This is a genomic window from Pseudomonadota bacterium (assembly GCA_037200975.1).
Classification (GTDB): Bacteria; Pseudomonadota; Gammaproteobacteria; order Steroidobacterales; family Steroidobacteraceae; genus CADEED01.
This window is the reverse complement of the sequence record JBBCGI010000001.1, coordinates 457,035-514,705: the sequence shown is the minus strand read 5'-3', so window position 1 is coordinate 514,705 and position 57,671 is coordinate 457,035. Positions and strand designations below refer to the sequence as shown.

The following is a 57,671-nucleotide window of genomic DNA, read 5'->3' as shown; positions in this document are numbered from 1 at the left end:
TTCGATTCACAACGCAGTCAGTCATTCGAACAGAGTCCGCATCCTTCTTTTCGAGGACCTTCAATAGGTAGTCGCGGGGAAAGATATGGTGATCCTCGAGCGAGCTTTCAGGGGACAGGCGATCGCCACCTTGCCAGTTGATCAGACCACCGGAAATGAAATGAACCAGATTGTGGATGCCTTTGTATGCGGCATCATATTGCTTGCTCACTCCGTAAAGGTCGTCAGGTGTAACAATGAGTGGGTGCATTTTCCCCAACCAAGGGCTTACTTCGGAGAAGTCTCCCCGACCAACGCGCTCGAGGTTCTGAGCGTCTTCCAGTACTAGAGTTTGCGCCGCGCTTGAGTAGCGACGAGCGAAAGCGGCAAACCAATACCAAGTTTGTACGATACGCCGTTGCAATGCGTTCATTTCCGCAAAGTCATTTCCGGGCAGTTGCCGCAAGAAAATCATCAGAGGGATGAGCATGTTCTCGTACGGTACCCAATCCTTGTGAATAAGGAGCCTATTCTGGAATAGATAGTCGTAGGCCTTCTTATAGGCCGTGGTAATGATTGGCCAATGCTCTGTAAAGTGGACGTGGGTTAGATTTCCCAGGATGAATCCCCGTCCGGTGTCTTTCCCGCCGCTGACTATGAAGCTAATTGCGCGCACAACTGCCTCGCGATTCAACGAAAGTTGCGGAGCTTCGTCTTCAAACTCCTCGACCTTGTTGCGGAGATTGAAACCAACGTAGAGCTTTGCCGCCAGGATGTCGATGAAATTGAGTTGAATTCCTTTACTGTTGGACCGCTCGAAGAAAAGCGCAAACTTCTCCTCATCAGTATCTAGTAGGTAGTAGGCAATCAGTTTTTCTTGCCTAAACATGTTCTCGAGATTCTTCATTTGCGTTAGGTACGCGTTGAAGGAATCCGACTCTTGCGCCTTGTCGTCAGATTCAAATTTGAGTGAAGTGGAATCCCGGAATGGCTTGACCTTATCTCGCTCGCGCGGCATTTCGCCGCGCAACGTCGCGTAGACATCAGATAGCTTTATGCAGACGTGCTCAGCCATTGGGGCGCCCGTAACAGCCTTCGTGACTTGCTCGAGCGTTCGTTTGCCTGTCGGAATTGTACGAACAGCTTCGGGAAGTTCTTCGTCGGGGAAGAGAATGATGAATATGGGATCTATTCCCTTAAGCGAGCGATAAATGGAGGTCGCACGCTGCTGCCCATCGAGAAGCAAGCGGAAGCCGGTTGTTTTGACCAGTTTTTCAATCTGCGAGCGTGTGAAGCTCGTCAACTTGAGTTTGGTCCGGCTCCCCTTTCCTGCGCGCGGTCGGCTGTCGAGTTCTCGAACGGTGATCTCGAAGCTTGGGATTCCGTAAATCAGTGACCCAACAAAGATGTCTTTGATGAAGGAGTCAAAGAGATCAAATGTCTTTTCGATCTCCCAGACGAAGTCTCGCTGAAACTCGGGCAGAACCACGCTTTGCTTGTCTATGTCCTCCACCAGCTGCGCGAGGGATTCTGTTTTTTGCCCGGTGTCCATGCTTTTCCCCGAGATCAGTATTTGATTCTGCGGCAATCGCCGGATGCGATGCCGCGCTATTCTCTCCGCTAGTGGTTTGTGAGCGCAAATCGGTTGAGGGGGAGTCTTGAATAGTTTGAATTTGCTAACTCATCGGAGCGGGATTGGAAGGATACCTGCCAGCGTTGGCTAGACAGTTAGGAATCTGGCCGAGTTTGCGGCGAAAAAGGCGCGAAACCTCACCTTCAAGTCTTTCGAATGCGCGTGCAGAGTGGGGTGCATAGCTGGAACTCCGCAGGTCACCGTCGTGAACAGCACATACTTCGGGTTGTTAGCCGAATTCGGTGAGGCGAACATTCCGCTTGAGCGCGTAGCGCCGAAATACTTTGGGCTCAGCTGCGCTGAAGCCCGACGTCGGGCGCCCGCGAAGCAGCTGCCTTGCCGCGCATTTCGCCTGGGCGGGCAGAAATCGCCCTGGCTCGTCAGTGCCACAGATCTCGCTGAGCTGATTGATGTCCGGCGTCAGAAGGCGGGTTAGCCGCGCGAGATGACTTGCGCTGCTTAGCGCGCGGCTTGCTTGCAGTCGCCGGGGCGATATCCCGCAGATTCTCAGGTTTCAGGTTCGTGTAGCGCTTGAGCTCATTCCAGGACTCATGCAGCGTGAACTGCGCGACCTCATGGATCTGATACCCGCGTTCGAACAGACGGCTGGTTGCCTCGTGCCGCAAATCATGGAAACGCAGATCCTGAATTCCCAGCAGGTGGCAGGCTCGCGTGAATGCGGCGCTGACGCTCTTGGCGTCATAAGGAAAAATGCGCTCGCTCGTCTCAGGTTGCGCGGCGGCGAGTGCCCAAGCCTCAGGCGTGTACTTGAACCGCCGGTGATTCCCATCCTTGCCAGTGGGATGCTTCGCGTCCCTGACCAAGGCTGTTCGATTGGCCTCATCATTGTCGCGCCATTCGAGTCGGCAGATTTCCGACTCCCGCCGCGCAGAGGCGATGGCGAATTCCATGACGGCCAGCATGGGAATCTCGGCCCGCCGATCTCGGCTCTTGAAATGTTCGCGAAGCAGTGTGAGTTCATCGGCGGTCGGCCGCCGCGTGCGTTTCTTCGGCTTGCCGACCAGACGCAACTCGCGGCAGGCGCTCCGAGCCTGCTGCACAACCTCCGGACACACGGGAAGCTCTTTGACGCTCTTGGCGGCTCGCAAAACGACGCCGATCCAGATCAGGTCGTTAATCACGGTCGCCGGGCCGGCGCCCTCTGCACGACGCGATTGGACGTGCCGAATGAGGTCGGCAGCCGTGAGGGTGTGTGCAATGGTCTTGGCGAGCGAGTGGCGCTCCAGGAATTCCAGATGAGTCTGCTTGCTCCGTTGCCAACGCGAGATCGTCTCAAACGTCTCGATGTACCAACGGATCAATTCCGCGAGCGTCGGCGTGCTGAGCTGCTTGCGGGCCAGTTCCGCGGGATCTTCGAGCGCGACTTCGCGGTGCCTAGCCCAGCTCAGCGCCGCCGTGCGATGGGTGAAGGTTCGGCTCTCCTGATGCAGCACCGTTGTGCCGCGCCGGAGGCGAACAACCGCCGTGTAGCGCGTCGAACCGTTCGCCTGCTTCCGTGCTTTGATCGTGGGCATGGTGGTTTTTTGAGGGGACAAGAGGTCTGGAAACCATTCTTGTCTCCTTTATGTCCCCTCAGCAACCAGTAAACTCCCCGAAATCCGCAAGAATCCCGCAGAAACACCGCAAGTGGAAAACGCTACAAAACAAGGCATTTCCGTCGAGAAAACGAGCAAATCCCTCGACCGCAGAATCTCGGTCGCACCCATGATGGATTGGACCGACCGCCACTGCCGGTTTTTCCTGCGCGGCTTCTCCGCCGACACTCTTCTATATACAGAGATGATCACCACTGGCGCGGTGCTGCGCGGTGACCGTGAAAAGCTGCTGCGGTTCGAGGCCGAAGAACATCCCGTCGCGCTGCAGCTCGGCGGCAGCGATCCCAGGGATCTTGCGGAGGCCGCGCGCATCGGCGCCGCGATGGGTTACGACGAAATCAACCTCAACTGCGGCTGCCCCAGCGATCGCGTGCATTCGGGCGCATTCGGCGCCTGCCTGATGTTGCGGCCGCAACTCGTGGCCGAGTGCGTGCAATCGATGCGCGAGGCGGTTGCGATCCCGGTCACGGTCAAGCTGCGTATCGGCGTTGTCGACGCGGCAGAGTTGCCACAACACGGCGAATCCCGGCGCGAGTCGGCGCGCGCCGCGGCCGCGAGGTTTGGCGAGCCCGAAGCGGCTGCGCTCGATGAATTCGTGGACGGTATCGTCGCTGCCGGCTGCGATGCGGTCATCGTGCATGCGCGCAAGGCGGTGCTCGGCGCGTGGTCGCCGCGAGACAACCGCGAGATTCCGCCGCTGCGTTACGACGTGGTGCGTGAACTCAAAGAGCGGATCGCGCCCGTGCCCGTCGTGCTCAACGGCGGCATGCGAACGGCGGAGCAGGTAGTTAGCGAGCTCGAGTGGGCGGACGGCGCGATGCTGGGCCGCGAGGCCTATCATCGCCCGATGCTGCTTTCGGAGCTGTCGAGTGGCGCAGCCGCACCCACGCGGCTGCAGATGCTGGAGCGGATGACGTCATACGCGCGGCGCGAATTGGCGCGTGGCGAACGCCTGAGCTGGATCGCGCGGCACATGTTGGGCCTGTACGCCGGCCAGCCCGGCGCCAAGGAATTCCGCCGCCGGCTTTCCGAAGGAGCGCGCGCCCCGGACGCGCCTGCCGAACTGCTGTTGGCGGCCGGTGAAGCCAGCGAGCGGATCAGCGACGCGGCGGCTTAGGCGTGGTCACGCGTTGCCAGGTGCCTGAATACTGCGCGCCCAGCCAGGTGGCGACGGCGTAGGCCGCGACGCTCTGTCGCAGCGCCGCCGGGTCCACCTGCAACATCGTGTCATTGGCGCTGTGATGGATGTCGAAATACAGGGTGCCATCGAGCGTTGGCTCGAGGATCGGCATGCCGAGCCTGGCGAGGCCTTCGAGATCGGCGCCACCGGCGCCTTCGTTGTTGCCGCGCACCAGTTTCAAGGGCGCGAGCGCGCGGAAGATCTGATCCACCGCGGGCAGGTCCGCCGGATCCACGCGACTAGCTAGCCGCCAGACCGGGCCAACGCCGAAATCCGACTCGAGCCCCAACACGTGGTTCGCGGCATCCGCACCGAGCGATTCTAGATAGGCCTTCGAACCGGAGGTGCCGAATTCCTCGTTGGCGAACAGCAGCACGCGGATCGTGCGGCGCGGCTTGAGCCCCAGCTGTTTGATGGCATTGGCCGCGCCCATGACGATGCCGACGCCCGCGCCGTCGTCGATCGCACCGACTCCAGGATCCCAGGAGTCCAGGTGCGCCCCCAGGATCACGATTTCCTGGGCGAGGTCGCTGCCCGGTATTTCGCCCACGACATTGGCGGACTGCTCCAGCGGCAGATCTCGGGAGCTGCTCTTCAAAGCTAGGCGCACGGATTTGCCGCTCGCAAATTGCCGCTCCAGTGCGTCCGCGTCCGGGTTCGACAGCGCGACCGCGGGGATACGCGGCTGGTCCGCGGCATATCGAAGGGCGCCGGTATGCGGCAGGCGATTGTTGCTGGTGCTGATCGAGCGGATCACGACGCCGATGGCGCCGAGCGCACCCGCCGCCGAGGGGCCGAGCGCACGCACGGCAACGGCCTTGCCGTAGCCTGCGCCATCGCGCGTCCGCTCCATGCGATTGCTGAAGAAGACGATCTTGCCTTTCACGGCGCCGGCCGGCAGCGCGGCCAGGGCCGCGAGATCTTTCACCATCACCGCGTCGGCTGCGATGCCTTCGGAACCTGTACCGACGCTGCCGCCGAGCGCCAGTACGGGCATGACCTGCGGCCAGGGCGCGAGCACCGAGAATTCCGCCTCGCCACGCACCCAATGAGGTACGGCTGCGGGGACGGCATGCACATTTGAGAAACCCAGGCGCTGCATTTCGCGCAGGCCCCAGGCAACCGCGGCCTTGTCGCCCGGCGAACCCGCAGGCCGGGGGCCAACCTCGGTGGTCAATGACTCGACGAGTTCATAGGCCGTGGTGTCCGCGAGGGCTTTTTCTCGCAGGGAATTGGCGCTCGCGAGGTCGGCGCGCGAGAAGGCCTGAGGCTTGTCAGCCGCGCTCGCGAAGCCGGCGAACACGAGAAGCGAGGCGATCAAAATCCGGGATTTGTGTTTGGTCATGTGGCCTTTGCCCATGAGGACCCTGCAGGGAATGGGCTGCCATTCTATGTCATATGCGTATAATCGCCCGCGTTCATCCATTTGATCCCTATGGCCAAAGACATCGAACTCGCCATCGTGTTTGCCGACGTCGTCGGCTCGACGCGGCTCTACGAGGAGCTCGGGGACCAGCGCGCACGCGAAGTGGTGGCGACCTGCATCGACATCATGCGGCAGGCGACCGAAGAGCATCACGGCACGGTCATCAAGACGATGGGCGATGAAGTGATGTCCACATTCGCCGTGGCCAACGACGCGTTGAATGCCGCGGCGAAGATGCAGAAGTCCATTACCGGCAATCCCGACCTGACGGCCGAAGGGCACCACGTCGCGATCCGTATCGGCTGCCACGCGGGGCCGGTGGTGGTCGAGAATCGGGACGTGTTCGGTTCGACGGTGCACACCGCGAATCGCATGACGAGCCAGGCAAAAGCCGGCCAGATCATCACGACCGAAGCGATGGTCGCGTTGCTGTCGCCGGACTGGCAGTCGGCGGTGCGGCAGATAGACGTCGCGACGCTCAAGGGGCAGGGTGCCGAAGTCACTTTGTTCGAAGTGTTGTGGCAGACCGACGACATCACCAGCATGTTGCCGTCCGTGTCGATCACCGCCGCGGAGGGCCGCCGCGCCATGCGCCTGCGGCTCACGTTCGACGGTGGTGAGGTGATGCTGACCGAGCAGCGGCCGAACGTCGCGATCGGCAGGGCCGACGACAACGATCTCGTGATCCGCGGCAATCTCATCTCGCGGCTGCACGCGCGTATCGAGATCAACCGCAACAAGTTCGTGCTCATCGATCAGAGCACCAACGGGACTTTCGTGCAGGCAGAAGGCGGCGAAGAATTGTTCGTACGTCGCGACAGCGTGCAGATCAAGGGCGAAGGATTGATCGGTCTCGGCCGGGTCCCCGAGCGCGATTCGCCGTTGACGATCCGCTTCTACTGCGAAGAAGCGTAGGGGTTGGTGTCAGGTGGGACTTGCGGGAACTGGCGGCCGCCGCCAGTTCCCGCAAGTCCCACCTGACACCAACTCTAGCCCAGGCGCTTCTCGATCCCGTCGAGCTCCGCGGACATCTCCGCCGGAGCGCGCGCGCCGAATTCCTTCAGATACTCGCGCATTTCAGCGACTTCCTTCCGCCAGGCGTCCGGGGTCACTGCGAGCAATTCCTGCATTGTCGCTTCGTTGATGTCGACGCCCTTGAGGTTGAGGTCGGCCGTCTTCGGTAGATAACCAATCGCGGACTCGTCCGCGCCCACCTGTCCGGCGCAGCGCTTGAGCACCCATTCCATGACGCGCAGGTTGTCGCCAAATCCCGGCCACAGGAACTTGCCGCTGGCGTCGCGGCGGAACCAGTTGACGTGGAACAGCTTCGGCGGATTCTTGAGGCGTTTGCCCGTCTCGAGCCAATGCGCCCAGTAATCGCCGAAGTTGTAGCCGGCGAACGGCTTCATCGCCATCGGATCGCGTCGCACGATGCCCACCGCGCCGGTCGCGGCCGCCGTGGTCTCGGACGCCACGGATGCGCCGACCACCACGCCGTGTTGCCAGTCGCGGGCTTCGTATACGAGCGGCGCCACTTCGCGGCGCCGGCCGCCGAACACGATGGCCGAGATCGGCACGCCCATCGCATCTTCGCTATGCGAAGAGTAGATAGGGTTGTTGGTGGCCGAGACCGTGAACCGCGAATTCGGGTGCGCGGACACCCCGCCGCTCGCCGGGTCGAACCGCTTGCCCTGCCAGTCGAGCACGGGGGTATTGAGTTTGCGCCCTTCCCACCACGGCTCGTTGTCCGCGGTGAGCGCGACGTTGGTGAACAACGTGTCGCGGTGGATCATGTCGAACGCATTGCGATTGGTCGCGCGATTCGTGCCGGGCACGACCCCGAAATAGCCGGCCTCCGGGTTGATCGCATACAACCGGCCGTCCGGCCCGGGATGCAGCCAGGCGATGTCGTCGCCCACCGTCCAGACCTTCCAGCCCGGCATCGAATCCGGCGGAATGAGCATGGCGAGGTTGGTTTTGCCACACGCGGAGGGGAACGCCGCCGCGATGTAGTGAGTCTCGCCTTGCGGGTTTTCGAGTCCGACGATGAGCATGTGCTCTGCCAGCCAACCCTCGTCGCGTGCCTGCCAGCTCGCAATGCGCAGCGCATGGCACTTCTTGCCCAACAGCGCGTTGCCGCCGTATCCGGAGCCGAAACTCTCGATCGAGAGGTCTTCGGGAAAATGCATGATGAAGCGGCGGTTCGGATCGAGCTCGCCGATCGAATGCAGGCCCTTCACGAACGTGCCGTCGCGCGCGATCCGCTCGAGCGCCGTGCGGCCCATACGCGTCATGATCGCCATGTTGATGACGACGTAGGCGCTGTCGGTGATTTCGACGCCGCAGCGCGAATAGGGCGAATCGATCGGCCCCATGCAGTACGGCACCACGTAGAGAGTGCGGCCTTTCATGCAGCCCTTGAACAGGTCGCGCATCTTGGCGCGCGCCGCGTCCGGGGCCATCCAGTTGTTGTTAGGCCCGGCGTCTTCGCGGTTCGTCGTGCAGATGAAGGTCAGGTGTTCGACGCGCGCCACGTCCGAGGGGTGCGAATACGCGATGTGGCAGCCGGGGAAGGTCTTCTGGTTGAGCTGCTTGAGCTCGCCGGATTTCTCGAGAGTCTGCTTGAGGCGCGCCAATTCGGCGGCGGAGCCATCACACCACTGGATTTTGTCCGGGGTGGTTAGCTGTCGAACGGATTCGACCCAATCGGCGACTGCGGGGGAAATCTGCGGGAGGGCGGCGAACGATTGCGGCGCAGTGGCCATCACGAGTCCTCGACTTGTCTGCCTGTGTCCTGGCGAGACAACGGAGTATAGCGGCGAACAAAGCGCCGGCTATCGAAAAAATGATAGCGGTAACAGGACTGTGAATAAGCCGGAAAAACCGAAAACAAAAATCGGGATGCCCAGCGAGAACAGCGCGCCCCGCGGACGGGGCGCGCTGGTTGTCACGGACTTGTGCAGCCCGCGACGGGGGGTCGGTCAGGCGGCTTTGGCGCTCGAACGCTTGCGCGCTGGCGGCTTGCGGGTCGTCTTGGCGGCGGGGCGCTTGGCGAGCGTGGCGAAGGTCGTACGCGCCAGGGCGGAGACGTCTTTGCCGGCGGCAACGGCGATCGTCGAGTTCTCTTTGACGAAGCGCGCGACATGGCGGCGGGCAACCTTGTTGAATTCGCGGCTCGCCACGCTCAGCGTGGCCAGCGAGCCTTTCAGCCCTTCCACGCGCTTGGCGGCACGGCTGCGCAGTTCGGCGGTCGCTTCCAACACTTTTTCCTGAAAATTCATGGGGTCTCCTGTGCTGCGTCGCAGCAATGTTGCGACGCATCATACGAAGAGGCTCCATGAAGTCAAGCCGGTCCTTCAGACCTTGAGAGGCGTTCCCGAATCGAGGAATTCGCGGACCACTGGCGCCACTTTATCTATTGAGTGGAGCATGAAGAGGTGACCCCCGCCCGGCACGATGTGTAGCCGGTTGTTGGGAATCAGCATGGAAATGATCCGCGCATTCACGGGTGGCACCAGCGGATCTTCCGACCCGGCCATCACCAGCGTGGGCTGCCGGATCTTGTGGAGCCAGTGGATGCTCGTCCATCCCATGCCGGCGATGAGCTGATAGATGTATCCCATGAACTGCGGCGCGATGATCCGCGCGGTATGCGCCGACATGATCTTCGGATCGCGACGCGCTTCACCGCCGTAGATGTCGCCGGCCGCCTGCTGCATGTAGGTCGGCGACAGATATCGGCGCGGCGTCATCATCTTCGACAACGCGGAAGGTCGCCCCGGAACCATGATCGCCCCCGGCGAAGTGGCCGCGAGCACGAGGCGGCGGCAGCGCTGCGGGTACTGCCGCGCGAACTGCTGGGCTAACGCGCCGCCCCACGACACGCCGATCACGTCGACCTGCTGGTAGCCGAGGCGATCGAGCAGCTTGTTAGCCAGGCGAGCGAGGCCGGAGAACCGGCGAGGCCGCCAGCTCATCTCGGACCGGCCCACACCGGGCACGTCGAAAATCACGATTTCCTTGTCCGGCAATGCTTCCATGAACGGGAAACACAGCTCGAGATTTGCGCCGATGCCGTTGAAGATCAGCAGCGGCAGGCCGATGCGGCCCTTCTGGGTCGCTACGCGCAGGTTGACGCCATCGACCTCGATGAATTCGACATGGGGTTTGCTCATCGCTGATGGACGTAACGGCCCGGCGCCGGATCCCCCGCAGGATGGGTCGTGCTGCCGACGACCTTCGGCGCCGGCACTTCGCCCGCGCCGTGCTGTCGATACCACTCGCTCCAGTGAGTCCACCAGCTGCCGGGGTGTTCGCTGGCGCTCGCGAGCCACGTCTCGGCATCGTCTGCCATCGACGCATTGAGAAAATATTTGGCTTTTGGATTGGTGGGCGGATTCACGATGCTTTGAATGTGTCCGCTCGAGGAAAGGACGAAGTCGATTTTGCCACGCAGGATATTCTTCGATTGGTAACACGCCTGCCACGGCGTGATGTGATCGGTGATGCCCGCGACCACGTAGGCCGGTACGTCCACCTTCGACATGTCGATGGGAGTGCCGAGCGCTTCGATCTTCCCCGGTACCTTGAGCGGATTCTCCATGAACATGCGCAGCAGGTCGGCGTGAAATTCCGCCGGCAGTCGCGTGGTGTCGGAATTCCAGTAGAGGATGTCGAAGGCGGGCGGGCGATTGCCCATCACCCAGTTGTTTGCCACGAACAGCCACACGAGATCGTTCGGCCGCAGCCAGGCGAATACGCGCGCCATCTCGCTGCCTTCGAGCACGCCCTTGCGGCGGGACTTTTCGATGGTGGCCGCGACGCCGGAGCGCGAGGCGAACTGGCCCAGCAACGTGGGGGCCTCGGTGTCGAGCACGGTAACTAGCAGCGTGGCGCTCTCGACTGTGTCTTCGCCCTTTGCCTTGAGGTGCCCCAACAAAGTCGCGAGCGTGAATCCGCCCGCGCACGCGGCCATCATGTTGACCCGGTCGGCACCGGTGATTTCGCGCGCGACGGTGATCGCCTGTTTGCACGCAGACAGGTAGGTCTCCATGTTCCAGTCGCGTTGCGCGGCGGTCGGATTGCGCCAGCTGATGCAGAAGGTCTGTATGCCGTGCTGGACCGCGTACTCGGCGAAGCTGCGCCCGGCCGAAAGATCGGTGGCGTAGAACTTGTTGATCTGCGGCGGCACGATGATCAGCGGCCGCCGGTGCACGAGGTCGGTCTGCGGCGTGTACTGAATGAGCTCGAACGCCTCGCCGCGATAGACCACCGCGCCCGGAGTCGTCGCCAGGTTCTTGCCCACCTGGAATTTGCGCTCGTCGACCTGGCGCGGCATGCCGAAATTGTTCGTGAGATCGTCGATGAAATTCGTGAGGCCGTACAACAGGCTCTTGCCGCGCGTCTCGGTGATCCTTTGCAGCGCACCCGGATTGCCGAACAGCGAATTCGTCGGCGCGAACGTCTCGGTGAACAGCTGCAGGACGAAGCGCGCACGCTCGCGGTCTTCGGTGCTGGTGTCGGCGCGATCGAGCACGCGATTCAACATGTCGCGCCAGGCGACGAAGCCCTGCATGAGGCGTTTGTAGTAACCACTCTTCTGCCAGACGACGTGGCTGAAACGGCGGTCGCGCGGATCGGCGGCAATCTGCGATCGGCCCATGGCGATGGCGAAACACTCGCGGCCGAAGGCGAGGTTTTCCTCGATCAGCACCTGCGGATTGACGGTCATGAGCCGCAGCAGCCGCCTGCCGGCGACTAACAACTCTTCGCGGTCCAGACCTAACAAAGGATTTGCGCCGAGGATCTGTTCGGCGGCATCTGTCGCGGCTTCGTGTTCGAGCTCGGGTTGCGCCTCTTTATCGGCCGGCGCGAAGCCATCTTGAGGGGAATTTTCGTTCGCAGCCTCCCCGGAGGCAGAACGGATTTCCGTCACATTTTCACGGGCTTGGCGGGGTCTTTTGGCTGCCATGGGCGATCTCGGGGCGGGCTGCACTCGTTATATGTGATCCGTATCCCAGTGGCGACGGGGTCGGCGTGACCGCAGTCACGTGGCCAAGGGCCCTCGATTCCTATTATGCCCTCCAACGAATCATCCAAACCCGTAGTCGTCATCGGTTTGACGGCTGTTCCCACAATCGGTCGCGGGAAGGGTAGCCAACGGATTAGGACATTCGAGGAGTAATCGTCTTGCAGTCACTACGTTTGATCACCGCTGTCGGCGCTCTCGCAGCCGCGTTGGCCCTCGGCTCCAACCCTGCCGAGGCGACGGGCGTTCCGGCCGGCACCGTGATCGACAACACCGCGCAGGTCGCCTTCAGCGTCGGCACGGTCACGAGCACCACGAACTCCAACACCGTGAGCGTCACGGTGGCCGAGATCCTGGACGTCGTTGTGACTCTGCAGACGCCAACCGTCTCGGTGAGCGCCGGCGACACGCAGCAGGAAATCGTCTACCGCGTGACGAACACCGGCAACGGCCCCGAGACCTTCCGCCTGGTGATGAACAGCGTGCTGACGGGTGACGAGTTCGACCCGGCGGCCGCCACACCTTCTATCTACTTCGACACGGACGCGAGCGGCGATCTCTCGCCCGGCGACACGGCCTACGTCGTCGGCACGAACGATCCGGTGCTGAATGCCGACGCGTTCGTCACCGTCATGGTCGTCAATGACATCCCCGCCACGGTGGTTGATGGCAACCGGGGCTTCTCGCGCCTGGCGGCGGATGCGCGCACCGGTACCGGCACGCCAGGCACCACCTTCGCGGGCCAGGGCGTTGGCGGCACGGATGCCGTGGTTGGAACCACCGGCGCCGACGGCGATGCCACCGGCCAGTATCTCGTCGCGGGTGTCGCCGTGAATGCCGTGAAGTCCCAGGTCGTGGTCGACCCGTTCGGCGGCGCGCGCCCGGTTCCCGGCGCCCGCATCAACTACTCGATCGTGGTCAGCGCTACCGGCACGGGCACCGCGCTCAATCCGATCTTCAGCGACAACATTCCGGCGAACACGACGTACGTGCCCGGCACGTTGCGCCTCAATGCAGCCGCGATCACCGACAACGCGGACGCCGACGCGGGCGACTACCTCGCGACCCCGGCCGCCCGCGTACGCGTGGCGCTCGGCAACCTTACCCAGGCAAGCGGATCGCAGACGATCACGTTCGCCGTGACCATCAACTGAAAAGCGGGAAGTCCGCAGTGAAGGAGACACATATGAGCAACGGGATTCAGAAATTCGCCGGCCTCGCCGCATTGTTGGCTTGCAGCGTGAGCCTGCAGGCTTTCGCGCAGACGCAGAACTGCGTCGAGGTGAAGTCGGTCGCCGAGGTCGAGAAGGAAGTGGTGGACGCCAAGGGCGTCAGATCCACGAAGCTCCTGCCGCTCGCGACGGCCACGCCCGGCACGCTGGTCATCTACACGACCACCGCCAGCAACGTCTGCAAGCAGCCGGTCGACAAGATCGAGATCAGCAATGTCATTCCGGAGCACATGAGCTACGTCGCGAGCTCCGCGATGGCGACCGGCGCCGACGTCGCCTATTCGCTGGACGGCAAGACTTTCGGCAACGCCGATCAGCTGGCGGTGCTCGAGAACGGTGTGAGCCGCAAGGCGCGCCCCGACGAATACAAATTTTTCCGCTGGGCGTTCAAGAGTTCGCTCGCCCCCGGTGCGCAGGCCGCCGCGAGTTTTCGCGCGCTGCTGAACTAGTTTTTTCTTGGAGAGTAGAGAGGAGTACCCATGATTCTGTTCCACAAGCAAATGCGGCGATTCGGTCTCGCCGCCGTTGCGTTGGGGGCAATCGGTTGGTCCGGCACGGCGTTCGCACAGAACACCGCCTCGGGCACATCGGTCGTCAACACCGCGACGGTCAATTACACGGTCAACTCGATCGCCCAGACACCTATCAACGCGAGCGCCACGTTTCTCGTCGATACGGTGATCAACCTCAACCTCACTGGCGGCACCACGGTCAACGTGACGCCCGGCCAGCTGGATGCGGTTACGGTGTTCACGCTGACCAACACCAGCAACATTGCCTCGGCGTTCACGCTCGCGGCGGTCAACCCGAGCACGGGCGACAACTTCGATATGAACCAGCCGCCCGCCACGGGCACGCCGGGTTATATCCTGCGAGTCGACGCGAACGGCAACGGCACCTATGAAGCGGGTACCGACACCGCCTCGACGATACCGACATTGGCGCGCAACGCCTCGGTCGCGGTCTTCGTGATCGGTGACGTTCCGTCCTCGGCAGCCAACACCAACACGGCATTGGCCCGTTTGACGGCGACTGCGCGTGATACGGCTGTGGGCAATCCGGCGTGGGTTGCGACTCCGGGTGCAGATACCGCGGCGGGCATCCAGATCGTGGTGCGCAACAGCGTCGCGACCGCGGACGACACCTATCTGGTTTCTTCGGCCGCACTGGCGGTATCGAAGAGCAGCGTGGTGATCTCCGATCCGTTCAACCTCGTCTCGGCGAACGCGAAGGCGATCCCGGGCGCGGTCATGGAATACACCATCACGGTCGTCAACTCCGGCGCGCAGCCGGCGACGTTGAACTCGGTCAGCGATCCGGTCCCGGCCCTGACTACCTACCTGTTTCCCGGCCAGTACACGGGCTCGCGCGATGTCAGCATCCAGGTGGGTGCGGGCGCGCCGACCTTCTGTATCGCCGAGGCGGGTGGCGTCGACAGCAACGTCGACGGCTGCGTGCGCACGGGTATCACCCTGACGGTGGGCGCGCCGGCGATCACCACGGTGGCCGCAAGTTCGCAGGTCGTCGTGAAGTTTCGCGTGACGATCAACTGATAGATCGCCACGCGAAGGCAAGCAGACGACATGAGTTTCAACGCAGCGGGGTAAACGGGTCTGGAGCCCGAAGGGACGACCGAAGTCCCACGCCCGCAAAAACGGGTACTCTCACGCAGAGGGCGGGGTAGCGACTAGCTACCCCGCCTTCGGCGCGTTTAGGGCTCGCGCAAAATCGTTGCTGCGAATTTCGCTGTTATATGCCGCGTGTCTCAGTGCGGGCCAGGTTTCCGTGGCGCAGGTCACGGCGCCCGGCACGCTGATCCGAAACACCGGCAGCGTGGCTTTTTCGCCCGGCGCGGGCGGGACACAGTCCACTGCGCAGGCGTTGGCTGCGACGCGCGTCGTCGATTCGAATGAAGTCACGCTGGCCGTTCAACCGCTGCCGTCGCGCGCGAGCATCAGCCTCGCGCGCTACGAAGCGGCCAGCTCGAGCAGCAATACCGCGGGCCCGACGCAATGCCGTTCGGCCAACGGCTTTTTTCCGCTGGATGCGCCGGCGCCGCAGGGCCACGGGGTCCTCGATCCGTCGCAGCCCATTCCCATGCAGGAAACCAGCATCGCGCATGCCGGCGATCCGATCTTCGTGCGCGTGGTCGATGCCGACCGCAATCGCGATGGTGGCGCGATCGAAACGGTCGATGTGCGCGTGAGCGCGCAATCCACCGGCGACGCCGAGGTCCTGCGCCTGTCGGAGACCGGCGCGAACACCGGCGTGTTCGTCGGCTACATCGCGACCGCGGCGAACAGTGCCGCCAGCGATTGCGCGTTGCAGGTCGAGCGCAATGCGCAGATCGATGCGACGTATGTCGACCCGACCGACAGCACCGACGCGGCCCAGGCCGACGCGCTGGTGGATCCCTACGGCCTCGTATTCGATTCCCAGACCGGTCAACCGATCGACGGTGCACGCGTGCGCCTGGTCGACAACGCAACAGGTCTTGCCGCCGCGGTGTTCGGCGACGACGGCGTGAGCCGCTATCCGGGCGAGATGGTCACCGGCCAGCCGGTCACCGATCAGGGTGGCACGCAGTACAGTCTGCCGCCGGGCGTGTTCCGGTTCCCGCTGGTGGCGCCGGGAAGTTATCGCCTCGAGGTTCTCCCGCCGGGTAGTTATACGTTCCCTTCGCAGCGCACGATTCCCGACCTGCAGACGCTGACGGGCGCGCCGTATCGCCTGCAGCCGGGCTCGTTCGGCCAGCCGTTCATCACCACCGCCGCGCCCGCTGTCGCCGTCGACTTGCCGCTCGATCCGAATGGCGAGTCGCTGGTGTTGCGCAAGAGCGCCGGCCAGCGGATCGCGACCACCGGCGACTTCGTGCAGTACACGCTCTCGCTCAAGAACAACAGCGAGAGCGGCGCGTTCGTCAACGTGCAGGTTGCCGATCATCTGCCGTCCGGCGCGCGGTATCGCCCGGGCTCGCTGCGGCTCGATGGCGTGGCCATCGCGGACCCGGTGCTGTCGGCCGACGGTGCCACCTTCACCTACACGCAGCCGCGCATCGAGCCCGGCGCGACCATCGAACTGCGCTACGTGCTCGAGTTCACCATTGCGATGCGCGGCGCCCGGGATGCGATCAACACCGCCCAGGCGTTCGCGCCCGGCAACGTACGCTCGAACGAAGCGCGCGTGCTGGTGCGCATGAACGACGAATTGTTCACGCAGAAGGGATTCATCGTCGGCCGGGTATTCGAAGGCGCCTGCGACCGTGACGGTCGTGAAGACAACGGCGTGCCGAACGTGCGCGTGTACCTCGAGGACGGCCGCTACGGCGTGACCGACGAAAACGGGCACTTCCATTTCGAAGGCCTCGATCCGGGAACACACACCGTGCAGCTCGACCAGCTCACGCTGCCCGACTATCTGGAACTCGCGCCTTGCACGGACCGCATGAACCACGCTGGGCGCGACTACTCGCAGTTCGCCGAGCTGCACCCGGGCACGTTGTGGCGCAGCGATTTCGTGCTGCGGCAGAAGGCGGCGCCGCAGGGCGACGTGCAGTTCGAATTCAACTCCGCGCTGGTGGCGGATTCCGATGATGATGGCCTCGCGGCACATCAGGCCGTGGTTCACGTGAACGGAGTCACCGTCGGAAACACGCGCGCGATGTTCATGCTGCCCGAAGGCTTCGAATACGTTCCGGGCAGCGCGTCGGTTGATGGTGCGGCGGTCACGGACGCGAAAGACCAGGTGATGGGTATCGGCGATGCGATCGTGAAGGCCGATGGCAACATGATCACCGTGCGACTGGGCGAACTGCCGGCCGGCTCGCTGCGCACCGTGCGATTCGAGACGCGCTCGAACGCGAAAGCCGGAGGTGTGATGACCGTGCGCGCGCTGGCGATCTTCGATTCTCCGGCCAAATCCGGTCTGCGCACCGCGCCGGTCGAGTCCCGGCTGTCGCGCGGCGCGGCACGTTTCGGGCGCTCGCAGTTCAGCTTCTCGCCGCGTTTCGACGTTCTCAAGACCGAACTGGCTTCGTCGGACGAACAGGCGCTGCGCGCGTTGATCGATTCCTGGCGCGGGGCGCGCGACCTCACGATCCGCGCCGTGGGTCATGCCGACTCGCAGCCGATCTCGGGCCGCAACAAGAAGGTGTTCGCCGACAACTACGCATTGTCGGAAGCCCGTGCCCAGGCGGTCGCCGACTACCTGGCCCAGTCACTCAACGTTCCGGCCGCGCGCGTGCACGTCGAAGGCCGCGGTTCGGATCAGCCGCTCAACAATGGCAAGGACGCGGCCAGCCTCGCGGCCAATCGCCGCGTCGAGATCGCCATCGAGGGCGCGCGCTTCGAGGCGAATGCGCCGCTCGAGCTCATTGCTGCCGGTGGCAAGGCCGCGACTGTCGACACGCAGGGTGTCATCCTGCGCGGTCCCGCCGTCTCCGGAAAGCGTCAGTCGCGCACGATGGCGATGACGGACAAGTTAGGCATGGGCGTGGTCATCGACGTCGACACGTTGAAACCGGGAATCGCCTTCCTCGCGCCGGCAGCCGATGCGACGCCGCCGATATCGGTCACGAAAGTCGCGATCCAGCATCTGCCGGGGCAGGCGGTCGAGCTCACGATCAACGGCCGCGCCGCCGATCCGCTCACCTTCGACGGCGTGAGCGTGAACGCCGCCGAAACCGTGGCGGTGAGCCGCTGGCGCGCGGTCGAACTCGTCGATGGCGAGAACAAACTCGTGGCGCGCGTGTTCGGCGAGGACGGCGTCGAGTTGTGGCATGGCGAACGCCCGGTCCACTTCGGCGGTGGCGCGGTGCGCGCCGAGATCGACAAGGCCGGTTCGACGCTGGTGGCCGACGGCCGCACGCGGCCGGTCATCGCGCTGCGCATGTTCGACAAGTACGGCAAGCCGGCCCGCGCAGGCACGATCGCCGCGTTCAGCGTGGATTCGCCATACCGCTCGATGTGGGAAGTCGACTCGTTGAACGACAACCAGATCCTTTCCAACGGTCCGCGCGAACCGCAGGTGGAAGTCGGCGCCGATGGCCGCGCGCTGATCGAACTCGAGCCGACCACGGTGACCGGCAATGCCATTCTGCGCATGCGCTACAGCGAGCGCCAGAACGAGGAGCTGAAGGCCTGGCTGGCGCCGGCCGCGCGCGACTGGATCCTGGTCGGCATCGCCGAAGGCACGGCCGCCTACAATAAAATCTCCGGCAGCATGGAGACCGCCAGCGCCGCCGATCGCAAGGACGGTCTCGACAAGGACGGCCGCGTCGCGTTCTTCGCGAAGGGTCGCATCAAGGGCGACTTCCTGCTGACGATGGCGTACGACTCGGCCCGCAAGAAGGACGAGGCGCGCGATCGGCTCAAAGGCACGATCCAGCCCGACCAGTACTATCTACTCTACGGCGATGGCACGGAGCAGCGGTTCGAAGCTGCCTCGCAGAACAAGTTGTACCTCAAGATCGAACGCCGCCAGTTCGTGGCCCTGCTCGGTGACTTCGACACCGGCTTCACGGTGACCGAGCTCACGCAGTACAACCGCAGCCTCTCGGGCATCCGCAGCGACTATGCCGGCGAGCGCGTGTCGGTCTCGGGCTTCGCGGCGCGCACCGATACCGGCCTCGTGCAGGACGAGCTGCGCGGCGACGGCACGTCGGGCCTGTATCGCCTGTCGCGCGCGCCGATCGTGATCGGCTCGGACAAACTGCGCATCGAAGTGCGCGATCGCTTCGAGATCACCCACGTGGTCGACACGCAGGAGCTGTCGCGTTTCATCGACTACGACCTCGACTACGAGCGTGGCACGATCTTCTTCAAGCAGCCGGTTCAGAGCCGCGACGAAAACATGAACCCGGTCTTCATCGTCGCCGACTACGAAGTGCGCACCGGCGGTGACGACGAAACGGCGGCTGGCGTGCGCGTCACGACGAAGCTCGCGGGCGACAAGGTCGAGCTCGGCGCGAGCGCCGTGTTTGAAGGCGCCCAGGCGGGCGACACGACGATCGTGGGCAGCGACCTGACCTGGCGTCTTTCGGATGCGACCAAGGTCCGTGCCGAGCTCGCGCAGTCGCAGTCGGACGATCCGCTGCGCGCTGATTCCTCGACCGCGTGGCTGGTGGAAGGCAAACATGTTTCGGAGAAACTCGAAGCGCGCGCCTGGGCCCGCGAAGCGGAGAACGGTTTCGGCGTCGGCCAGCAGCTGACCGCCGACACCGGCACTCGCAGCGCCGGCGTCGATGCGCGTTACAAACTCAGCCAGAAATTCAGCGTGGACGGCGAAGTGCAGCACCAACAGGTCTTGGCGAGCGACGCGAAGCGCCTGCTTGCCAGCACCGAAGTGCGCCTCAACCAGAATTCGTACAGCGTCGGCGCGGGCCTGCGCCACGTGGCCGATGAAGATGGCGCGGGCGTTGAGCGCGTGTCCGACCAGGCGACGCTCTCGGGCAGTGTCGACATCTGGGATGGCCGGGTGACGTTGCGTGGCTCGAGCGATGCGTCGCTCGGCGGCCAGGACGAGAGCGTTGACTATCCGGCGCGCAGCCTGCTCGGCGTCGACTACAAACTCTCCAACGCGACGACGTTGTTCGCCGAATACGAACATGCAAGCGGTGAGGAGCTCGACGCCGACACGACACGGTTCGGCGTGCGCACGCGCCCCTGGGAGCGCACGCAGGTCAAGTCGAGCATCAACACGCAGGCGAGCGAATACGGTCCGCGCACCTTCGCGAACTTTGGGCTCACGCAGGGCTTCAACTACAAGGATCACTGGGCGTTCGACGTGGGGGTCGATCAGACGAACACGCTGCGCGGTGCCAACCTCGAGCCGCTGAACCCGAACGCGCCGCTCGCCTCGGGTTCGCTGACCGAAGACTTCTTCGCCGCATTCGTCGGCGCGTCGTATCGCGAGGAGCTGTGGCAGATGACGAGCCGGCTCGAGCATCGCAATTCCGACAGCGAAAACCGTTGGAGCTCGACCACCGGCTGGTACCGGGAGCCGATCGAAGGGCATGCCATGTCGGTGTCGCTGCAGGCGTTCGATTCGGACATGCTGCTGAGCGACTCCACCGAGGCGGTCGGCCGCTTCGCCTGGGCGTTTCGCCCCGATTCGAGCCGCTGGATCGTGTTCGATCGCCTCGAGCTCAAGTACAGCGATCAGGCCGATGCGGTCAATACGTTCGAATCCTCGCGCATCGTCAACAACCTGCACGCCAACTGGCAGCTGAATCCCGCGCTGCAGCTCGGCCTGCAGTACGGCGCGCGATATGTTTCGAGCACGTTCGAGGGCGAGAAGTACGCCGGCCTCTCGGACATCGCCGGGTTCGACCTGCGCCGCCAGCTCACGCGGCGCTTCGACCTGGGCGTGCACGCCGCGGTGCTGCATTCCTGGGAATCGGACGTGATGGACCATTCGACCGGCTTCGACGTGGGCGCGACGCTCGCGAAGAATGTCTGGATCTCGGTGGGCTACAACTTCGCCGGCTTCCGCGACGACGATTTCTCGGCCAGCCGCCACACGGCGCAGGGGCCCTACATCAAGATCCGCATCAAGGCGGATCAGGATACTTTCAAGGATTTGAACCTCGACAGTCTGCGTCCGTCGCGCTAGGTTGCCCGTCGCCCGCCATCCTGGCGGGCGAATTTCGGGCCCCTTGATGCAATCACTCGAAGACGTATTCGGTCCGCGCGGGCCGCTGGCGCGTTCGCTGCCTGGGTTCGTGCCGCGGCGTTCGCAGCTGGCGATGGCGCAACGCGTCGCCATGGCCATCGAGAACCGGGCGCCGCTCGTCGTGGAGGCGGGCACCGGCACCGGCAAGACCTTCGCCTACCTCGTGCCGGCGCTGCTGTCGGGCAAACGCGTGCTGATCTCGACCGGCACGCGCACGCTGCAGGATCAGCTCTTCAACAAGGACCTGCCGCTGGTGGCCGGCGCCATCGGCGTGCCGGCCAGTGTTGCGCTGCTCAAGGGTCGCTCCAACTACCTGTGCACGTACCGGCTCAAACAGAACGGCGCGCAGCGCAGCCTCGCCGGCACGCGCGACCGCACGCTGGCGCGCGTGGAGCGCTGGGCGCTGGCCACGCGCAGCGGCGATCTCGCCGAGGTGCCCGACCTGGGTGACGCGCATCCGCTCTGGCCGCAGATCACTTCGACGCGCGAGAACTGTCTCGGTGCCCGTTGTCCCGATGTCGGCCGTTGTCACGTCATGGACGCGCGCCGCAAGGCGATCGAATCCGACATCGTCGTCGTCAATCACCACCTGCTGCTCGCCGATCTTGCGCTCAAAGAAGACGGCTTTGGCGACTTGTTAGGCGCGGCGGACGCCGTGATCCTCGACGAGGCGCACCAGATCCCGGATCTCGCCACGCAGTTCTTCGGCACGCGTTTCGGCAGCCGGCAGGTGGAACTGCTGGTGCGCGATGCGCGCCAGGAGCTCGCGCAGGTGCGGGCGCCCGCGAGCGCGGCGGCCACGGAACTCGGTGCGGTCGAAAAAGCGCTCGCCGCGCTGGCGGAAATTTTCCGCGGCACGCAGCGTCCGGACTGGCTCGCGGCGGATACGCCGCTGGCCGACGCCGCGCAGGATCTTTCCCGCTCGCTGCGTGAGCTCAACGGCGAATTGAACGAACAGAGTCGCGAACCCGGGATCGCGCAATGTTCCTCCCGCGCCACCGAGCTCGCCGCGCGGCTCGAGGAGATCACCCAGGCCGACGAGAACGAAGGTGCGCGCAGCGTCGAACTCACGCAGCGCGGTTTCACGCTGAGCCTGTTGCCGTTCGATGTCGCCGGTCGGTTCTCGAAGATGACGGGCGATACCCGCGCCGCCTGGGTGTTCACGTCCGCGACTTTGTCGGTGGGCGAGGACTTCGCGCATTTCACTTCGCGGCTCGGGCTCGATGCGGCCGAGACGCTCGCCATCGCCAGTCCATTCGATTTCGAATCGCAGGCGCTGCTCTATCTACCCGCGCAGCTGCCGGATCCGTCGGCGCCCGTTCACACCAACGCGGTGATCGACGTGGCGGTGCCGCTGATCGAGGCTTCCGCCGGCGGTGCGTTCGTGTTGTTCACCAGTCACCGCGCCTTGCAACGCGCGGCGCAGCTGCTGCGCGACCGCTGGACCGAACTCGGCGACTTCCCGCTGCTGGTGCAGGGCGAGGCGCCGCGCGAACAGCTGCTGCGCCGCTTTCGCGAGTCGGGCAACGCGGTGTTGCTGGGTACGGCCAGTTTCTGGGAAGGCGTGGACGTGAAGGGTGACGCCTTGCGGCTGGTCATCATCGAGAAGCTGCCGTTCTCATCGCCCGACGATGCGCTGACCAAGGCGCGCATCGAGCACCTCAAATCGACCGGCGGCAACGCGTTCCGCGATTTCCAGCTGCCCGAAGCCGCGCTCACGCTCAAGCAGGGCGTGGGGCGGCTGATCCGCAGCGAAACCGACCGCGGCGTCGTGGTCATCTGCGACCCGCGCCTGGTCGACAAACCCTATGGCCGGGTGTTCCGCGCCAGTCTGCCGCCCATGCCGGTCACGCGGCTGGCGGGCGACGCCGAAAAATTCCTGCGCCGCATTGCCGGAACCCCGGCCGACCAGCTGGCCATGGTGCGCGAACCGGTCATCGAGCCGTTCAGCGACGAGTTCGCGTGAAGATCCTGGCGCTCGACACCGCGACCGAAGCGTGTTCGGTGTCGCTCGGCATCGGCGATCGCAGCATCGATCGTTACGTCGAGCTCGAGCGCGGTCACGCCGAGCAATTGCTGCCGATGATCGACGCGGTGCTGGCCGAAGGCGGCATTGGCCTCAGGTCACTCGATGCCATCGCATTCGGGCGCGGGCCGGGCGGGTTCACCGGAGTCAGGCTGGCGGCCAGCGTCGCTCAAGGGCTCGGATTCGGCGCGGGCGTCGGGGTCGTGCCCGTATCCGATCTGGCGGCGGTCGCCCAGCGCGTCATACAAATGAGTCCCGACGCCACCCGGATCCTCGTGGTCAACGATGCGCGCATGCGCGAGGTGTATTGGGCGCGTTTTAGCGCCGATGCCGGGACATTGATTTCCGATGCGGAAAGGGTCGGCCCGGCGGCCGACGTGCTGCTGCCCGAGCTGGCAGTTGCCGGGCTCGCCTGGGTCGCCGCGGGACGCGGTCTTGCGGCCTGGCCCGCGCTGGCCGAGCGCTGCCGCGAGGCGGGGGCCACCGTGCATGCCGACCTGCTGCCGCGCGCGAGCGAGGTCCTCGCGCTGGCGCGTCCGGTCGTGGCGGCGGGCAAATTGTTGCCGCCGGAGGCTGCATTGCCGGTTTATGTCAGGGATCGCGTCGCGGAACCCTCGGCTTAATCAAACTGCAATAGACTGCCGTTGTAATGCGCACGCCACAAAACCGTCACCTGGGATGTCGTGTCAGCAAACATGTCTGCCAAACAGATTCTGGTCGTCGAAGATGAACGCCCGATACGCGAGATGATCGCGTTCGGACTGCGTCGTGCCGGCTTCGAAGTACGCGAGGCGGCGGACGCGCGCTCGGGCCGTGCCGAAGTCGCCAACAAACTGCCCGACCTGTTGCTGGTCGACTGGATGTTGCCCGACACCAGCGGCCTCGAATTCACGCGCGCCTTGAAGCGCGACCGCGAGACGCGTGAGCTGCCCATCATCATGCTGACGGCGCGCGCGGAAGAGGGCGACAAGGTCGCGGGGCTCGAAGGCGGCGCCGACGACTACATCACCAAGCCATTTTCGCCGCGCGAATTGCTGGCCCGCATCAATGCCGTGCTGCGCCGCGCCTCGCCGATCGAGGGCGCCGAGCGCATCGACATCGAGGGCCTGGTGCTCGACCAGAGCAGCCAGCGCGTGAGTTCCGGTGAACGCACGGTCGCGCTCGGCCCTACCGAATACCGCATGTTGGCTTTCTTCATGACGCACCCGGAACGCGTATATACGCGCGAGCAGCTGCTCGACCGCGTCTGGGGCGGCAACGTCTACGTCGAGGAACGCACCATCGACGTCCACATCCGGCGCCTGCGCAAAGCGCTCGAAGAGTATGGCTTCGATCGCCTGATCCAGACCGTCCGCGGTTCGGGTTACAGGTTCTCGGCGCGCCCCCTCTAGCTACATGACCTCGGGCACCACGGCCTTCGTCTACGTCTCGCTGCGTTTGCTCGCGACGTTGGTCATCGGGGTCACGGTCGGATGGTTCGCCGGCAACATCTGGCTCGGGGTCTGCGGCGCATTGCTGCTGTATCTCGGCTGGAACCTGTGGCAGCTGCGCGAACTGTCGTTCTGGCTGCGAAATCGCAGTGTTGCGGATCCGCCCGACGCGCTGGGGCTGTGGGGTGACGTGGTCGCGCAGGTGGTGCGGCTGCACCGGCGCAAGCGTTTCCACAAGGAGCGGCTGACGCGCCTGTTCCGCGAACTGCGCCGCTCGACCGCCGCGATGCCCGACGGCGTGGTGATGCTCGATCCCGCCGGTGAAATCGTCTGGTTCAACCGCAAGGCCGGCGAAATGCTCGACCTGTCGCGGCGCGCGGATCTCGGACTGCGCATCGACAACCTGGTGCGCCATCCGGATTTCGTCCAATACCTGGCGGGCGGCAATTACTCCTTGCCGGTGGTCGTGCGCATCGACACACCGGTCGAGCGTTTCGTGGCGTTCCAGGTCATTTCCTACGGAGAAGACCGTCGCCTGCTCATGCTGCGTGACGTGACGCGCGACGTGCGCCTCGAGCAGATGCGCAAGGACTTCGTCGCCAATGCTTCGCATGAACTGCGTTCGCCGCTCACCGTGGTCGCCGGCTATCTCGAAACATTCGGCGCCGACCCAAGCCTCGGCGACATGCTCGCGCCGATCGCGGAGATGCGCCGCCAGACCGATCGCATGACACGCATCATCGAGGATCTGCTCGAATTGTCGCGCTTCGAGGCCAACGATGCGCCCATCAAGGGGTTGCCCATCGACGTCGCGGGCATGTCGGCCCTGTTGCGCAAAGATGTGCTGGCGCGGCCGATTCATCCGCGCCAGGTCGATGTCAGTATCGAGTCGGCGGCATGCCTCATCGGCGACGAGGCGATGGTCCAGTCGGCATTCTCCAATCTCGTCGACAACGCGGCCAAATACACGCCCGCCGACGGCAGCGTCCATATCCGCTGGTGGACCGACGACGCGGGTGGGCATTTTTCCGTGCGCGACACCGGTCCGGGGATCTCCGCGGAACACCTGCCGCGGCTGACCGAGCGTTTCTACCGCGTCGATCCAGGCCGGTCGCGGGACACTGGCGGCTCGGGTTTGGGTCTCGCCATCGTCAAACACGCGTTGTACCGGCATGGCGCCCGTCTCGAGATCGAGAGCATCGAAGGGCGCGGCAGCACCTTCACCTGCCACTTTCCACACGAACGTGTGCTCGAACGGCTGGTTGCCGCCAGCGCCTGAGCATTGTCATGATGCCGTCACGTGCCCCTAACAAACTCCGCGGGCTTGGTCCGCGCCGCGAGTATTGAGGTTCCCATGGAAACCGCCGATCTTTCCCACCACATTTCGCGTCGCTTCAACGAAGACCTGGAGCGCGTGCGCACCAAGGTGCTGACCATGGGTGGCATGGTCGAGCAGCAATTGGCCAACGCCGTGACGGCCTTGATCGAAGGCGACAGCAATCTCGGTGTTTCGGTGGCGCGCGACGATTTCAAGGTGAATGGCATGGAGGTGTCGATCGACGAGGAATGCTCACGCATCCTCGCGACCCGCGCACCGGCCGCCGGCGATCTGCGCGTCATCGTCGCCATCATCAAGACCATCACCGACCTCGAACGCATCGGCGACGAGGGTGAAAAGATCGGTTACATCGCCTCGCGGCTCGCCACGATGGAGCGCCCGGCCGACAAGTACCGCGAGATCAAACATCTCGGCCGCATCGTTTCAGAGATGGTGCATCAGGCGCTCGACGCGTTCGCGCGCATGGATTCCGAGGCCGCGTTGCGCGTCGCGCGCCAGGATCGCGTGGTCGACGAGGAATACGAATCCATCCAGCGCCAATGCATCACGTTCATGATGGAAGACCCGCGCAGCATTCGCCGCGCGCTCGACGTCATGTGGATCGTGCGGGCGCTCGAGCGCATCGGCGATCATGCGAAGAACATCTGCGAATACGTCATCTACATGGTGCACGGCAAGGATGTGCGCCACACCAAGCTGGAAGACGTCGAGCGCGATCTGCGCGACCGCGCCTCGGGCGCCTGACACCTGGTACCGCCGCGCCGGACGCGGCGGCGGGACGTTCGGTTTCGCGATATAGTCGCGCGCCATGTTCGACCGACGTCAGAAAATCAATCTCGCGGGCGCGTTCGTCTGCTTCGGCATGGTGGCCTACGCCATCTATACCGAAAAATTCCAGGGACTTCTCCCGTGCCCGCTGTGCATGTTCCAGCGAGTCTGCATCGGCGCTCTGGGGCTCATCTTCCTGGTCGCCGCGTTGCATCGCGCCCGGGTGGTGGGCAGTGCGATCTACGGCTTCCTGATCTTCCTCGCGGCCGGCGCCGCGAGCTGGGTCGCCGCGCGGCACGTCTGGATCCAGCACCAGCCTGCGGGCACGGTGCCTTCCTGCGGCGCCCCGCTCGACAATCTTCTGCAGATGTTTCCGCTGCTCGAGGTGATCCGCAAGGTCATGACCGGGGGCGGGGAGTGTGGCCACGTCGACTGGCAGTGGTTAGGCGTCTCGATGCCGGGGTGGGTGCTGATCATGGCCGTGTCGCTCGGGCTCATCGGAATCGTGAACAACGCGGTCTACCCGCAGCGCCGGCGCTGACATGGCCGACCTGTCCGGTTTCCCGATCACGAAGAAATGGCCGGCGCAGTTCCCGGATCGCATCCAGCTGTACTCGTTGCCGACTCCCAATGGTGTGAAGGCATCGATCATGCTGGAGGAGACCAGCCTGCCGTATGAGCCGCACCTGGTGCGTTTCGAAAACAACGACCAGACCTCGCCCGAGTTCCTGTCACTCAACCCGAACAACAAGATCCCGGCGTTGATCGACCCGAACGGGCCGGACGGGACTCCGCTGCCGTTGTTCGAATCCGGCGCAATCCTCATATATCTCGCCGAGAAATCCGGAAAATTCCTGCCGCGCGATGCCGCGGGGCGTTATCAAACCATTCAATGGCTGATGTTCCAGATGGGCGGCATCGGTCCGATGTTCGGCCAGCTGGGTTTCTTCCACAAATTCGCCGGCAAGGACTACGAAGACAAGCGGCCGCGCGATCGTTACGCCGCCGAGTCGAAGCGACTGCTCGCGGTGCTGAACAATCACCTCGCGAATCGCGCCTGGATGATGGGTGACACCTACACGATCGCGGACATCGCGATCTTTCCGTGGGTGAACAACCTCGTGGGGTTTTACGGCGCCGCCGACATCGTCGGCTACGCGGATTTCCCGCATGTGCAGCGCGTGGTGCAGGCCTTCGTGGCGCGGCCGGCGGTGGCGGCGGGGCTCAAGATCCCCAAGCGCGACTGAACGCGCGGCTCAGAACAGCAAGCTGCCTAACCACCATGCCACGGCCGCGATGCCGGCCGAAGCGGGAATCGTCACGATCCAGGCGATCACGATGTTGCCCGCCACGCCCCACCGCACGGCGGATGTGCCACGGGTCGTGCCCACGCCGATGATGGCGCCCGTGATGGTGTGAGTGGTCGATACGGGGATGCTGAAGTAAGTGGCCATGAACAGCGCGATCGAGCCCGCGCATTCGGCGGCAAATCCGCCGACCGGTTTCAGTTTCGTGATGCGTTGACCCATGGTTTTCACGATGCGCCAGCCGCCGAACATGGTGCCCACGCCGATGGCGAAGAAGCAGCTGATCACCACCCAGGTCGGCAGGTGGTCCTTGGTGGTGAGCCCGTTGGCGATGAGCAGCAGCCAGATGATTCCCATGGTCTTCTGCGCGTCGTTGGCGCCGTGACCCATGCTGTAGGCCGCCGACGAGACCAGCTGCAGACGCCGGAACCATTTGTCCACGCGCCGCGGCGTCTGGCGGAAGAACAGCCACGACACCAGCAGCATGATGCCGGCGCCGAAGATCATGCCCAGCATCGGCGAAATGAAGATGAAGGAGGCGGTCTTGATGATGCCGTAGGCGAGCAGCGGCTCGGTGCCGGCCTTGGCCAGCGCGGCGCCGATCATTCCGCCGATGAGCGCGTGCGAGGAACTGGATGGAATGCCGTAGTACCAGGTGATGAAATTCCAGACGATTGCGCCGACCAGTGCGCCGAAAATCAGCTGGTTGTCGACGAAAGCCGGGTCGACGATTCCCTTGCCGACCGTGGCGGCCACGCCCAGGTGAAAGAAAAACACGGCGATCACATTGAAGAATGCGGCCCAGAGGACCGCCTGCCAGGGCTTGAGCACGCCGGTGGACACGACGGTCGCGATGGAATTCGCCGCGTCGTGAAAGCCGTTCATGAAGTCGAACGCCAACGCCAGCGCAATCAGCAGGATCAGCGAGAGGGAAACCGTGCTCAGGTCCATGAATGAAGCCGAAGCGCCTGATCAGGCGTTTTCGAGAACGACGCTTTCGATCACGTTGGCCACGTCCTGGCACTTGTCCGTGGCCGATTCGAGCAGTTCGTAAACCGCCTTGAGCTTGATGAGCTGGCGGACGTCGGTCTCATTGCGAAACAGCTGGGAGATGGCGCCGCGCATGACCTTGTCGGCCTCGGACTCGAGCTTGTCGATCTCCTGGCAGAGCTTGAGGATCGCGGGGGCGTCCGCCATGGAAGCCATGAGCCCCACCGCCGACTGAACGCGTTCCGCGCAACGCAACACCAGTTCGGCCAGCTGCGTGGCTTCGGGCGTGACTTTCTGGATGTCGTACAACACCAGCGATTCGGCGGTGTCCTGGATGAGGTCGAGCACGTCGTCCATGCGCGAGATCAGGCGATGGATTTCTTCGCGGTCGAACGGCGTGATGAACGTGGTGTGCAGCAGCTGCACGGTTTCGTGCGTGATGCGGTCGGCGCCATGTTCGGCGTCTTCGATCTGCTTGATCCGCGTGGCGCGGTCGGCCTGGTCATCGTAGTGCCGCAGCACATCGGCGAGCGCCACGGCGCCTTCCACGATGAACTTGGCATGGCCATCGAACAGACTGAAGAAACGCCCCTCGCGAGGCATGAGACGCGAGATGAAGTTCATTGATGTTTTCCGCCGACCCCTTTTGCGACGCGGAGTTTAGTGGGTCAGGACGGCGCTGTCACAAAAGGGTCACAGACCCCGATCCGGCCGCTTCAGGCAAGCATTTCTTTCAATGCGTTCAGATAGATGCGATGCAGGCGGTCGATGTCGGCCACATTGACGCTCTCGTTGACCTTGTGGATCGTCGCATTGATGACGCCGAGCTCGACCACCTGCGCGCCAAGCGGCGCGATGAAGCGGCCGTCGGAGGTACCACCGCCGGTCGAGAATTTCGGGCTCAGACCGGTCTCGGCCTGGATGGCGCGGGTTACGCCGGCCGACAGTGCGCCCGGCGGCGTATAAAACGGCTCGCCCGAGATGTACCACTCGAGCGTGAAGCGCACGCCGTGTTTCTTGAGTATGTCTTCCACGACGGTCTTGAGACCATCGATGGTCTGCACCGGTGAATAACGCAGATTGAAGCGCGCCTTGAGCTCGCCCGGGATGACGTTCGGCGCGCCGGTGCCGGCGTTGAAATTCGAGATCTGGAAGCTGGTGGGCTGGAAGTGTTCGTTGCCCTGGTCCCAGGTGCGCGCCGTGAGCTCGGCCAGCGCCGGCGCAAAGGTGTGAACGGGGTTCTCGGCGAGCTGTGGATAGGCGATGTGGCCTTGCACACCATGTACGGTGAGGCGGCCCGAGAGCGAACCACGCCGGCCAATCTTGATGGTGTCGCCCAGCTGGTGTTCGCTCGATGGCTCACCCACGATGCACCAATCGATCTTCTGGCCGCGTTCACGCAGCGTTTCGACCACCTTCTTGGTTCCGTCGACCGAGGGACCTTCTTCGTCGCTGGTGATCAGGTAGGCGATCGTGCCCTTATGCTTCGGATGCGCCTTCACGAAATCTTCGGTGGCCGTGACCATCGCCGCGAGCGCGCTTTTCATGTCGGCCGCGCCGCGCCCGAACAGCATGCCGTCGCGCACCGCGGGCTTGAAAGGATCGCTTTTCCACTCTTCGAGCGGCCCGGTCGGCACGACATCGGTGTGACCGGCGAAACACAACACGGGGCTACCCTTGCCGCGCGTCGCCCAGAAGTTGTCGACGTTGCCGTAGCGCAGGTTTTCGATCTCGAATCCGGCGCTGGCGAGGCGGCGGGTCATCACGTCCTGGCATCCCTGGTCGGAGGGGGTTACGGAGCTGCGCGCGAGCAGATCGAGCGTGAGATCGACGGTGGCTGACATCGCTGCGCGTTATACGGAACAGCGCCCGACGCATCAAGGAGTTTTATGACAGCGGGATGAATTGGAGATATTCCTCGTTTCCCTGCAAACGGGGACGCGGCTGCGTGAAGCGTGGCCGCTGTCATCTTCCCGCAACCTTGCAGTCATAAATTGCCGCCCGTCACAACCGGAGGCAAATACACGTGACTCGCAAAATCGTCTTCTTATCGCTTGCTACCACCGTCATCCTGGGCCTGGGCACACAAGCCGAAGCCCAGTCGGCGCGCGATTCCATCAACATCGTCGGCTCATCGACGGTTTATCCATTTACCACCACGGTCGCCGAACAGTTCGGGCGCCAGGGCAAGTTCAAGACGCCCAAGGTCGAGAGCACCGGCACCGGCGGCGGCATCAAGCTGTTCTGCAATGGCGTCGGCCCGCAGTATCCCGATGCCGTGAACGCCTCGCGCCGCATCCGTCCCGCCGAGCTGCAGAGCTGCGCGCAGAACGGCGTGAAGGACGTCGTCGAAATCAAGGTCGGCTACGACGGCATCGTGCTCGCGCAGAGCAAGGCCGGCACGTCGCTCAACCTGACGCGCAAGGATGTGTATCTGGCGCTCGCGAAGACCGTGCCGGATCCGGCCAACCCGCTGTCGCTGGTGCCGAATCCGTACCAGACGTGGAAGGACGTCAACAAGTCGTTGCCGGCCGTGAAGATCGAAGTGCTCGGCCCGCCGCCGACCTCCGGTACGCGCGATTCGTTCGCCGAGCTGTACATGGAAGCCGGCTGCCGCAACTTCGCCTGGCTCAACGACCTGCGCACGCAGGACGAGCCGAGCTTCAAGCGCAAGTGCGACAGCATCCGTGAAGACGGCGCATATATCGAGGCCGGTGAAAACGACAACCTGATCGTGCAGAAGTTAGGCGCGAACAAGGACGCTGTCGGTGTGTTCGGCTACAGCTTCCTCGAGGAAAACCTCGACAAGCTGAAAGGTGCCGTGGTCGATGGCGTTTCGCCCACCTACGACACGGTCTCCTCGGGCAAATACCCGGCCTCCCGTCCGCTGTTCATCTACATCAAGAAGCAGCACGTCGGCGTGATCCCGGGCATCGCGGAATTCATCGCCGAGTACACGAGTGAGAAGGCGTTGGGCGATGAAGGGTATCTCGCCGAGAAAGGCCTGATCCCGCCGCTCAAGAACGAGATCGGAAAAATTCGTGAAGACGCGAAGGCGTTGAAGCCCCTCAAGCTCTGATGAAGACCCGCGCGGAGCGATCTCCGCGCGGAACTTCGCGCCACATGTAAGACAAATGTCACCCAAAGCATCCAGAGAATCCCAAATGAAACGCAAACTACTCTCCCTGGCCGTCGCCAGCGCCATCGTCGGCGCCGCGGCTTTCAGCCCGGCTCCGGCCTTCGCGCAGAGCGCCGACATCGAGGCTCTCAAGGCGCAGCTTGCCGCTTTGTCCGCCAAGATCGACCAGCTCGAGAAGGCGCAGACCCAGCAGAAGAAAACCGTCGACGATGTGATGGCCACCACCGACAAGACGGCCGACGTGGTCGCGCAGCAGCGCTCCGCGTTGTCGTTCTCGGGCGACGTGCGTTACCGCAACGAATCGTTCGATGTGCAGTACGTCGATCGCAATCGTCAACGCGACCGCATCCGTGCGCGCCTCAATGCGAACTTCCGCGTGAACGACACGATCACCGGCCAGATCGCAATCACGACCGGCAGCACGGATCCGCGCTCCGGCAACCAGACGCTGACCGATCAGAACGCGCGCAAGGATTTCGACCTCGACCGCGCCTACGTCAGCTGGGCGCCGAACGCGCAGTGGAAAGTCACCGCCGGCAAACAGCCGTATGGCTGGGTCCGTTCGCCGGGCCTGTTCTACGACAATGACGTGAGTCCGGAAGGCATCACGATCGGTTACACGACCGGCAATTTCTTCGCCTCGACGTTCTACGACTGGCTCGCCGAGCGGGCGCTGTCGTTCAGCAACGTGACCAACGGCACGAACACCGACTCGATCATGTTCGGCGGCCAGCTCGGCTACCGGATTCCGTTCTCGGACACCGTGAAAATGACCGTGGCCGCGTCGTACATGGATTTCGACGAGGTGCAGGGCTGGAACCCGCTGTTCGGCGGCAACTCGTTCGGCAACACGACGACCACGAGCCCGTCGGTTTGTAACCGCACGCTGGCGGCCGGCACGGCCTGCCTGCTGTCCGACTACGACATCGTGGAAGTGTTCGCGGACGTCACCGCCTCCGTCGGCGGCAAGCCGCTGCGCTTCTTCGCGGACTACGCGCGCAACACCGCGGCGGAAGTGAATCCGGTCGCGGGCGAGAAACTGGATACTGCGTACTCCGCGGGTATCAGTTTCAACGCCGCCACCGCCGTGAAGGGCACCTGGGAAATGGGCCTGCTCTATCAGCAGGTCGAGAAGGACGCCTTGTTCGGCCAGTTGCTCGACTCCGACTTCGGCGACGGCAACACGGACACCAATGGCTTCGCGCTGCGCGGCGGCTACACCGTGGCCCGCAACTGGACGTTGAACGCAACGCTGTTCCTGAACGACCTGTCGAATGACGTTCCGCAGTCGGTGACGGTGTTCAACACCGCCACCCCGGCGCCGCTCGACACCCGGGTGATCTCGAACATTACTGACCGTGATTACAAGCGCTTACAGCTTGATTTGAACTTCAGGTTCTAAGTGATGGGCCGGACCCCGGAGCAGGCGGTCCGGCCCTTTTTCACGAAGTTGTAACAAAGCGGCGTTAAACAGGGTGGCCGCGCGCGAAGAAACGCGGCCAAGCCCCCCGAGAACCGAACAAAACACATGAATCCGGCGGCACTACTACTGGCTCTCGCGCTGCTCTCGGTAGGCGCATTCTGGATCGGCAAATCGCGATCGCTTGCTCTGGTCGGCGGCAGTCGCGGTGTGCGCAATCTGCATTCGCTGCCGTCGCACTACGGATTGATGACCGCGATGTGGTGCGCGCTGCCGGCACTGCTGGTCATTGGTGTGTGGTTGGCATTTCAGGACGCGATCATCCTGCGGCTCATCACGGAACACCTGCCCGCGGGTGTCCGCGATCTACCAAAGAACGAGTTGTCGCTGGTCCTCAACGATGTCCGCAATCTGGTCGCAGGCAACGTTCCAGCCTCGAGCGTCAGCGAAGCGGCGCGTAGTGCGTCCGCCGAATATCTTCACCTGCGCGGCATCAGCCGCATGGCCCTCACGGTGCTGGTGCTGGTGCTCACCATCGGCGCGGTCCTTACCGTTCGCGCGAAGATCACGCCGGAACTGCGCGCCCGCAACCGCGTGGAAGTGGTCATCGAGTGGCTGCTGATCGCCTGTTCGACGATCGCAGTGTTCACGACCATCGGAATCGTGGCGTCCGTGGCGTTCGAAGCGTTCCGTTTTTTCGCGATCATTTCACCGATCGATTTCCTGTTCGGCACGGCCTGGAGCCCGCAGATGGCGATCCGCGCCGACCAGGTCGGTTCTTCCGGATCGTTCGGCGCCGTGCCGCTGTTCGCCGGTACCGCACTGATTTCCTTCATCGCCATGTTCATCGCCGTTCCCATCGGATTGTTCTCGGCTATCTACCTGGCCGAGTACGCGCATCCGCGTTTCCGCACCTGGGCGAAACCGCTGCTGGAAGTGCTGGCCGGCGTGCCGACCGTCGTCTACGGCTTCTTCGCTGCCCTGACCATCGGGCCGGCGCTGCGTGGCTGGGGCGCGAGCATCGGGCTCGACGTCGCCTCCGAAAGCGCGCTCGCGGCCGGTTTCGTGATGGGCATCATGATCATCCCGTTCGTGTCTTCGCTCGCGGACGACATGATCAGCGCGGTGCCGCAGTCGCTGCGCGACGGCGCCTATGCGCTGGGCGCCACGCGCTCCGAGACCATCAAGCAGGTGGTCATCCGCGCCGCGTTGCCCGGCATCGTCGGCGGTGTGTTGCTGGCCGTCTCACGCGCCATCGGCGAGACCATGATCGTCGTGATGGCAGCGGGTTTGTCCGCCAACCTGACCGCCAACCCATTCGAAGCCGTGACCACCGTGACCGTGCAGATCGTCACGCTGCTGGTCGGCGACCAGGAATTCGACAGCCCCAAGACCCTGGCGGCCTTCGCCCTGGGACTGGTGTTGTTCCTCGTCACCCTGCTGCTGAACGTCATCGCGCTGCACATCGTCAGGAAATATCGTGAGCAATACGAATAAGCCGCGCCACACGCCGCAGGAAACCCAGGCGATCGTCGAGCGCAGCCTGCGCCGGCGTTACTGGGCGGAACGGCGTTTTCGCACCTACGGTTTCCTGGCCGTGGTCGCGGGCATGGCGTTCCTGGTGTACCTGTTCTTCGTCATCTTTTCGAACGGGCTGGGCGCGTTTCGCCAGACCGAACTCAAGCTCGCTATCTACTACGATCCGCAGATCGTCGATCCGGCCGGCACACGCAAGCCCGACGACCTGAACGCCGCGGATTACCAGGCGTTGATCCGCGCGGCGCTCAAGGCGAAGTTCCCGGAAGTGGAAGGCCGCGCCGGTGTTCGCGATCTCATGCGGCTGGTGAGCTCGAGTGCGTCATTCGACCTGCAGCACGGCGTCGTCGAAGACCCCGCGCTGATCGGCACCACCCAGGAGGTCTGGCTGCTCGCGAGCGATGCGGTGGATCTGCTGCAGAAGGGCAAGATCGAACGCACACTGCCCGAAGCCGAACGTCCCCTCAACGACGCGCAGCTCGCCTGGACCGACAAGCTGCGCAGCGAGAATGCGCTGGCGCTCAAGTTCAACAAGACTTTCGTGACCGGCGGAGACTCGCGCGAACCGGAGAAGGCCGGTATCTGGGGCGCGGTGGCCGGTTCGTTCTTCACGCTGGTGCTGACGCTGCTGCTGTCGTTCCCGATCGGCGTCGCCACTGCTATCTACCTGGAAGAATTCGCGCGGCGCAATCGCTGGACCGACATCATCGAGGTCAACATCAACAACCTGGCGGCGGTGCCGTCGATCGTGTTCGGCCTGCTGGGCCTCGCGGTGTTCATCGGATTCTTCGGCCTGCCGCGCTCCTCACCACTGGTCGGCGCGCTGGTGCTCACTTTGCTGACGCTGCCGACGATCATCATCGCGTCTCGCGCGGCCTTGAAAGCAGTGCCGCCGTCCATCCGCGAAGCGGCGCTCGGCATGGGTGCGTCGAAGATCCAGACCGTGACTCATCACGTGTTGCCGCTCGCCATGCCCGGCATGTTGACCGGCACCATCATCGGGATGGCGCGCGCGCTGGGTGAATCCGCGCCGCTGCTCATGATCGGCATGGTTGCCTTCATCGTGGATGTCCCGAAGGGCATCACCGACGCCGCGACGGCGTTGCCGGTCCAGGTCTATCTCTGGTCCGACAGCCCGGAACGCGGCTTCGTCGAGAAGACTTCGGGCGCCATCATCGTGTTGCTGGCGTTCCTGGTGGTCATGAATACGACTGCGGTAATCCTGCGTAAACGATTCGAACGACGGTGGTAAGAATATGGAAGCTGCACAAGTGGAACGAGCAGGCATCAACCTGAAGCCGAGCGGTCGGACTTCCGAACCGTCGGCGTTGCAACAGCCGACCGAAATCGGCAAGACGGTCGGCAATATTGCCGTCGAGGATCCGATCTTCAGTTGCCGCAATGTCGACGTCTTCTACGGCGAGAAACATGCCATCAAGAAGGTCGGCATCGACATCGGCAAGAACCAGGTGCTGGCCATGATCGGGCCCTCGGGCTGCGGCAAATCCACCTTCCTGCGCTGCCTCAACCGGATGAACGACACCATTGCGGGTGCGCGCGTCGAAGGATCGATCCTGCTCGACGGCAGGGATATCCACGACAAGAAACAGGACGTGGTGCAGCTGCGTGCCCGCGTCGGCATGGTGTTCCAGAAGCCGAATCCGTTCCCGAAATCGATCTACGAAAATGTGGCGTACGGCCCGCGCATCCACGGTCTCGCCGGCGATCGCGTCGAACTGGATGAGATCGTGCACAACTCGCTGCAGCGCGCGGGCTTGTGGGAAGAGGTGAAGGACCGGCTGCAACAGCCCGGCACATCACTGTCCGGTGGCCAGCAGCAGCGGCTGTGTATCGCGCGCACCATTGCCGTCAATCCCGAAGTGATCCTGATGGATGAGCCGTGCTCGGCGCTCGATCCGATCGCCACTGCGCGTATCGAAGACCTGATGGAAGAGCTGCGCCAGAGTTACGCCATCGCCATCGTGACACACTCGATGCAACAGGCCGCGCGCGTGTCGCAGCGCACCGCGTATTTCCACCTGGGCGACCTCATCGAAGTGGGCGAGACCGATCGCATCTTCACGAATCCGCGCCACAAACTTACCGAAGACTACATCACGGGTCGCTTCGGCTGAGCTGGCGAAACATGGCATTCAATCTCGAAGGCCACACTGCGCGCGCTTTCGACGGCGACCTGTCGTCGCTGCACGTGCAGGCGGTGGCAATGGGCGCGCTGGTCATCGATCAGGTGCAGCTCGCGGTGTCGGCGTATTCCGGCTGGGACCGTTCGCAGGCGGCGCTGGTGCTGGAGCGCGAACGCAAGATCAATCTCTACGACGTGGAGATCGAAGAGGCGGCGCTGCAGGTGATCGCGAAGCGCCAGCCGGTCGCCCAGGATCTGCGCGCGGTGTTCGCGATCGACAAGGTCGTCACCGAGCTCGAGCGCGCGGCCGACGAGGCCAAGAAACTCGCGCTGGCCGTGCTCGCGGATTCCGAGTCGAATGGATTTCGTCCGGGCGCAGCCACCGCGCGCGAAGCCCGCCAGCTGGGCCGCCTCGCGGTGCTTATGATCCGCGCTGCTCTCGAAGCTTTCGACCGGCTCGATCCGCTCGCGGCTGCCGCCGTCATCCAGCAGGATCAGGAAATGGACTCCGAGTATGCGGCCGCGTTGCGCCGCATTCTCACGCGTGCAATGGAAGACGTTCGCCAGACGCAGGCGGCGATCGAGGCGGCGTTCATCATGCGTTCGCTGGAACGCATCGGCGACCACGCGCGCAACATCGCGCGGCACGTGGGTTTCATCGGCGGGCAGATCGATCCGACGGTTACCGGCGTATTGCCAGCCTCGGTGTCGATAAAGAACTGACGCTCACAGCATCGACGCGAGATCCGCGTCAAGCGGCAGCAGCCGTGCGGCGGTGGCCGCATCATCCGCCAGTATCGTGAAATCCGCGAAATCGAAACCCGGAGCCACGGTGCAGCCAGCCAGCGCGTAATCGCCGAGCGTGCGCGCGGCCTGCCAGTACGTGGCGGCCACCGTACACACCGGCGCCTGCGCGTCGAGCTTGTGGCGCGACAGCCGCGTGTACGCCGGGTCGACCGTCAGCACCTCGAGCGGCCCGCCTTCGTACAGGTGCCACACCTCGTCCGAGCTGACGCGATGCCAGCGGCTCACGGTGCCCGCCGGCAGCAGAAAGTAGATAGTCGTGAGGGCCGCGCGCGGGCCGCGGCCATCGGCGGGTGTCACCAGGCCGCCAGAACGGAAAATCTCGCGATAGTAGCCGCCCTCGGGATGCGGCTCGAGCTGCAACCTCGTGATGAGCTCGGCGGCGCGCGGATGCATGGCGGTGTTCAGTCCGCGCGCAGCAATTCGTTGATCGAAGTCTTGGCGCGCGTCTGCGCGTCGACCCGCTTGACGATGACCGCACAGTAAAGAGAGTACTTGCCGTCGGAGGAGGGCAGGTTGCCCGACACCACGACGGACCCCGCCGGCACGCGGCCCTGCAGGATCTTGCCCGTCTCGCGTTCGTAGATCTTGGTGCTCTGCCCGATGAACACGCCCATGGAAATCACCGAGCCTTCCTCGACGATCACGCCCTCGACGACTTCCGAGCGCGCACCGATGAAGCAGTTGTCTTCGATGATCGTGGGCGCGGCTTGCAGCGGCTCGAGCACGCCGCCGATGCCGACACCGCCCGACAGGTGCACGTTCTTGCCGATCTGCGCGCACGAACCGACGGTGGACCAGGTGTCGACCATCGTGCCGCTATCTACATACGCGCCGATGTTCACGTAGCTCGGCATCAACACCACGTTCGAAGCGACGTACGACCCGCGGCGCGCGACGGCCGGCGGAACGACGCGTGTGCCGCCCTTGGCCAGCGCTTCGCCGTCGTCCGCCTGGGAACGCGCGGCATATTTCAGCGGCACCTTGTCGAAGAAACGCGTGTAACCGGCTTCGATGATGGAATTGTCGTGGGTGCGGAAATACAGCAGCACCGCCTTCTTGAGCCACTGGTTGACCGTCCACCGGCCGTCGCGCTTCTCGGCGACGCGCGCCTGGCCGCTGTCGAGCAGTTCGATGCACTCCTCGATCGCATGACGCAGCGCCGGTGCGGCGTTTTTCGCCGTGATGTCGGCGCGGCGCTCGAAGGCTTCATCGATGATGGCGGCGAGGGTCGCGTGATCGGTCACTTAGGTTGTCTCCAGATAGGTGCGGATTCTGTGTGCGGCCGTGACACATTCTTCGACCGGAGCGACGAGCGAGATGCGCACGCGTCCGCGACCCGGATTCCCCGCCGGCGTGTCACGCGCCAGGTAGCTGCCCGGCAGGATGGTGAGATTCTGCGTCGCGAACAGGCCGCGCGTGAAGATTTCGTCGTCACGTTGCACGTCGGGCCATAGATAGAACGCGCCATCGGGTTCCACGACGTCCAGCACCGGCGCCAGGATGGGCAACACGCGGGCGTATTTCTCGCGGTACAACGCGCGGTTGGCGGCCGCGTGCGCGTCGTCGTTCCAGGCCGCGACGCTCGCGAGCTGCGTCGGCACCGGCATCGCGCAGCCGTGATAGGTGCGATACAGAAGATAGGGCTTGATGATGGCCGGATCTCCCGCGACGAAGCCGGAGCGCAGTCCCGGCACGCTCGACCGCTTCGACAGCGAATGAAACACGACGCAGCGCTGGAACGAGTCGTGGCCGTTCGCAACAGCCGCCTGCAGCAGCGAGGGTGGTGGCGACATTTCGTCGCGATACAGCTCCGCGTAACACTCGTCCGATGCAATCACGAAATCGTGTTTCTCGGCGAGCCGCAACGCGTGACGCAGGAAGCCGAGCGACAACACCGCGCCGGTGGGATTGCCGGGGCTGCACAGGAACAGGATCTCGCAGCGTTTCCAGATCTGCGCCGGCACTGCGTCGAGATCCGGCTGAAAGCGGTTTCCGACCGTCGTGTTGAGGAACACCGGTTGCGCCCCGGCCAGAAGGGCCGCGCCTTCATAGATCTGATAAAACGGGTTCGGCATCAGCACGACCGGTTTTTCACCAGCCGCCTCGTCACGCGCCGACACCACCGCCTGCACGAACGAGAACAAGGCTTCGCGCGTGCCGTTGACCGGCAGCACCATGGTGTCCGGGTTCACCGTGACAGCGAATCGCCGTGCGAGCCAGGCCGCGCAGGCCGCGCGGGTTTCCGGCAGCCCCGCGGTCGCCGGGTAACTGTCGAGTTTTCCGAGTTCGCGGCGCAGCGCCTCGATGACGAACGGCGGCGGCGCGTGTTTGGGTTCGCCGATCGACATGGCGATGTGCGGCAGGCCGGCGGGCGGCGTCACCTCCGCCTTCAGCCGTGCCAGTCGCTCGAACGGATAGGCGGCGAGTAGTTCGAGACGGCCGTTCACGCGGCCGCGCGGCGATCGAGCGCGCCCGACAATTTCTGCTGCAGCCGGGTCGCCGCGGCCTCGTCGAGCGGCAGGCCGGCCAGCGAGGCGAGGTAGAACACGTCTTCGGCACGCTCGCCGACGGTCATGATCTTCGCCGCGAGCAGGTCGATGCGTTCTTCCATCAGCACCTTGCCGACGTCGCACAGCAGGCCCGGCCGGTCACCCGCGATCAGCTCCAGCACCGAGCGGCGATTGCGTTCGTCCACCGTGACGGCGATCTGCGTGTTGGTGCGGAACATGCGCGACTGGCGCGGCACGCGGCGGGTCACCGTCACCGGCGCCTCGTCGGGGTGCTGCAACGCGCGCCACAGGGCGCGTTCGATTTCGCCGATACGCTCGGCGTCCGCGATCGGCGCGCCGTCTTCCTCGAGCACGTGATAGAGATCGAGGCTGAATCCGTCGCCGGTGGGTGTGATACGCGCATCGACGATGTTCAGGCCGAGCTGGTCGAGCACCGCGGTGGTGATGGCAAAGCTGTTGTAGCGGTGCGGCGCGAACGCGAGGATGGCGGTCGTGCCGCGTTCGCTGCTGGTCTGCACCGCGACCAGCGGATCTTCGCTGCCCGGCTCGCGATCGGCCAGCAGCTGCGTGTGCCAGGCCACTTCTTCCGGCGTGTGACGCAGGAAGTAGGCGGGCGTCAGGCGCTCCCATGCGCGCGTGATCTCGGGCGCGGTGATGCGCCCGGAAGCCGCCAGCAGTTTGCGCGCCCCTTCCTGCGTCTCGCGTGTCAGTTCATCGGGGTCGATCGGGCTTTCCAGGCCGCGGCGCAACGCGCGTTTCACGCGTTCGTAGAACTCCTGGAACAGCGAGGCCTTCCACGAATTCCACAGCTTCGGATTCGTGCCGCGCACGTCGGCGCTGGTCAGCACATATAGATAGTCGAGGTGGGTCTCGTCGCCGACCCTGCGGGCGAAGGCGTTGACGACCTCGGGATCGGAGATGTCCTGCTTCTGCGCGGTCACCGACAGTTCGAGGTGGTTCTGCACCAGCCAGGCGACCAGGCGTGCGTCGTAGCGCGACAAGCCCTGCTCGAGGCAGAAAGCCTCCGCGTCGACCGAGCCGAGCGCCGAATGATCGCCGCCGCGGCCCTTGGCGATGTCGTGGAACAACGCCGCGAGATACGCGATCTCGAGTTTCGGCAGCTGCTGCATGATCGCCGACAACATCGGCAGCTCGCTGTCGTACTTGGGCAGCGACAGGCGGCGCAGATTGCTCAACACGAACAAGGTGTGCGCGTCGACCGTGTAGGCGTGGAACAAGTCGTACTGCATGCGGCCGACGATGCGGCCGAATGCGGGAATGTAACGGCCGAGCACGCCATAGGTGTTCATGCGGCGCAGCTCGTGCGTGACGCCGGCCGGCGCGCGCAGGATCTCGAGGAACAGACGATGGTTGCGCGGGTTCTGCCGGAACTCCTCGTCGATCAGCCAGAGGTTCTTGTTGACCGCGCGGATCGTCGACGCACGCACGCCCTTCACGTCCGGGTTCTGCTGCAGCACCACGAAGATCTCGAGCAGTGTCGATGGGGTGCGCGCGAACAGCTCTTCGCTGATGGCTTCCAGATAATCGTTGCGCACCTGGAAGCGCGGGTTGAGCGGCCGCGGCGGAGTGGTCTCGGTGAGGATGGCTTCGCGGAACAGCTGCAACAGCAGCTCGTTCAGCAGGATGACGTCCATGACCGTGCGGTAGTACCGCTGCATGAACTGTTCGACCGCGAGCGTGTACGAGGCGTCCTCGTAGCCGAAACTCTGAGCAAGCTTGATCTGGTGGTCGAACAACAACCGGTCTTCGCGCCGGCCGGTCAGCACGTGCAACCCGAAACGCACCTTCCACAGGAACGACTGCGCCTGCTTGAGCTTGCGCAGCTCGGAAGGCGACAGGAAACCGTGCGTGAGTAGTTCGTCGAGCGAGCTTGCGCCGAAGTGACGCTTTGCCACCCAGGCGATGGTCTGGATATCGCGCAGGCCGCCGGGGCCGGTTTTGACATTCGGTTCGAGGTTGTAGGCCGTGTCGTTGGCTTTGAGATGCCGCTCCTGCTGCTCGGCGACCTTGGCTTCGAAGTACTCCTTCACGGGCCAGATGCGATCGGCGGAAACCGCCGCGCGCATCGCCGCCAGCAACTTCTCGTTGCCCGCGAGCAGCCGCGACTCGACCAGCGTGGTCATCACGCCGACGTCGGCCGCGCTTTCCTCGGCGCATTGCGCCACGGTGCGCACGCTGTGCCCGACCTCGAGATTGATGTCCCACAGAAAGGTGACCACGCGTTCGACCACGCCGCGGCCGGAGTCGTCCGGAGCTGCCGGGACGAGGATCAGGATGTCGACGTCGGAAGCCGGGTGCAGCTCGCCGCGGCCGTAGCCGCCGACCGCCGCCAGCGACCAGCCTTCGTAGCCGGCGGGCAGCTGCGAACGCCACACCTCGCGCAGGATGACGTCGATCAGTTCCGCGCGTGCATGCACCAGCGTCTCGACCGATTCGTCGGCGCGAAAACGTTCCACCAGTTCCGCGTGCGCTTCGCGCAGCTCCGTGCGGAACGCCTCGGGTGCGAACTTCGCCGCCGCCAGGCGCTCGGGCAGGTGGGCGAGCCGCAGCCAGGGCGCGCCGCGTAATACCGTGGTGTCGGTGGCCTCGATGTCCTCGTCCAGCGACGCCATCTAGTTAGAGGCGGCCGGGCGCTTGCTGAGCGCGCCGAGGGTGAGGACTTCGAAGCCGTTTTCCGTGACCAATATCGTGTGCTCCCATTGCGCCGACAATGAATGGTCCTTGGTGACCACCGTCCAGCCGTCGCCTAACAATCTTACGTGCCGCTTGCCGGCGTTGACCATCGGTTCGATCGTGAAGGTCATGCCGGCCTTCAACTCGTCACCCGTGCCCGCCTCGCCGTAGTGCAGGACCTGCGGATCCTCGTGATACACGCGGCCGATGCCGTGGCCGCAGTATTCGCGCACCACCGAGAAATTGCGTTCCTCGACGAAGGTCTGGATCGCGTGGCCGATGTCGCCGAGGCGCGCGCCCGGGCGCACCTGTTCGATGCCGCGCCACATGGCTTCCCAGGTGGTCTCCGCGAGCCGCTGCGCGGGCAGGGCGGGTTTGCCCACGTAGTACATGCGGCTGGTGTCGCCATGGAAGCCGTCGCGGATCACCGTGACGTCGATGTTCACGATGTCGCCGGATTTGAGCGCCTTGTCGTTCGGAATGCCGTGACACACCACGTGGTTCACCGACGAGCAGATGGTCTTCGGGAAGCCGCGGTAATTCACGTTGGCCGGGATGGATTTCTGCACTTGCGTGATGTGCTCGAAACACAGCCGATCGAGCTCTTCGGTGGTGACCCCGGGCTTCACGTGCTCGCCGATCATGTCGAGAACCTCGGCCGCCAGGCGCCCGGCGACGCGCATTTTTTCCTGTTCGCCTAAGGACTTAATAGAGATGTGTCGGCTCACGAGGGAGTCCATGAAGTGCACCTTCGTAAGGCGTTGTTTTGACGGGGAACAAATGGTATAAAGCGCGGCCTTTTTTGGCAATGAAACTCATCTAAACCACACGCGTGTGCCTGCCGAACCTGCCTCTCCAGGCAATCGGCATAACGAGTGGATGGGTGTCCGGCGATCGATCTGCTTGCAGATCGGCAATGGATATCCACTCGGGCGCTGCGGAGGCTTAACCCACCAAGGAGACTTTGATGGCCAGCGTGTCTATGCGACAAATGCTGGAAGCGGGCGTCCATTTTGGACACCAGACCCGCTTCTGGAACCCGAAGATGGCTCAGTACATTTTCGGCGAAAGAAACAAGATTCATATCATCAACCTCGAAAAGACGCAGCCCATGTACGCGGAAGCGGCGGGGTTCGTAAAGAGCGTTGTAGCGGACGGCGGCAAAGTGCTGTTCGTCGGCACCAAACGTTCCGCCCGCGACGCGGTCGAGAAAGAAGCCAAGCGTTGCGAGATGCCCTACGTCAACCAGCGCTGGCTTGGCGGCATGCTCACCAATTTCAAGACCATCCGCGGCTCGATCAAGCGCCTGATGGACCTCACCGAGATGTCCGAAAACGGCACGCTCGGCAAGCGTGGCAAGAAGGAAGCCACGATGATGCGCCGTGAGAAGGACAAGCTCGAGAAGAGCCTGGGCGGCATCAAGCTGATGGAATCGCCCCCGGACGTCATCTTCATCATCGACGTCGGTCACGAGGAAATCGCCATCCTCGAAGCCAAGAAGCTCGGCATTCCGGTGGTCGCGGTGGTCGATACCAACTGCGCTCCGGACAGCGTCGACTACGTCATCCCCGGCAACGATGACGCCATGCGCGCCATCTCGCTGTACGCGACCGGCATTGCCGACGCGGTCATCGAAGGCCGCTCGCAGGCTCCGGCCGTGGTCGTGGGCGAAGACGAATTCGTCGAGCTCGACGAGAACGGCAATCCGCGCAAGAAGGGCGCCCGCAGCGCCGCGCCGCGGCCTCCGGCCCCGGTGCGCAACCGCCGTCCGGCGAACACCGCGACCCGCGGTCGTCGTCCGGTGGTGGCCAGTGTCGCGGCCGAGCCCGATGACGGCGCCGATCCGGCCGTGTTCACGGATACCGGCGAAGCCGCTCCGCGCAGCGCGACGGCCAGCGCCGGCCGCTCGCGCACCGGCACCGGCAACCCGCCGAGCCGTGGTCGTGGCGGCGGCGGCGGTCCGCGCCGCGGCTGAGTGCCTAACTAGTTTGAGGAACGTTTAATGACAATTACTGCAGACGCGGTCAAACAGCTGCGTGAACGCACCGGCGCCGGCATGATGGAGTGCAAGAAGGCACTGGTCGAAACCAATGGCGATCTCGACGCGGCCGCCGAGAACATGCGCAAGTCGGGTCTCGCGAAGGCCGACAAGAAGGCCTCGCGTATCGCCGCCGAAGGCGTGGTCGTGGTGGAGAAATCCGCCGACGGCAAGACCGGGGTGCTGGTCGAAGTGAACAGCGAGACGGATTTCGTCGCGCGTGGCGACGACTTCCGCGGCTTCGCCAACGAAGTCGCGAAGGTCGCGCTCGCGGCCGGCGCGGCCAGCATCGAGGTCGTGAACAGCCTCAAGCTCGGCAGCGGTGAGACGGTCGACGAGAAGCGTCGCGCCTTGATCGCCAAACTCGGCGAGAACCTCACCGTGCGTCGCGTGGTGCTCGTGACGGCGCCGACCGTGGTCGGTTCCTACGTGCACACCGACAACAAGAAGGCCGCCCTGGTGGCCGTCGAAGGCGGCGATGCGGAACTGGCGCGGGACCTCGCAATGCAGGTGGTGGCGGCCAGCCCGCGTTACCTGACGCCGGCCGATGCGCCGGCCGACCTCGTGGCGAAGGAACGCGAGATCGAGACCGAGAAGGCGAAGGGCGAGCCCGCCAACGCGAGCAAGCCGGCCGAGATCCTCGCCAAGATCGTGGAAGGACGCCTGCGCAAGTCGATCAACGAATTCGCGCTCACCGGCCAGGTGTTCGTCAAAGACGGCGATCTGACGATCGAGAAGCTGCTGCAGAAGAACAAGGCCAGCGTGAAGGGCTTCGAGCGAGTCGAAGTAGGCGCCGGCATCGAGAAGAAGCAGGGCGACTTCGCAAACGAGGTCATGGAGCAGGTCAAAGCCGCCACCAAAAAGGACGACAAGTCCGACCCGCCGACGAAGCACTGATGCGATCCCGAAAACCCCGCCTTCCGCGGGGTTTTCTTTATGGCAAAGTGCGCACGCTTCGCAACAGAGGAAATCGCCACCCATGACCGCCGGCCGATACCAACGCATCCTGGTCAAGCTCTCGGGCGAGGCTCTGATGGGCACGACCGACTTCGGCATCGATCCCCTGGTGCTCACGCGTATTGCCGGTGAAGTGCTCGAGATCCAGCGCTCAGGCGTGCAGGTGGCCTGCGTCATCGGCGGCGGCAACATCTTTCGCGGCGCGGGGCTTGCGAAGGCGGGGCTCGACCGCTCCACCGGCGACTACATGGGCATGCTCGCGACCGTCATGAATGCGCTCGCGATGCAGGACGCCATCGAACGCCTGGGTGGCACCGCGCGTGTGCAGAGCGCGATCCGCATCAATCAGGTGTGCGAGGACTATATTCGCCGCCGCGCGATGCGCCACCTCGAGAAGGGCCGCATCGTCATCTTTGCCGCCGGAACGGGCAACCCGTACTTCACCACCGACAGCGCGGCCGCGCTGCGCGCCATCGAGATCGAAGCCGACGTGTTGCTCAAGGCCACCAAGGTCAACGGCATCTACGACTCGGATCCGATGAAGAACCCCGGTGCGAAACGTTACGCGACGCTCACCTACGACAAGGTGCTGGCGGACCGCCTCAATGTGATGGACGCGACCGCCATCGTCATGTGCCGCGACAACCGCATGCCGCTGCAGGTGTTCAACCTGAACAACGCCGGCGACCTGCCGCGCGTGGTGCGCGGCGACGACATCGGCACGGTCGTCACCAGCGACTGAACGAGAAGTTAGAGGGATCGCAACAATGTTAGACGACATCAAGAAGGACGCAGTCACCCGCATGGGCAAGTGCGTCGAGAACTTCCAGGCTGATCTCAAGAAGATGCGCACCGGGCGCGCGCATCCCTCGCTCATCGAGAACATGAAGGTCGACTACTACGGCACCGACACCCCGCTCAAGCAGGTGGCCAACATCAGCGTCGAGGACGCGCGCACGCTGGTGGTGTCGCCGTGGGAAAAGAGCATGGTGCAGGCCATCGAGAAGGCCATTCACAAGGCGGATCTCGGGCTCAATCCGATCAGCGCCGGCACCGTCATCCGCATCCCGCTGCCGCCGTTGACCGAAGAGCGCCGCAAGGACATCACCAAGGTGGTGCGCGCGGACGCCGAAAATGCCCGCGTCGCCGTGCGCAACGTGCGCCGCGACGTGATCGCCGACGTCAAAGAGGCGCTCAAGGAAAAGCTGATCACGCAGGACGACGAAAAGAAGGCCGAAGTCGACATCCAGAAGCTCACCGACAAATACATCGGCGACATCGATGCGCAGCTGGCGGCGAAGGAAAAGGAAATCATGCAGGTGTGAGCGGGGCGGCCGCGGCACGGTTTCCTCGTGAACATTCCAAAACACATCGCGATCATCATGGACGGCAACGGCAGGTGGGCCGAGGCGCGCGGCCAGCCGCGCCATGCCGGCCACAAGGAAGGCGTGCGCCCGGTGCGCATGTGTATAGAAGAGTGCGCCCGCCGCGGTGTTGGCGCGCTCACGCTGTTCGCCTTCTCCAGCGAGAACTGGCAACGGCCCACGGTCGAGGTGAGCAGCATCATGCAGCTGTTCCTCGATGCCATCGATCGTGAAGTCGCGGACCTGCACAAGAACCAGGTACGCCTGCGTTTCATCGGCGACCGGCACGCGCTCAGCGTCAAACTGCAGTCGCGCATGGCGGCCAGCGAGGAGCTCACCGCCGGCAACTCCGGGCTCAAACTGCAGGTGGCCGTGAGTTACGGCGGGCGCTGGGACATCCTGCAGGCGGCGCGCAAGCTTGCCGCCCAGGTCGCGAGCGGCGCGTTGAGTGCCGAGGCCATCGACGAGGAACGCTTCTCGCGCGAGCTCGCGCTCGGCGGCATCGAGGATCCCGATCTGTTCATCCGCACCGGTGGCGATCACCGCATCAGCAATTTCCTTTTGTGGAACCTCGCGTACACCGAGATCCACGTCTGCGACACCTTGTGGCCCGATTTCGACGTGCCGCAACTGGAAGCCGCGCTGGCCTCGTTCGCCCATCGCGAGCGCCGCTTCGGGCTCACACGCGAACAGGTCCGCGATCCGGCCGAGGCTGCCACGCGTGCTTAAACAACGCGTCATCACCGCGATCGTGCTCGTTGCGGTGCTGCTGGGCGTCATGCTCGGGCTGCCCTCCATCGCCACCGTCTGGCTCGTCACCGTGCTGGTGCTGGTGGGCGCGTGGGAGTGGGCGGCCTTCATCGGCAAGGGTGGTTATGCCTCCCGCGCCGCCTTCACCGCTGTCATCGCGCTGGCGCTGCTCGCCTGTTTACATTTCAATTCGACCTCGCCCGGTTTCGTGCACCTGGTCATGACGATCGCCATGCTCTGGTGGATGGCCGCGTTTTTGTGGGTGAGTCTCGCGCCCGCGCGCGTCAACCCGGTCTCGGCCGCGCTCGCCGGTGTGTTCTCGCTCGTGCCGTGCTGGCTCGCGCTGGTCTATGTGATTTTCACCACGGGCAGCACGTACTGGGTGTTGTTCACGCTGGCGCTGGTGTGGGCGGCGGACACTGGCGCGTTCTTCGCCGGCCGGTGGTTCGGCCGCGTGCCGCTGGCGCCGCGTGTCTCGCCGAAGAAGACCTGGGAAGGTGTCATCGGCGGCGTCATCACCAGCGGCATCGTCGCGTGGATTGGCGCCACGTGGCTCAATCGATATCTCGCGGTGGCCGATGTGTGGCCGTTCGTGACTACTTGCATCGCCGTCGCGGCGTTGTCCATCGTCGGTGACCTGACGGAAAGCATGTTGAAGCGGGCCGTGGGTCTCAAGGACAGTGGCAGCGTTTTCCCGGGCCACGGTGGCATGCTCGATCGCATCGACAGCGTCACGGCGGCCGCGCCCGCCCTAGTGTTTGCGTTGATGGCGCTCAAGGCCATTCCATGAGCCTGCGCCCATGAGTCTTCAGGGTGTTGCCATCCTCGGTTCCACCGGGTCGGTGGGTGAACACACGCTCGACGTGATCGCGCGGCATCCCGAGCGTTTTCACGTCGTCGCACTCGGCGCGAATCGCAACGTCGAGAAGCTTGCCGAACAGTGCAGCCGCTTCTCGGTGCCGTACGCGGCGCTGGCAGACACCACGTTCACCACCCGTCTCGAGCAGGCGTTGCGCGCACGTGGCGCGCCCACGCGCGTGCTCGGCGGCGCCGATGCACTGGTGGAGATCGCCGCGTTGCCCGAAGTGCATAGCGTCATGGCAGCCATCGTCGGCGCCGCGGGTTTGCGTTCCACGCTGGCCGCTGCGCGCGCGGGCAAACGCCTGCTGCTGGCTAACAAGGAGTCGCTGGTGATGGCGGGTGCGTTGCTGATGCAGGCGGTGCGCGCCTCCGGCGCGACGCTGCTGCCCATCGACAGCGAACACAACGCGGTCTTCCAGTGCCTGCCGCGCGACTCCCGCTGCGGCGAATCGCCGCCGGGCGTGCGGCGAATCCTGTTGACCGCCTCCGGCGGACCATTCCTCGATGCGGACCGCAGCCGCCTCGAACAGGTGACACCCGAGCAGGCCTGCGCGCATCCAAACTGGGTCATGGGCCGCAAGATTTCGGTGGATTCGGCCACGCTCATGAACAAGGGTCTCGAATTCATCGAGGCCTGCCTGCTGTTCGACGTGCGGCCCTCGCAGGTCGAGGTGCTCATCCACCGCGAGAGCATCGTCCACTCACTGGTGGAATACATCGACGGATCCGTGCTCGCCCAGTTAGGCGCCCCGGACATGCGGACTCCCATCGCCCATGCGCTGGCGTGGCCGGAGCGCGTGACCTCCGGTGTACAATCCCTCGACCTCATCAAGGTCGGAACCCTGCGTTTCGAGGCTCCGGACCTGCGGCGCTTCCCGGCGCTGGGGCTGGCGCAGGAGGCCGCGCGCGCCGGAGGCTCGCGACCGGCATCACTTAACGCCGCGAACGAGGTGGCTGTGTCGGCGTTTCTGGAAGGCGGATTGAACTTTGCGCGAATTCCGGCAGTCATTGAGTCGGTGATGGCAACCACTTCGGGGGGCGAAATCCGCGATCTCGACGACGTGCTGGCGGCCGACGCCGAAGCGCGCGAACGCGCTTCCTCTCTTATCCGGCCCCGGGCCGTTCACGCTTAAGGACGCCTGATGCAAATTGGCTGGAGTGTCCTCTGGTTCATCGTTGCCGTGAGCTTGCTCGTCACGGTGCACGAATTCGGCCATTTCTGGGTGGCCCGCAAGCTCGGCTTCAAGGTGCTGCGGTTCTCGGTGGGTTTTGGCAAACCCCTGTTGAAAAAGGTCGGCGGTGCGCCCGACTACACCGAATACGTCATCGCTGCCGTGCCGCTCGGCGGTTACGTGCGCATGCTCGACGAACGCGACGGCGCGGTCGCCCCCGCCGACCTGCCGCGCGCTTTCGCAAGCCGCCCGCCGTGGGCGCGCATCCTCGTCATGCTGGCCGGGCCGGCCGCCAACATCATCTTCGCCGTGGCGGTGTTGTGGGGCATGTTCTGGGTCAATGGCGTCACGCACGTGAAAGCCCAGGTCGACAAGGTGACCGCCGCTTCGCCTGCCGCGCGGGCCGGCCTCAAGGTTGGCGACGAGATCCTCAGCATCGACAACACGCGCGTGCTCGACCAGGGCGACGCGTCGTTCGGGTTGTTAGACGCGGTCAGCGACGATGGCGAGGCAGTCATGCAGGTGCGCGGCAGCGATGGCCGCAACCGTACCGTGACGCTCACCGTGCCCGACGCGGCGGAGCGGTACCGGCTCACCGAGCCGGAGCGCCTGTACTCGGGCCTTGGTTTCCAGTTCTGGGTACCGCGCGTTCCGGCGATCGTCGGCAACGTGATCGCGGACGGGCCGGCAGCCAAAGCCGGCATGTTGCCCGGCGACCAGATCGTCGGCGCCGACGGCGCGCCGATCCGCAGCTTCAACGAGTTCATGGACTACGTGAACGCGCGGCCCGCCCAGGCGATGGTCCTGACCGTACGCCGTGACGGCCTCGACAAGGTGTTGAATCTCACCACCACGAGCGAAGTCGTCGATGGCAAGACCATCGGCCGCATCCGCGTCGAGGTGCCGAAGAACGTCAGCGTGACGATCCCCACCGGGATGAGGACCCACAGCGATCTCGGGCCGCTGGAGTCGCTCACCTACTCGGCGACCAAGGCATGGCAGATGACCGCCGCGCAGGCGAAATTCTTCGTCCGCATGATCACCGGCCAGGTGTCCACCAAGAACATCTCGGGTTTCATTTCCATCGCCAAGTATTCCGGTGACGCGGCGAGCGCCGGCGCGGGCAACTTCCTCATGCTGCTCGTGCTGCTGTCGTTGTCGCTCGGCTTCCTGAACCTGTTGCCCATTCCGATTCTCGATGGCGGGCAGATCGTTTTTCAGGTTGCCGAGTGGATCAAGGGCGGCCCGCTGTCGGATCGCACCTATATGGTCGGGCAGCAGGCAGGCCTGCTGCTGCTGGTGCTGCTCATGGGCGTCGCCTTGTTCAACGATCTGACCGGTTTGTTCGCGCATAGCTAGTACAAAATTTTCCAGGCAGATTTCTTTCAGGGGATTCCATTGACCACACGGTTTGCGACTTTTATCGCCGTCGGCGGCTTGTTGCTCGCGGCTCCGCTGTTTGCCCAGGAAGGGCCGGCGTTCACGGTCGGTGACATCCGCGTCGAAGGTCTGCAGCGCGTAACCGAGGGAACGGTCTACAACTATCTACCCATCAACATCGGCGACAACCTGTCGGCGCAGCGCCTGCGCGAGGCGGTGCGTGCGCTGTACGACACCGGCTTCTTCCGCGACGTCGAGATGCGCCGCGACGGCAGCACGCTGATCGTGGTCGTCAACGAGCGCCCCACCATCGAGAGTTTCGAGCTCAAGGGCAACAAGGACATCAAGACCGAGGATCTGAACAAGTCGCTGCGCAACGTCGGGCTGTCGCAGGGCAAGACCTTCGATCGCTCGGTGCTCGAGGACGTGAAGTCCTTTCTGCAGGACCAGTACGGCGCGCGCGGCAAATACGCCGCCAAGATCGACGCCAACGTCGAAGAGGTGGCCGGCAATCGCGTCAAGATCAAGATCGAGATCGTCGAGGGCAAACGCGCCAAGATCCGCCAGATCAACATCGTCGGCAATCACACGTTCAAGGAAAAGGACATCCTCGAGACGTTCGAGCTGAAGACGCCGAACCTGCTGTCGTTCTACAAGCAGGACGACCGCTACTCGCGCGAATCGCTGCAGGGTGATCTGGAAAAGCTGCGTTCGTTCTACATGGATCGCGGTTACGCGAACTTCGAAGTCGAATCCACGCAGGTCGCCATCGCGCCCGAGAAGGACGACATCTTCATCACGGTGAACGTCAACGAGGGTGAGGTTCACAAGGTCAAGGAAGTGAAACTCGCGGGCACCTTCGTCGTGCCCGAGGCTCTGTTGAAGCGCTACGTGCTCGTGCAGCCGGGCGACACCTTCTCGCGCAAGACCATCACTGCGACCCAGGAACTGCTGCAGAACCGCCTGGGCGAAGACGGGTTCGCGTTTGCGAAGGTGGATCCGGTGCCCACGACACTCGGCGATCCCAAGAACAAGGAATTGACGCTCACGTTCTTCGTCGATCCGGGTAACCGCGTCTACGTGCGCCACATCGTGTTCAACGGCGTGACCAAGATCAACGATGAAGTCCTGCGCCGCGAAATGCGCCAGCTCGAGGGCGGCTGGCTGTCGAACGTCGCGCTCGACCGCTCCAAGCAGCGCATCGAGCACCTGCCATACATCAAGAAAGTGGAATCGGAGACCAAACCCGTGGCGGGTTCCGCCGATCTCGTCGACGTCAACTACGACATCGAAGAGGGCCCGTCCGCGCAGCTGGGCGGCGGTGTCGGTTACTCCGAGTCGCAATCGTTCATCCTGAGCGGCAATTACGCCGACGCGAATTTCCTCGGCACCGGGCGGCGCGTTTCGGTCGACCTGAATTCCGGGCGTTACAGCAAGGTGTACGGTGTGTCGCTGACCGAGCCGTACCTCACGCCTAACAATGTCGGGTTCACCAGCAACATCAGTTACCGCGACCAGACGCAGTTCGTATCCGCCTCGTCCGATTTCTCGTCCGAGACCATCGGCGCGGGTTTCGACATCGGGTATCCGATCGGCGAGCGCCAGGGGTTGCGCTTCGGCCTGTCGTTCCAGAAATCCAGCCTGCTGGTGACCAGCAACGGCAGCGCGCGCCAGTCGATCGACTGGGTGCGCAACAACGGCAAGACCAATCAGCGTTGCATCGGCGCCAATTTCGACGACGTCGATTGCGATGTCGGCCCGGTCGCGCTCGCGATCTTCGGCACCGAGTACAACTCGGTCGAACTGACCACCTCGTGGAACTACGACAGCCGCAACCGCTCGCTGTTTGCCGACCGTGGGGCTCGTAGTTCGCTGGGGATCGCCTATGCATTACCCGGCGTCAGCGACGTCGAGTACTACGTCGCGAGCTACGAGTTCGTGAAATATGTCCCGCTGTTCGGGCGGTTCACCCTGCAGGTGGGCGCCGACCTGGCATACGGCATGGACATCGGCGCGACCACCGCGCTGCCGCCATACCGGCAGTTCTATGCCGGCGGCCCGGACACCGTGCGTGGATATAAAGAGAGCCGCCTGGGCCCCAAGGACGATTTTGGCCGGCCGTTTGGCGGCAATTTCAAGGTGGCGGGCCGCATGGAAGTCCTGATCCCGCTGCCGCAGAAGTTCGAGACCTCGGCGCGGCTGTCCTGGTTCTACGACATCGGCAACATCTTCTCGACCGGCAATCGGTACGACTTCCGCGGCCGCAGTGGACAGCCGGTCGAGTACAACTTCGAGTATGATAAATTGAAGCATTCAACGGGCATCGCAGTGCAATGGCTCGCGCCGTTGGGTGTGTTCCGATTCAGCTATGCCATGCCGTTGAACGCGTACAAGGGCGATAGCAACGTCTACCCGGATGAAGACGAACCGTTCCAGTTCTCGGTTGGCCAGGCTTTCTAACGAGGTGAGTTCAGTGCAGGTTTCGTTTCGCAAAGTTTTGTTAGGTGCTCTCGCGACCGTGGCCTTTGCCGCGCCCGCGATGGCGGAGCTCAAGATCGGCGTCATCGACTACGCGCGCCTGTTCGACGAATCGCCACAGGCGAAGGTCGTGCAGGAGACGCTGCGGTCGGAATTCCAGCCGCGCCTCCAGCAGCTCGTCACCCAGGAGCAGGCGCTGAAGACCCGCAACGACAAGTTGCAGAAAGACGCCGCCACGATGACGCCCGAGCAGCGCACCAAGGCCGACAAGGAATTGCGCGACGGAGCCCGCGAGCTCGAGCGCAAGAAAGGCGAGTTGCAGGACGACTCGAACGCTCGGCGCCAGGAAGAAATGAACAAGCTGCAGCGCTCGCTGATCGGCGAAGTGCGTGACTACGCCAAGGCGCAGAGCTTCGACATCGTGATCGCCGAAGGCGTGATCTATTCGACCCCCGCGGTCGATATCACCCCCGCGGTGCTGCAGAAGCTGCAGGCGAATGCGCCGAAACCGGCCGCCGCTCCGGCGGGAGCCGCCCCGGCACCCGCGAAGCCCGCCGCGAAGCCCTGAAGTTCGGGGAAGGCGCAGTCGCGCCCGCCGCCATGACAGTTACGCTCGGCGAACTGGCGGTGCGTTTCGGCTGCGAGCTGCACGGCGATCCATCGGTGGCGGTGGATTCCGTGGGCGCGCTGTCGCAGGCCGGGCCGCGCGCGGTGAGCTTTCTCGCCAATCCGAAGTACGTCGCCCAGCTCTCGGGTACACGTGCCGGCGCGGTCATCCTCGACGCGAAGTCGGCGGCCGCATCTCCCGTACCCGTGCTCGTGGCCGCGAACCCGCACGCCACTTACGCGCGCGTGGCGACGCTGCTGCATCCCGACCCGCCGCTCCATCCCGGCACGCATGCGACGGCGAGCGTGGGAGCGGGCGCCCATATCGACGCTTCGAGCGAGATTGCAGCGCAGGTCAGCATCGGCGAGGGCGTGCGCATCGGCGCCCGTTGCTTCATCGGTCCGGGCTGCGTGATAGGCGCCGGCGCGGAAATCGGCGACGACACGCGCCTGACGGCGCGCGTCTTCCTTGGCGATCGCGTCAGGATTGGACTGCGCTGCATCGTCCAGCCGGGCGCCGTCATCGGCGGGGACGGCTTCGGCTACGCGCCCGACCGCGGCACATGGGTCAAGGTGCCGCAACTCGGCAGCGTGCTGCTGGGTGACGATGTCGAGATCGGCGCCAACACCACCATCGACCGCGGCGCGCTCGGCGACACCGTCATCGAGACCGGCGCGAAGCTCGACAACCTCATCATGATCGCCCACAACGTGCGCATCGGGGAGCACTCGGCGCTGGCCGCCGCGGTCGCGATCGCTGGCAGCAGCGTGCTCGGCAAGCGCTGCATCCTCGGCGGCAAAGTGGGTCTTACGGGACACATCATCCTGTGCGACGACGTCGTGGTGCTCGGCACATCGTTCATTTCACATTCCATATCGAAGCCGGGTGTGTATTCTTCGGCGCTGCCGAGCGAGGAAGCCTCCGTGTGGCGCCGCATCGTCGGGCGCATCAAGCGGCTCGATTCGATGGCTAAACGACTGCGCGCGGTCGAAAAACACGTGGGACTTCACGCGGCGGACCAGGGAAACTCCGAGGACTAACTAATGACTCAACCGCTTTCGCTCGACATCATGGGCGTCATGCGCCTGCTGCCGCATCGTTACCCGTTCCTGCTGGTCGACAAGGTGCTCGAATGCACCAAGGGCGAAAGTATTCGCGCCGTCAAGAACGTCACCATCAACGAGCCGTTTTTTCCGGGCCACTTTCCGCACCGGCCGGTGATGCCCGGCGTCATCATCATCGAGGCGCTGGCCCAAACCTGCGGGCTGCTGGCGTTCATCACCGCCGATGTCGTGCCGGACGAATTCACGCGGTTCTTCTTCGTCGGCATCGACAAGGCGCGCTTCCGCAAGCCGGTCGAGCCGGGCGACCAGCTCATTCTCACGGCCAAGCTCGAACGCTCCATGCGCGGCATCTGGAAGTTCTCCACGGTCGCCTACGTGGGCGACGATGAGGTAACGTCCGCGGAAATGATGGTCGCTCCCGAAACGAACAAGACCCCCGCCAAGGCGTAACCATGGCTGGCATCGACCCGCGCGCCATAGTCTCTCCGCAGGCCGAGCTGGCGGCCGATGTGACGGTCGGTGCCTACAGCGTCATCGGCGACGGCGTGAAGATCGGGCCCGGAACCTGGGTCGGTCCGCACGCGGTGGTTACCGGCAACACCACGCTCGGCGCCGGCAACAAGGTGTTCCAGTTCGCCTCGATCGGCGATGCGCCGCAGGATCTCAAGTACGCGGGCGAACCGACCCGGCTCGAGATCGGCGATCGCAATGTCTTCCGTGAGTTCACCAGCATGAATCGCGGCACCGCGCAGGGTGGAGGCGTCACAACGATCGGCAGCGACAACCTGTTCATGTCGTACACGCACGTGGCCCACGACTGCCACGTCGGCAGCAAATGCGTCATGGCCAATTACGCCACGCTCGGCGGCCACGTCGAACTCGGCGACTGGGTGATCATGGGCGGTTACTCCGGCATCCACCAGTTCACCAAGGTCGGGGCGCACGCATTTCTCGGCAACAACGCCGCGGTCACACGCGATGTGCCGCCCTATCTCATGGTGGTCGGGACACCCGCCGTGCCGCACTCGATCAATTCGGAAGGTCTCAAGCGGCGCGGCTTTTCTCCCGAGCAGATCCGCAATCTCAAGAACGCCTACCGGGTGCTGTACCGCTCCGACCTCAAGCTCGCCGATGCGGTCGAAGAATTGGGCAAACGCGTCGCCACCCAGCCCGAACTCAAGATCTTCGTCGACTTCATCGGCGAGTCGACGCGCAGCATCGTCCGTTAATGCGCATCGCGCTGGTGGCAGGAGAAGCATCGGGCGACGCGCTGGGTGCGTCACTCATCGAAGCGCTGCGAGCCAAGTTTCCCGAAGCTGAATTCGCGGGCGTCGCCGGCCCACGGATGAAGGCCGCGGGCTGCATCGCCTGGCATGGCGTCGAAGCATTGTCGGTCATGGGGCTCACCGAAGTCCTGAGCTCGCTGCCGCGGCTGTGGCGGCTTCGGTCGAGCCTGCGCAAGCAGATTCTCGAATGGCGTCCCGATGTATTCGTCGGTGTCGACTTCAAGGAATTCAACCTGGGTCTCGCGCGGCTGCTCAAACGCGCCGGCCTGCCGACGGTCCAGTACGTCAGCCCGCAGGTGTGGGCGTGGCGGCAGGGCCGCGTGCGCACCATCGGCCAGTCGGTCAATCTGGTGTTGTGCCTGTTTCCCTTCGAGCCGGATTTCTACCGCGAACACGGCGTGCGTGCCGCCTTCGTCGGCCATCCTTTGGCCGACCAGATTCCGCTCGAGGTCGATCGGGCCGCGGCGCGCGCCGGCCTCGGCATCGATCCTGCCGCCAGGGTGCTGGCGGTGCTGCCCGGCAGCCGCCGCGGCGAGGTCGAACGGCTGGCCGGCGAATTCGCCGGCGCGGCAGAGTTGTTAGCCGCGAAGTTTCCCGGTCTGGTCTGCATCGCGCCGATGGTGACACCCGCGCTGCGCGCTGTCTTCGCCGCGCAGTGCGCGCAAACTGCGCCGCGTGCCGCGGTCAGGATGCTCGACGGCGACGCGCGGGCGGCGCTCGCGGCCGCCGACGTCGTGCTGGTGGCTTCGGGAACCGCGACGCTCGAAGCTGCGCTGTGCAAACGTCCGATGGTCGTGGCTTACAAACTCGGAGCGGTCACGGCCTTCGTGTTGCAGAAAC

The 57,671-nt window shown here is 64.2% G+C and carries 48 protein-coding genes (2 of these 48 cut by a window edge); 33 read left to right on the top strand and 15 right to left on the bottom strand.

All coding sequences use genetic code 11. The annotated features are described in order from the left end of the window. Positions 1-1,531: the 5' portion of a DUF262 domain-containing protein gene (locus WDO72_02310; GenBank protein MEJ0084492.1), read on the bottom strand. Its footprint begins 254 nt before the window's first position; the window shows 1,531 of its 1,785 coding nt (coding positions 1-1,531); the start codon lies at positions 1,529-1,531; the stop codon falls past the left edge of the window. 461 nt (positions 1,532-1,992) lie between these two features. Then, positions 1,993-3,147 carry a tyrosine-type recombinase/integrase gene (locus WDO72_02305; protein MEJ0084491.1) on the bottom strand — a complete coding sequence of 385 codons (1,155 nt, stop codon included), beginning with the start codon at positions 3,145-3,147 and terminating at the stop codon, positions 1,993-1,995. Between the two features lie 112 nt (positions 3,148-3,259). On the opposite strand from WDO72_02305, the gene dusA reads away from it, so the two are divergent. Continuing rightward, the gene (gene dusA / locus WDO72_02300; protein ID MEJ0084490.1) at positions 3,260-4,345 is read left to right on the top strand and encodes a tRNA dihydrouridine(20/20a) synthase DusA; all 1,086 of its coding nucleotides are present in this window, start codon (positions 3,260-3,262) and stop codon (positions 4,343-4,345) included. Here the strand turns inward: dusA and WDO72_02295 are convergent. After that, the gene (locus tag WDO72_02295) at positions 4,326-5,753 is read right to left on the bottom strand and encodes a M20/M25/M40 family metallo-hydrolase (protein MEJ0084489.1); all 1,428 of its coding nucleotides are present in this window, start codon (positions 5,751-5,753) and stop codon (positions 4,326-4,328) included. The genes dusA and WDO72_02295 overlap by 20 nt on opposite strands. 90 nt (positions 5,754-5,843) lie before the next feature. Between WDO72_02295 and WDO72_02290 the strand changes: the two genes are divergently transcribed. Further along, positions 5,844-6,749, top strand: a complete 906-nt coding sequence (locus tag WDO72_02290) for an adenylate/guanylate cyclase domain-containing protein (GenBank protein ID MEJ0084488.1) — start codon at positions 5,844-5,846, stop codon at positions 6,747-6,749. A 74-nt stretch (positions 6,750-6,823) separates the two neighbouring features. Here WDO72_02290 and WDO72_02285 read toward each other — a convergent pair whose 3' ends face one another. The 4 genes from WDO72_02285 to WDO72_02270 form a co-directional block, all read right to left on the bottom strand. After that, positions 6,824-8,599, bottom strand: coding sequence for a phosphoenolpyruvate carboxykinase (GTP) (locus tag WDO72_02285; protein ID MEJ0084487.1), 1,776 nt, complete (start codon positions 8,597-8,599; stop codon positions 6,824-6,826). A gap of 216 nt (positions 8,600-8,815) precedes the next feature. After that, positions 8,816-9,115 (bottom strand): hypothetical protein, encoded by a 300-nt coding sequence (locus WDO72_02280; protein ID MEJ0084486.1) that lies wholly within the window; start codon positions 9,113-9,115, stop codon positions 8,816-8,818. Positions 9,116-9,190: 75 nt separating this feature from the next. Next, positions 9,191-10,009 carry a poly(3-hydroxyalkanoate) depolymerase gene (gene phaZ / locus WDO72_02275; GenBank protein MEJ0084485.1) on the bottom strand — a complete coding sequence of 273 codons (819 nt, stop codon included), beginning with the start codon at positions 10,007-10,009 and terminating at the stop codon, positions 9,191-9,193. Next, complete coding sequence (locus tag WDO72_02270; GenBank protein MEJ0084484.1) at positions 10,006-11,805, bottom strand: alpha/beta fold hydrolase; 1,800 nt, start codon at positions 11,803-11,805, stop codon at positions 10,006-10,008. The genes phaZ and WDO72_02270 overlap by 4 nt, the downstream gene beginning before the upstream one ends. 218 nt (positions 11,806-12,023) lie before the next feature. Between WDO72_02270 and WDO72_02265 the strand changes: the two genes are divergently transcribed. The 11 genes from WDO72_02265 to WDO72_02215 all read left to right on the top strand — a co-directional run bounded on the left by WDO72_02265 (position 12,024) and on the right by WDO72_02215 (position 27,575). Next, complete coding sequence (locus WDO72_02265; protein MEJ0084483.1) at positions 12,024-13,016, top strand: hypothetical protein; 993 nt, start codon at positions 12,024-12,026, stop codon at positions 13,014-13,016. A gap of 32 nt (positions 13,017-13,048) precedes the next feature. After that, entirely contained in the window at positions 13,049-13,543 is a 495-nt protein-coding gene (locus WDO72_02260) for a hypothetical protein (protein ID MEJ0084482.1), read from the top strand. Positions 13,544-13,573: 30 nt separating this feature from the next. Continuing rightward, entirely contained in the window at positions 13,574-14,647 is a 1,074-nt protein-coding gene (locus WDO72_02255) for a hypothetical protein (protein ID MEJ0084481.1), read from the top strand. 232 nt (positions 14,648-14,879) lie between these two features. Continuing rightward, on the top strand, positions 14,880-20,705 hold the full coding sequence (locus WDO72_02250; protein MEJ0084480.1) for an OmpA family protein: 5,826 nt from the start codon (positions 14,880-14,882) through the stop codon (positions 20,703-20,705). Positions 20,706-20,751: 46 nt separating this feature from the next. Next, positions 20,752-22,731 (top strand): ATP-dependent DNA helicase, encoded by a 1,980-nt coding sequence (locus WDO72_02245; protein MEJ0084479.1) that lies wholly within the window; start codon positions 20,752-20,754, stop codon positions 22,729-22,731. Next, on the top strand, positions 22,728-23,414 hold the full coding sequence (tsaB, locus tag WDO72_02240) for a tRNA (adenosine(37)-N6)-threonylcarbamoyltransferase complex dimerization subunit type 1 TsaB (protein MEJ0084478.1): 687 nt from the start codon (positions 22,728-22,730) through the stop codon (positions 23,412-23,414). Before WDO72_02245 ends, tsaB begins: the two co-directional genes overlap by 4 nt. A gap of 72 nt (positions 23,415-23,486) precedes the next feature. After that, positions 23,487-24,182 (top strand): phosphate regulon transcriptional regulator PhoB, encoded by a 696-nt coding sequence (gene phoB / locus WDO72_02235; GenBank protein ID MEJ0084477.1) that lies wholly within the window; start codon positions 23,487-23,489, stop codon positions 24,180-24,182. A gap of 4 nt (positions 24,183-24,186) precedes the next feature. Beyond that, positions 24,187-25,500, top strand: coding sequence for a phosphate regulon sensor histidine kinase PhoR (gene phoR, locus WDO72_02230; GenBank protein ID MEJ0084476.1), 1,314 nt, complete (start codon positions 24,187-24,189; stop codon positions 25,498-25,500). A 75-nt stretch (positions 25,501-25,575) separates the two neighbouring features. After that, positions 25,576-26,304 (top strand): phosphate signaling complex protein PhoU, encoded by a 729-nt coding sequence (phoU, locus tag WDO72_02225; protein ID MEJ0084475.1) that lies wholly within the window; start codon positions 25,576-25,578, stop codon positions 26,302-26,304. Positions 26,305-26,368: 64 nt separating this feature from the next. Continuing rightward, positions 26,369-26,869 carry a disulfide bond formation protein B gene (locus tag WDO72_02220; protein MEJ0084474.1) on the top strand — a complete coding sequence of 167 codons (501 nt, stop codon included), beginning with the start codon at positions 26,369-26,371 and terminating at the stop codon, positions 26,867-26,869. 1 nt (position 26,870) lies between these two features. After that, positions 26,871-27,575, top strand: coding sequence for a glutathione binding-like protein (locus WDO72_02215; protein MEJ0084473.1), 705 nt, complete (start codon positions 26,871-26,873; stop codon positions 27,573-27,575). A gap of 9 nt (positions 27,576-27,584) precedes the next feature. On the opposite strand, the gene WDO72_02210 is transcribed toward WDO72_02215, so the two are convergent. The 3 genes from WDO72_02210 to dapE form a co-directional block, all read right to left on the bottom strand. Next, the gene (locus WDO72_02210; protein ID MEJ0084472.1) at positions 27,585-28,586 is read right to left on the bottom strand and encodes an inorganic phosphate transporter; all 1,002 of its coding nucleotides are present in this window, start codon (positions 28,584-28,586) and stop codon (positions 27,585-27,587) included. 21 nt (positions 28,587-28,607) lie between these two features. Next, complete coding sequence (locus WDO72_02205) at positions 28,608-29,249, bottom strand: DUF47 domain-containing protein (GenBank protein ID MEJ0084471.1); 642 nt, start codon at positions 29,247-29,249, stop codon at positions 28,608-28,610. Between the two features lie 92 nt (positions 29,250-29,341). After that, complete coding sequence (gene dapE, locus WDO72_02200) at positions 29,342-30,469, bottom strand: succinyl-diaminopimelate desuccinylase (GenBank protein ID MEJ0084470.1); 1,128 nt, start codon at positions 30,467-30,469, stop codon at positions 29,342-29,344. Between the two features lie 224 nt (positions 30,470-30,693). Here dapE and WDO72_02195 point away from each other — a divergent pair, with 224 nt between their 5' ends. The 6 genes from WDO72_02195 to phoU (WDO72_02170) all read left to right on the top strand — a co-directional run bounded on the left by WDO72_02195 (position 30,694) and on the right by phoU (WDO72_02170) (position 37,586). Then, positions 30,694-31,704, top strand: a complete 1,011-nt coding sequence (locus WDO72_02195; GenBank protein MEJ0084469.1) for a PstS family phosphate ABC transporter substrate-binding protein — start codon at positions 30,694-30,696, stop codon at positions 31,702-31,704. An 85-nt stretch (positions 31,705-31,789) separates the two neighbouring features. Then, the gene (locus WDO72_02190; protein ID MEJ0084468.1) at positions 31,790-33,166 is read left to right on the top strand and encodes a putative porin; all 1,377 of its coding nucleotides are present in this window, start codon (positions 31,790-31,792) and stop codon (positions 33,164-33,166) included. 126 nt (positions 33,167-33,292) lie between these two features. Then, positions 33,293-34,681 (top strand): phosphate ABC transporter permease subunit PstC, encoded by a 1,389-nt coding sequence (gene pstC, locus WDO72_02185; protein MEJ0084467.1) that lies wholly within the window; start codon positions 33,293-33,295, stop codon positions 34,679-34,681. Next, positions 34,665-35,972 (top strand): phosphate ABC transporter permease PstA, encoded by a 1,308-nt coding sequence (gene pstA, locus WDO72_02180; protein ID MEJ0084466.1) that lies wholly within the window; start codon positions 34,665-34,667, stop codon positions 35,970-35,972. The genes pstC and pstA overlap by 17 nt, the downstream gene beginning before the upstream one ends. A gap of 4 nt (positions 35,973-35,976) precedes the next feature. Continuing rightward, complete coding sequence (gene pstB / locus WDO72_02175) at positions 35,977-36,855, top strand: phosphate ABC transporter ATP-binding protein PstB (GenBank protein ID MEJ0084465.1); 879 nt, start codon at positions 35,977-35,979, stop codon at positions 36,853-36,855. An 11-nt stretch (positions 36,856-36,866) separates the two neighbouring features. Beyond that, on the top strand, positions 36,867-37,586 hold the full coding sequence (phoU, locus tag WDO72_02170; GenBank protein ID MEJ0084464.1) for a phosphate signaling complex protein PhoU: 720 nt from the start codon (positions 36,867-36,869) through the stop codon (positions 37,584-37,586). Positions 37,587-37,589: 3 nt separating this feature from the next. Here the strand turns inward: phoU (WDO72_02170) and WDO72_02165 are convergent, their stop codons facing one another. Genes WDO72_02165 through map form a run of 5 tightly spaced genes read right to left on the bottom strand, consistent with a single transcriptional unit; the run spans position 37,590 to position 43,614 of the window. Then, a complete protein-coding gene (locus WDO72_02165; protein ID MEJ0084463.1) occupies positions 37,590-38,063 on the bottom strand; it encodes a cupin domain-containing protein in 474 nt (157 codons plus the stop codon). Positions 38,064-38,071: 8 nt separating this feature from the next. Beyond that, the gene (gene dapD, locus WDO72_02160; GenBank protein ID MEJ0084462.1) at positions 38,072-38,887 is read right to left on the bottom strand and encodes a 2,3,4,5-tetrahydropyridine-2,6-dicarboxylate N-succinyltransferase; all 816 of its coding nucleotides are present in this window, start codon (positions 38,885-38,887) and stop codon (positions 38,072-38,074) included. A 27-nt stretch (positions 38,888-38,914) separates the two neighbouring features. Further along, positions 38,915-40,117, bottom strand: coding sequence for a succinyldiaminopimelate transaminase (dapC, locus tag WDO72_02155; protein MEJ0084461.1), 1,203 nt, complete (start codon positions 40,115-40,117; stop codon positions 38,915-38,917). Then, positions 40,114-42,813 (bottom strand): [protein-PII] uridylyltransferase, encoded by a 2,700-nt coding sequence (glnD, locus tag WDO72_02150; protein ID MEJ0084460.1) that lies wholly within the window; start codon positions 42,811-42,813, stop codon positions 40,114-40,116. Before glnD ends, dapC begins: the two co-directional genes overlap by 4 nt. Further along, positions 42,814-43,614 carry a type I methionyl aminopeptidase gene (map, locus tag WDO72_02145; protein ID MEJ0084459.1) on the bottom strand — a complete coding sequence of 267 codons (801 nt, stop codon included), beginning with the start codon at positions 43,612-43,614 and terminating at the stop codon, positions 42,814-42,816. Between the two features lie 227 nt (positions 43,615-43,841). Here map and rpsB point away from each other — a divergent pair, with 227 nt between their 5' ends. The 14 genes from rpsB to lpxB form a co-directional block, all read left to right on the top strand. After that, positions 43,842-44,849 (top strand): 30S ribosomal protein S2, encoded by a 1,008-nt coding sequence (gene rpsB, locus WDO72_02140; protein ID MEJ0084458.1) that lies wholly within the window; start codon positions 43,842-43,844, stop codon positions 44,847-44,849. A gap of 27 nt (positions 44,850-44,876) precedes the next feature. Beyond that, positions 44,877-45,809 carry a translation elongation factor Ts gene (gene tsf / locus WDO72_02135; protein ID MEJ0084457.1) on the top strand — a complete coding sequence of 311 codons (933 nt, stop codon included), beginning with the start codon at positions 44,877-44,879 and terminating at the stop codon, positions 45,807-45,809. A gap of 82 nt (positions 45,810-45,891) precedes the next feature. Then, complete coding sequence (gene pyrH / locus WDO72_02130; protein MEJ0084456.1) at positions 45,892-46,611, top strand: UMP kinase; 720 nt, start codon at positions 45,892-45,894, stop codon at positions 46,609-46,611. A 25-nt stretch (positions 46,612-46,636) separates the two neighbouring features. Beyond that, a complete protein-coding gene (gene frr, locus WDO72_02125; protein MEJ0084455.1) occupies positions 46,637-47,194 on the top strand; it encodes a ribosome recycling factor in 558 nt (185 codons plus the stop codon). Positions 47,195-47,221: 27 nt separating this feature from the next. Then, on the top strand, positions 47,222-47,962 hold the full coding sequence (uppS, locus tag WDO72_02120; GenBank protein MEJ0084454.1) for a polyprenyl diphosphate synthase: 741 nt from the start codon (positions 47,222-47,224) through the stop codon (positions 47,960-47,962). Beyond that, positions 47,955-48,773, top strand: coding sequence for a phosphatidate cytidylyltransferase (locus WDO72_02115; GenBank protein ID MEJ0084453.1), 819 nt, complete (start codon positions 47,955-47,957; stop codon positions 48,771-48,773). The genes uppS and WDO72_02115 overlap by 8 nt, the downstream gene beginning before the upstream one ends. Before the next feature lie 10 nt (positions 48,774-48,783). Beyond that, positions 48,784-49,977, top strand: a complete 1,194-nt coding sequence (gene ispC, locus WDO72_02110) for a 1-deoxy-D-xylulose-5-phosphate reductoisomerase (protein MEJ0084452.1) — start codon at positions 48,784-48,786, stop codon at positions 49,975-49,977. A 9-nt stretch (positions 49,978-49,986) separates the two neighbouring features. Next, positions 49,987-51,375 carry an RIP metalloprotease RseP gene (gene rseP, locus WDO72_02105; protein MEJ0084451.1) on the top strand — a complete coding sequence of 463 codons (1,389 nt, stop codon included), beginning with the start codon at positions 49,987-49,989 and terminating at the stop codon, positions 51,373-51,375. 39 nt (positions 51,376-51,414) lie between these two features. Further along, entirely contained in the window at positions 51,415-53,856 is a 2,442-nt protein-coding gene (gene bamA / locus WDO72_02100) for an outer membrane protein assembly factor BamA (protein ID MEJ0084450.1), read from the top strand. Positions 53,857-53,869: 13 nt separating this feature from the next. Continuing rightward, positions 53,870-54,442 (top strand): OmpH family outer membrane protein, encoded by a 573-nt coding sequence (locus tag WDO72_02095; GenBank protein ID MEJ0084449.1) that lies wholly within the window; start codon positions 53,870-53,872, stop codon positions 54,440-54,442. A 32-nt stretch (positions 54,443-54,474) separates the two neighbouring features. Further along, a complete protein-coding gene (gene lpxD, locus WDO72_02090) occupies positions 54,475-55,521 on the top strand; it encodes a UDP-3-O-(3-hydroxymyristoyl)glucosamine N-acyltransferase (GenBank protein MEJ0084448.1) in 1,047 nt (348 codons plus the stop codon). Positions 55,522-55,524: 3 nt separating this feature from the next. Further along, positions 55,525-55,995: a 3-hydroxyacyl-ACP dehydratase FabZ gene (gene fabZ, locus WDO72_02085; protein MEJ0084447.1), complete on the top strand. Its 471-nt coding sequence runs from the start codon at positions 55,525-55,527 to the stop codon at positions 55,993-55,995. A gap of 2 nt (positions 55,996-55,997) precedes the next feature. Further along, complete coding sequence (lpxA, locus tag WDO72_02080; GenBank protein MEJ0084446.1) at positions 55,998-56,774, top strand: acyl-ACP--UDP-N-acetylglucosamine O-acyltransferase; 777 nt, start codon at positions 55,998-56,000, stop codon at positions 56,772-56,774. Continuing rightward, positions 56,774-57,671 carry the 5' portion of a lipid-A-disaccharide synthase gene (gene lpxB / locus WDO72_02075; GenBank protein ID MEJ0084445.1) on the top strand. Its footprint extends 257 nt past the window's final position, so 898 of the gene's 1,155 nt are visible here — the first part of the coding sequence; the start codon lies at positions 56,774-56,776; its stop codon lies off the right edge, out of view. Before lpxA ends, lpxB begins: the two co-directional genes overlap by 1 nt.

What these genes read in the sequence shown, in the direction of transcription:
- WDO72_02305 (MEJ0084491.1), bottom strand. Translation starts at nt 3,147, where the DNA reads ATGCCCACGATCAAAGCACGGAAGCAGGCGAACGGTTCGACGCGCTAC.
- WDO72_02295 (MEJ0084489.1), bottom strand. Translation starts at nt 5,753, where the DNA reads ATGACCAAACACAAATCCCGGATTTTGATCGCCTCGCTTCTCGTGTTC.
- WDO72_02290 (MEJ0084488.1), top strand. Translation starts at nt 5,844, where the DNA reads ATGGCCAAAGACATCGAACTCGCCATCGTGTTTGCCGACGTCGTCGGC.
- WDO72_02285 (MEJ0084487.1), bottom strand. Translation starts at nt 8,599, where the DNA reads ATGGCCACTGCGCCGCAATCGTTCGCCGCCCTCCCGCAGATTTCCCCC.
- WDO72_02280 (MEJ0084486.1), bottom strand. Translation starts at nt 9,115, where the DNA reads ATGAATTTTCAGGAAAAAGTGTTGGAAGCGACCGCCGAACTGCGCAGC.
- phaZ (MEJ0084485.1), bottom strand. Translation starts at nt 10,009, where the DNA reads ATGAGCAAACCCCATGTCGAATTCATCGAGGTCGATGGCGTCAACCTG.
- WDO72_02270 (MEJ0084484.1), bottom strand. Translation starts at nt 11,805, where the DNA reads ATGGCAGCCAAAAGACCCCGCCAAGCCCGTGAAAATGTGACGGAAATC.
- WDO72_02260 (MEJ0084482.1), top strand. Translation starts at nt 13,049, where the DNA reads ATGAGCAACGGGATTCAGAAATTCGCCGGCCTCGCCGCATTGTTGGCT.
- WDO72_02255 (MEJ0084481.1), top strand. Translation starts at nt 13,574, where the DNA reads ATGATTCTGTTCCACAAGCAAATGCGGCGATTCGGTCTCGCCGCCGTT.
- WDO72_02245 (MEJ0084479.1), top strand. Translation starts at nt 20,752, where the DNA reads ATGCAATCACTCGAAGACGTATTCGGTCCGCGCGGGCCGCTGGCGCGT.
- phoB (MEJ0084477.1), top strand. Translation starts at nt 23,487, where the DNA reads ATGTCTGCCAAACAGATTCTGGTCGTCGAAGATGAACGCCCGATACGC.
- phoR (MEJ0084476.1), top strand. Translation starts at nt 24,187, where the DNA reads ATGACCTCGGGCACCACGGCCTTCGTCTACGTCTCGCTGCGTTTGCTC.
- phoU (MEJ0084475.1), top strand. Translation starts at nt 25,576, where the DNA reads ATGGAAACCGCCGATCTTTCCCACCACATTTCGCGTCGCTTCAACGAA.
- WDO72_02220 (MEJ0084474.1), top strand. Translation starts at nt 26,369, where the DNA reads ATGTTCGACCGACGTCAGAAAATCAATCTCGCGGGCGCGTTCGTCTGC.
- WDO72_02215 (MEJ0084473.1), top strand. Translation starts at nt 26,871, where the DNA reads ATGGCCGACCTGTCCGGTTTCCCGATCACGAAGAAATGGCCGGCGCAG.
- WDO72_02210 (MEJ0084472.1), bottom strand. Translation starts at nt 28,586, where the DNA reads ATGGACCTGAGCACGGTTTCCCTCTCGCTGATCCTGCTGATTGCGCTG.
- WDO72_02205 (MEJ0084471.1), bottom strand. Translation starts at nt 29,249, where the DNA reads ATGAACTTCATCTCGCGTCTCATGCCTCGCGAGGGGCGTTTCTTCAGT.
- dapE (MEJ0084470.1), bottom strand. Translation starts at nt 30,469, where the DNA reads ATGTCAGCCACCGTCGATCTCACGCTCGATCTGCTCGCGCGCAGCTCC.
- WDO72_02190 (MEJ0084468.1), top strand. Translation starts at nt 31,790, where the DNA reads ATGAAACGCAAACTACTCTCCCTGGCCGTCGCCAGCGCCATCGTCGGC.
- pstC (MEJ0084467.1), top strand. Translation starts at nt 33,293, where the DNA reads ATGAATCCGGCGGCACTACTACTGGCTCTCGCGCTGCTCTCGGTAGGC.
- pstB (MEJ0084465.1), top strand. Translation starts at nt 35,977, where the DNA reads ATGGAAGCTGCACAAGTGGAACGAGCAGGCATCAACCTGAAGCCGAGC.
- phoU (MEJ0084464.1), top strand. Translation starts at nt 36,867, where the DNA reads ATGGCATTCAATCTCGAAGGCCACACTGCGCGCGCTTTCGACGGCGAC.
- WDO72_02165 (MEJ0084463.1), bottom strand. Translation starts at nt 38,063, where the DNA reads ATGCATCCGCGCGCCGCCGAGCTCATCACGAGGTTGCAGCTCGAGCCG.
- glnD (MEJ0084460.1), bottom strand. Translation starts at nt 42,813, where the DNA reads ATGGCGTCGCTGGACGAGGACATCGAGGCCACCGACACCACGGTATTA.
- map (MEJ0084459.1), bottom strand. Translation starts at nt 43,614, where the DNA reads ATGGACTCCCTCGTGAGCCGACACATCTCTATTAAGTCCTTAGGCGAA.
- rpsB (MEJ0084458.1), top strand. Translation starts at nt 43,842, where the DNA reads ATGGCCAGCGTGTCTATGCGACAAATGCTGGAAGCGGGCGTCCATTTT.
- tsf (MEJ0084457.1), top strand. Translation starts at nt 44,877, where the DNA reads ATGACAATTACTGCAGACGCGGTCAAACAGCTGCGTGAACGCACCGGC.
- pyrH (MEJ0084456.1), top strand. Translation starts at nt 45,892, where the DNA reads ATGACCGCCGGCCGATACCAACGCATCCTGGTCAAGCTCTCGGGCGAG.
- frr (MEJ0084455.1), top strand. Translation starts at nt 46,637, where the DNA reads ATGTTAGACGACATCAAGAAGGACGCAGTCACCCGCATGGGCAAGTGC.
- ispC (MEJ0084452.1), top strand. Translation starts at nt 48,784, where the DNA reads ATGAGTCTTCAGGGTGTTGCCATCCTCGGTTCCACCGGGTCGGTGGGT.
- rseP (MEJ0084451.1), top strand. Translation starts at nt 49,987, where the DNA reads ATGCAAATTGGCTGGAGTGTCCTCTGGTTCATCGTTGCCGTGAGCTTG.
- lpxD (MEJ0084448.1), top strand. Translation starts at nt 54,475, where the DNA reads ATGACAGTTACGCTCGGCGAACTGGCGGTGCGTTTCGGCTGCGAGCTG.
- fabZ (MEJ0084447.1), top strand. Translation starts at nt 55,525, where the DNA reads ATGACTCAACCGCTTTCGCTCGACATCATGGGCGTCATGCGCCTGCTG.
- lpxA (MEJ0084446.1), top strand. Translation starts at nt 55,998, where the DNA reads ATGGCTGGCATCGACCCGCGCGCCATAGTCTCTCCGCAGGCCGAGCTG.